Source organism: Streptomyces sp. NPDC006368 (assembly GCF_040612535.1).
Lineage (GTDB): Bacteria > Actinomycetota > Actinomycetes > Streptomycetales > Streptomycetaceae > Streptomyces.
The window spans coordinates 56,119-110,266 of the sequence record NZ_JBEXQK010000011.1 but is presented as its reverse complement, the minus strand read 5'-3'; the positions used below and the strand labels follow the sequence as shown (position 1 = coordinate 110,266).

Sequence of the window (54,148 nt, the reverse complement as noted above, 5' to 3'; positions counted from 1 at the left end):
CAGGACGCGGTCGATGTCGAGGATGCCCACGAGGTTGGCGGCGCCGACGCCCAGCACGCGGGCCGCCTCGTCGAGGTCGCCGCGTGCGACGGCGGCCAGGCACAGCGCCTCCAGGCAGCCGCGGCCCCCGCACCCGCAGGGGACGCCGTCGAGCTGCACGGTCTGGTGCCCGAACTCCCCCGCCCCGGTCCGCGGGCCTCGGTACAGGGCGCCGCCGAGGACGAGGCCGGCCCCCAGCCCCGTACCGAGGTGGAGGTACGCGAAGGACTGGCCGCCCCCGACGCGCACGGCGACGCGGAAGGCCGCCGCGTTCGTGTCCTTGTCGAGCACGACCGGCAGCCCGAGACGGTCGGCGAGGGTGTCGCGCAGCGGGAAGCCGTCCCATTCGGGGAAGCCGGTCACGCGGTACGGCACGCCCGTCGCGTGGTCGAGGGGGCCGGGCATGGCGAGGCCGACGCCGAGGACCGTCTCGTCCACGAGGTCCCCGGCCTCCCGGGCCACGGCGCCGATGACCGCCTCGGCGCCCGCGCCGAGGTCCAGCGGGCGGCCGGTGCGCGCGGCGACGACGGTGCCCGCCAGGTCCGCGCGGACGACCGTCAGCTCATCGCGGTCGAGGTGGATGCCGATGGCGTGGGCGGCGCCGGGGACGAGCCGTAGCACGGTGCGCGGTTTGCCGCCGGTCGAGGCGCGGCGCCCGGCGTCGACCGCGAGGCCCTCGGCGCGCAGCCGGGCGGTGATCTTGCTGACGGCCTGGGGGGTGAGGCCGGTGCGCTCGGCGAGTTCCAGCCGGCTGACGCCGTCCTCGCCGGCCTGGCGGAGCAGGTTGAGCAGCAGGGCGGCGTTGTGGTTCCGCAGAGCCGGCAGGTTCGCCCCCGTATCGATGTTCACCACCCCATTGTCGGGCCCGCTTGCACTTTGGCAACACCGTTGCTTAAGTGGGGGGCATGACAGGCACCCTGCGCGTCGGACTCGTCGGCTACGGCCTGGCGGGCTCCGTCTTCCACGCCCCGCTGATCGCCGCGACCGAGGGCCTGACCCTGGACACGGTGGTCACCTCGAACCCGGAGCGGCGGGAACAGGCACGCGCCGAATTCCCCGGCGTCCGCTTCACGGCCTCCGCCGACGACCTGTGGTCCCGGGCCGGGGAGCTGGACCTGATCGTGATCGCCTCTCCGAACAAGACGCACGTCCCGGTCGCGACCGCCGCCCTCAAGGCCGGCCTGCCGGTCGTCGTCGACAAGCCGATCGCCGGTACGGCGGCCGAGGCGCGCGGCCTCGCCGCGCTCGCCGAGGAGCGCGGCCTGCTGCTGTCCGTCTTCCAGAACCGTCGCTGGGACAACGACTTCCTCACCCTCCGCTCGCTCATCGAGCGCGGCGAGCTGGGCGATGTACAGCGCTTCGAGTCGCGTTTCGAGCGGTGGCGTCCGCGGCTGAAGGGCGGCTGGCGCGAGTCGGGCGCGCCGGAGGAGTTCGGCGGGCTGCTGTACGACCTGGGGAGCCATGTCGTGGACCAGGCGCTGACGCTGTTCGGCCCGGCGGTACGGGTGTACGCGGAGGCGGACGTGCGCCGCGCGGGCGCGGAGGCGGACGACGACACGTTCATCGCGCTCACGCACGCGAACGGCGTCCGTTCCCACCTGTACGTCAGCGCGACGGCGGCCCAGCTGGGCCCGCGCTTCCGGGTGCTGGGGTCGCGGGCCGGGTATGTGAAGTACGGCCTGGACCCGCAGGAGGCGGCACTGCGCGAGGGCGAGCGCCCGTCGCCGGGCGCAGCCTGGGGCGTCGAGCCGGAAGCGATGTGGGGCGCCCTGGGGGCCGGCGAGTCCCCGTCGACCGGCGGCGGCACGCCGGTCGAAACCCTCCCCGGTGACTACCCGGCCTACTACGCGGCGATCGCCGCCGCCCTGCGCGACGGCACGCCGCCGCCGGTCACGGCCCACGAGGCGGCGGCGGCGCTCGACGTCCTGGAGGCGGCACGCCGCTCGGCCCGCGACGGTGTGACGGTGACGCTGTGACGACGCCTCCGGCCGCCCCGACCATCGCCGAACTCGAAGCCGAGCAGGCCCGCCTCACCCTCCCCCACGTCACGTACGACGACGCCTGGGCGCTCGGCACCCTGCTGGTCACCCTGGCCCGCGAGCGCCGGGCCCCGGTCGCCATCGACATCCGCCGAGGCCCGCAGCAGCTCTTCCACGCCGCGCTCCCGGGCTCCAGCGCGGACAACGACGCCTGGATCGACCGCAAACGCCGCGTGGTCGAGCGCTACGCCGAAAGCTCCCTCCTCGTCGGCACCCGTTTCCGGGCGAAGGGCAAGTCCTTCGACACGGACTCCCGCCTGGACCCGGCCGTCTACGCGGCCCACGGCGGCTCCTTCCCGCTCACGGTCGAGGGCACCGGCGTGATCGGCACGGTGACGGTCTCGGGCCTGCCGCAACTGGAGGACCACGCGCTGGTGGTGGAGGCGCTGGAGCGCTTCATCGCGGGCCTGTAACGACGAGTGCACGCAGGTGCACAGCCGGAGGTCCACGCGGGCACGCCCCATCCGCCGCCCCTCACCCGTTCGGAGTAGTCAGAAGTCTCGGCCTCACCCGAACAGCCCTACGGTCGATAAGGCGTGTGATCAGTCACCGTCCAAGCTCTTCCGAAGGAGGCAGCCATGCGCTCCATCCGAACAGCCGCCGTCGCCCTCGCGGGAAGCGCCACCCTGCTGGCTCTCGCCGCCGCCCCGTCCGGAGCGGCCACGGCGGCGGCGACGCCCGCCAATCCCTCCGGACCCGTCGAGTCCGTGCTCTGCGGTTCCGGCTGGAACGGCCTGAGCGTGGTCGCGCTGACCACGAAGGGCAGTACCGCCTGTGGCACCGCCCACCGCGTGGCCGACGCGTACGGCAAGGCCGTCGAGGTGAAGTACCGCAAGGTCGTGACCCTCCATGTCGACGACGCGCGGTGGAAGTGCCGTGAGCGTCAGGGTGACCCCAACCCGTACACGGAGTGCGTCAACCTCAAGGACCGTGGCGAGAAGGTGCAGTTGGTCTCCTGACCGGGCCTCGCTCCGGGACCAGATCCGGCCCCTCCCCGGTCCTTCCCCCGGTCCACAGACGCGTCCCGCCGTAAGGAGGCCCGCGCATGCGCGGATACGCACACCTGACCGCACGCACCCTCGCAGCCGCTGCCGCGACCGTCACCGTCCTCGCGGCTGCCGCCGCCCCCGCCGCCCCCGCCACCGGCGCGTCGGTGGGGCAGGCGCCCTCCCCCTGCCGTACCGCCGACCTGTCCATGGCGTGGGCCAAGGGCGGTACGGCGAAGCCGGGTGGCACCGGCGACCAGGACACCGCCGTCGTCCGGCTCACCCACACCGGTGACCGTACGTGCACCCTCAAGGGTTTCCCGGACGTCGTGCTGCTCGACGGCACGGACCGCTACGACCTGCCCCAAGCCCAGGTCACGCCCTCGCGGGTGACCCTCGCCCCGGGCAGGTCCACGACCTTCACGGTCGTCTTCCTCAGTGAGAAGGACGACCCGAAGCAGGCGTTCGACGCCGTGAAGGTCGCCATCGCGGCGCCCGGCGACAAGGCGTCCAAGACGCTGCCGTGGCCGTGGGGCCCGGTCACGGATCAACGAAGCGCCACGCACCCCGGCAGCTACGTGCTCCCCGTCGGAGCCAAGGCGTCGTCGTAGCCGACGGACACGTCGGGCCACTCACCCCGCACGAGGAGAGTGGCCCGTTGTTCCTCCACGGCGTGTCGGGCGCACGGGGGCGCCGGCGCACCGACGTGCGGCGCACCGGCGTACATCGCACCGCGGAAGCGCTTACGCGTCCTTCAACTCCTGCCGCTGCCGGCCCAGCCCCTCGACCTCCAGCTCCACCACGTCACCGGCCCGCAGGTACGGCTTCGGCTCGGGCTGTCCCATCGCGACGCCCGCCGGCGTACCGGTGTTGATGACGTCGCCGGGGTGCAGCGTCATGAACCGGCTGACGTAGCGCACCACTTCGCCCACCGGGAAGATCTGGTCGGCGGTCGTGCCGTTCTGCTTGAGCTCGCCGTTCACCCACAGTTTCAGCGACAGGGCCTGCGGGTCCGGCACCTCGTCGGACGTGACGAGCCACGGCCCGAGCGGGTTGAAGGTCTCGCAGTTCTTGCCCTTGTCCCAGGTGCCGCCGCGCTCGATCTGGAACTCCCGCTCGGAGACGTCGTGGGCGACCGCGTACCCGGCCACGTGGCCGAGGGCGGCCTCCGCCGACTCGACGTAACGGGCCGTCCGTCCGATGACCACCGCCAGCTCGACCTCCCAGTCGGTCTTGCGGCTGCCGCGCGGTACGAGGACGGTGTCGTTCGCCCCGATGACCGTGTCGGCGGCCTTGAGGAAGACCACGGGCTCGGCGGGTGTCGCCGCGCCCGCCTCGGCGGCGTGGTCGTGGTAGTTCAGCCCGATGCACACGACCTTGCCGATGCGGCCGACCGGCGGTCCGATCCGCAGCCCGGTGGCGTCCAGCTCGGGCAGCACGCCGGCACCGGCGGCGGCCCGGATCCGGTCGAGCGCGGACCCGTCGGACAGAAGGGTGCCGTCGATGTCCGGGACGAGGGCGGACAGGTCACGCAGGACCCCGTCCCGGTCGAGCAGTGCGGGGCGTTCGGCCCCCGCCGTACCGACGCGCAGCAGCTTCATGGTCTTCTCCCTGTGGTCGAGGTGAGCCCCGGCCGATGGGGTGCGGCCATCGTCAGGATTGGTCGATCCTCCAAGACATCCGACCACCGGACAAGACGGCGTTCACACAGTGGACCTTTACCGACCAGTAGCTCCGGGGGTGTCGCGGTACAGATACGCACGCTCGGCGGCGGTCCACGCCGTGCTCGTGACCACGTACAGCGCGGCCGCCAGCGGCACGACGGCGACGGTGACGAGGGTCCCGAACCCCAGCAGCGGCATCAGCCCGGCGCCCGGCAGCTCGGAGCCGGCCATCTCCCTCCGCGTACGCCGGTACGCGTACGTGGCCACCGCGGCGACGATCACGAACAGCGCCGCGTACACCAGCCCGGACGGCCCGAAGAGCCCACCGTCCGCGACGGCCTCGGTCCAGTGCCCGCCGAGGGGAGCGCCCAGCAGTGTGTGCCCGCCGAGCCGGCCACCCGAGAAGAGCTGGTACATCAGAAAGAACGCGGGCAGCTGCAGCAGACCGGGCAGACACCCGGCATGCGGCGACACCTTCTCCGCGGCGTGCAGCTCCAGCACGGCCCGCCGCAGCCGCTCGGGGTCCTCGCCGTACTTCTCACGCAACCGGGCCACCTGCGGCGCGAGCCGCGTACGGGCCCTCTGTCCTCGCGCGGCGGCCCGCGCGAGCGGATGGACGGCGAGCCGGACGAGCGCGGTGAACAGGACGATGGCGGCGGCGGCGGCGGAGGTGTGGAACAGCGGCCGGAGCAGGTCGGCGAGGTGCTCGACCAGCGAGGCGAAAACGGACATGGGAGAGGAGCCCTCCGGGGGTCTCGTCGTACCGGTGTGGGATCGGCATGACGGAACGCGCGGAGCGACCTCTGGTGAGGACCCCTACGCGGCCGTCGGGACGAGACGGCCGGGCGCGCGGGGCCGCCTGCGCCCCGAGGCGTCGGGGTCGCGCTGCGGCAGGAAGGCGGTGCGTCGCTCACGGTCGCGAAGGGCGGTCCGCACCCGGGTCGGTGTCACCGCGGGCACGCGGCGCGCGATGAGGACGGCGCGGGCGACGAGCGCGTACCCGGCGGCGGTGAGCGCGACGGCGGCGGAGAGGGCCCCGCCGTCGGCGTACAGGCCCTCGGCGAAGAGGAAGAACAGCACGCCGGCGAGCCCGCAGGTCACCAGCGACCGCGCAGCGCTCCCGAGCATGAACCCCTCCTCCCCTTCCACGCACTCCAACGTGCCCGCGTCACACCGGGTTCCCCGGCCCCGGCACGCCGCACAGCAGTACGGTGTCCACCATGCGCCCCGACACGCCTGCCGACCACATCACCGAAGCCGAGCGCCTGCTGCGGACTGCGGCGCAGTACCCCGAGGACCGCGAACCGCTGCTCCTCCAGGCCGCCGCCCACCTGGAACTGGCCGATGCCCGCGCCCGCGCGACGACGCTGTACGACGACCTCCTGGCCGCCACGCCCCCGCCGGAGAACCCGCATCTGATCAAGGCTCTCAAGGCGGCGAACCTGTGGGAGTACGGCCATGAGGCCGAGGCCCGCGCGATCATCGACGGCCTGCGGGCGGCGTCCCCCTCCGACGCCGCGGCATGGGAGATCATCGCGGAGACGCTGGAGACGCACGACGAGCTGGAGTCCAGCGAGGCCACGTTCAGCACCGCCGTCACCACCCTGCTCCCCTCACCGGACGACGAGGTCCCGTACCCGAGCCAGTCCCTGCTGATGGGCCGCCACCGGGTCCGCCGGCTGCTGGGCCTGCCCCACGACGACTGGGACGTCCTCGCCGACCGCCTCCACCGGGGCGCCGTCCCCCTCGACGAGCTGCACGACCCGAAGCGCCTCTGGTCCCTCGGCTCCTCCGACCCCGCCGAGCTCCAGGCGGAGATCGCGCGCCTGCGCAGCGAGCTCGGCTCGTACCGCACGGCCCTCTCCCGCCCCTTCCCGGTGGCGGTACTGCTCTGGCCGGCCGGCGAACTGGACGAGCTGCTGGCGGCCTACCCGGAGCTGGAGTCGGAGTACCCGACGCACGCGGCCCACCTCACCGACATCGAGGCGTCCCTGCGCGAACTCTCCGCCGCGGGCACCCCGAACCTCGGCATCGTCCAGGGCACGGTCCCGTCGTACGAGGCCTTCGCGGCCTCCGAATCCACCTCGCCCGCGAACGCGTCGCTGCTCCCCCAGTACGCCACGACCCTCGCCGCCCGCGGCCGCGCCACCCCCTGGCCCCCGGCCCGCACGTCCCCGTGCTGGTGCGGCTCGGAGGCGGCGTACGGGGAGTGCCACGGGACGGCGGAGGTGTGAGCACCGGTTCCCGGCGGGGTGCTCATCCCGCCGGGAACCGATGGCGGGTGACGTGACGTGGCGTCAAATTGAGCGTTCCCCTCCCCTTCACGTTTCAACTGCAGTACTTTCACAATTAACTACTGCCGTTGACTGGCCCTCTGTTCCCCCACACAGCCCCAGTCCCTGTGTGCGAGGGATACGTGTGCCCATGAGCAACTCCTACCAGCAGCCGTTCGCCCCCCGCCCGCTCCACCGCATGAAGCGCGTATGGGCGGGCGGCTTCCTGCTCCTGCTCATCGGCTCCGGCTGCGGGGCGATGCGCTCCGACGACGCCGCGAAGCCGGCGGCCAAGCCCGCCCCGGCCGCCACCGTGACCGCCACGGCCACGGCCACGGTGACCGCGACCCCCGCCGCCGCCCCGGCCCCGGCCCCGACGGTGACCGCCACCGAGACCGTCACAGCGACAGCGACAGTCACTCGCCAGGCCAGCGCCAACGACGATCCGGGCAGCGGCGGCGACAGCGGCGCGGACGTCTCGTACAGCAATTGCACCGAGGCCCGCGCCGCCGGCGCCGCCCCGGTCCGCCGAGGCGAGCCGGGCTACGGCCGCCACCTCGACCGCGACAACGACGGCGTGGGCTGCGACAACGGCTGAGCGCACGTGACCAAGCCGTCACTCATCACTTGGAGGGACTCTGTGTCCCCCCGTCCTCACCTGCAGTATTTTCACACTTGACCGTTGCCTTCCGACTGGCGCTTACCTCCCCCACAGCTGCCCAGTCACGTTTTCTGTGTGTGCGAGGAAGACAGATGCCCTACGAGCCCGGCGCCGACTGGCAATACGACGTCCCCACCAGCGGCAGCAAGCGGCTCCCGCCCGCGGCCCGTTACGTCCAGTCCTTGACACATCAGGAATACGGCTTCGAAGCCGCCCTTGCGGACCTCATCGACAACTCGATCGACGCGGGGGCGCACAACGTGGTCGTGAGCTTCTTGCGCGACGAGGACCGCCTTGTCTCCCTGCTCGTCATCGATGACGGCAGAGGCATGAACGAGGAGCAGCTAGATGTCGCGATGACCGTTGGTGGTCAGCTGGAATACGCCGACTCCGCACTGGGCCACTTCGGCGCCGGGCTCAAGGCCGCCTCGCTTTCACACGCCAACGCCCTCACCGTCATCAGCCGTACCAAGCGCAGCCCGTCAGCGGGCCGTCGCTGGCTCACCACGCGAGCGCAAGCTGACTTCACCTGCGACATCGTCGACGCCAAGTACTGCCAGGACCTAGTCGACCGCTATGACGGTGTCATCGGCTGGCACGGGACCATCGTCCGCTGGGACGGCGTCCGGTCGTTCGAGACCATCACCGCGGGCCAGACGGACCGCTTTCTGAACGAGACCATTGAGCGGCTTGAAACCCACCTCGGACTGTACCTGCACCGGTTCCTGAACCGCGATGACTTCCACATCGACATAGTCGTCGAGGACGTACATACACGAGACGAGCTTGACCACCGAGGCGTCGAGGCGATCGACCCATTCGGTTACCGCATCCCTGGCCGCGCCGGCTTTCCACGCCCGTACACAGCGCCTGTGGAAGGGGTCGGTGAACTCCAGCTGACCGCACACATCTGGCCCCCGAAGTCCCCGCTGGTGGCCTACCGCGGCATCGGGCCGCTCGCCGATCGTCAGGGCTTCTACATCTACCGTAACGATCGGCTGGTCCAGGCGGGCGGTTGGAACGGGACGCGGAGCGGAGAGACCCACCACAACCTGGCCCGTGTCGCAATCGACCTTCCGGCCCAGCCGAACGATGTCTTCTCCCTCACCGTCAAAAAGGACGGTGTAAATGTCACCCCTGCCTTCGCACGCGGACTGGAGAAGGCTGCCGACGCCGACGGCAACTCGTTCACCTCATACCTCGCCGAAGCCGAAGCGACCTACCGGGAGGCCGCCCGCCGTTCCACCGAAGTGCAGCGCAAGGAGGTCATCCCGCCGGGCAAGGGAGTCGACCCCAAGCTGAAGCGGACGCTTCGTGACGAGCTGCCTCAGATGGAGGGCGAGGACCCGATCACCTTTCGCTGGGAGCCTCTCGCCGAACACGTCTTCTTCGACATCGGTCGCGAGGAGCACGTTGTACGGCTCAACAGTGCATACCGGTCGGCCTTCAACGGTGACCGGCGGGCTGGGTCGAACGACGCGCCCGCGCTCAAGGCCATGCTTACCTGATGCTGGAGAAGAACTTCCGGATGGGCCGCTCCAGCGCACAACGCGACGATGAAATGGCTCTGTGGAACAGCGTCCTGCTATCGGCTGCGCGCTGCGAGATCGCCCGCTTCGAGAACGGCCGTTGAGGACACCGCGATGACTGACCACCTGCTCAATCTGCACGGTGACGTGCTGGCGGCGATGCGACGCGGCCCCCGGCCGTTCGCCAAGCTGGCTTCCGTGATGTCAGAGGACGCGCAGTCCGAGGACACCATCCTTGCCAGCTTCCGCGACCGCCTCGCGGCGGCCAGTGCCAGTGATGATCTGGCGACCCTGTGGAAGCGCACCCTCATGGCCTGGGATTTCGACAAGCACGTCGCTTGGTCGAGCGCCTCACCGCACACGGAAGAACGACGCAGCGACGCCTACGACCACCTGGGCTTCGACGCCGATGTACGCAAGGCACTCGACACCATCGCTCCGGTCTTCAAGGAGCCGGGCGCTGCCGTCATCAGCCGTGACTTCAAGCCCTGGTACAGCCGGGAGATCGCCGCCAGCCGTTCCTTCTACTGGACGTCATACGAGCATCTACTGCGACGCAAGGGCTGGAGCGACCACGCCGTCTCCTCGCTGGACGAGGCGTCGCACGCAGTCGTGGAGCGCCTGTCGGACCCCACACGCGCCGAAGCGTACGGGGCCAGAGGGCTGGTCGTGGGATATGTACAGTCCGGCAAGACGGCCAATTTCACGGGCGTCACGGCCAAGGCCATCGACGCCGGCTACCGCCTGGTGATCGTCCTGGGCGGCACACTCAACTTGCTGCGCAGCCAGACACAGCGCCGGCTCGACATGGAGCTGATCGGCCAGGAGAACATCTTGCGAGGCGCCGACCCACAAGACCTGGATGCCCTGGTGGACGTGGACTACCAGGGCGACGAGGACTGGCCCGAGAAGTTCGTATCCCACGGCGCCCGCCCATCCCTGCTAGGTGCCTTCGACATCGAGCGGCTCACGACGCGGGACGACGACTACAAGTCACTGCTCAACGGCATCCGGGCTCTAGAGTTCGAGAAGCAGTCGCGCGCTCTGCCGCTTTACCACCCAGAGAACCTGCACCACGCCGCGGCCCGGATCATGGTCGTCAAGAAGAACAAGTCGGTCCTCACGAAGCTCGTCAAAGACCTCAAGAAGATCGGCCCCATTCTGGGTGAGATCCCAGCCCTGATCATCGACGACGAGTCCGACCAAGCCTCGGTCAATACGGTCGACCCGAAGAAGTGGGAGGCGGGCAAGGTCTCCCGTACGGCGATCAACGGCCTGATCTCCGATCTGCTGAAGGTTCTGCCTCGCGCGCAGTACGTGGGCTATACCGCGACACCGTTCGCCAACGTGTTCGTCGATCCGGGCGACCACGACGACATCTTCCCGCGGGACTTTCTCATCTCGCTGCCGCGCCCGACGGGTTACATGGGTGTGCAGGATTTTCACGACCTTGATGATCCTGCCGGGGTGGCCGAGGAAACCCATATTCGGGGTATCTACGAGGACACGGGCGATCGCCTCCAGGAGGCGATCGACTCCTTCTTGCTCACGGGCGCGCTGAAGCTGTACCGCGCCTCGCGCGGTATACCGGAAGGCGCGTTCCGCCACCACACGATGCTCGTCCACGAATCGGTCCGGATGGACGATCACGCGGACCTCGCCCTGCGCATCAACACCATGTGGCATCAGTCCGGCTACACAGGCCCGGATGGCCATGCCCGTCTTGAGGCTCTCCTGACCGCGGATTTCCAGCGTTACGCCGACGGAGACCTGCCTGCCCCGGCCTCGTACGCGGATCTGAAGCCCTATGTGTCCAGGGCTCGCCAGCTCATCAACGCAGGTGGCAATCCCGTCATCGTGGTCAACGGTGACACGGATCGCTATTTCTCCCAGATTGACCTGGACTTCGACCGCACACCGCATGTCTGGAAGATCCTGGTAGGTGGGACAAAACTGTCCCGCGGCTTCACAGTGGAGGGCCTGACAGTCACCTATTACCGGCGCACGACACGGCAAGCGGACACTCTCATGCAGATGGGTCGCTGGTTCGGGTTCCGTCCGGGCTACCGGGACTTGGTGCGTCTCTTCATCGGGCGCCAAGAACCCCTCACCACAACCAAGACGGTGGATCTGTACGAGGCTTTCGAAGCCATCTGCCGCGATGAGGAGACGTTTCGCGCCCAGCTCACCAGCTACGCCGAGCTGATCGATGGGAGGCCCCAGCTGACGCCGGAACAAGTTCCCCCGCTGGTCTCTCAGCATCTGCCCTGGATCAAGCCATCAGCCCGGAATAAGATGTTCAATGCCGAGCTCGTAGAGATCAGGTCCCCCGGACAGTGGGTAGAGCCGACGGCATACCCGGAAGCCAGTGGGGAGCTGCGGCACAACACTGAGATGTGGCGACCGGTCCTCACAAGCCTCAGTCAGGACCCAGTTCCCTTTGTCCATCTGCCCGCGAGTGATCGTGGAACGTACACGACGTATCTCGCGAAGACGTGTGTCATAGCGCATTCCCAGATGCTGGAAATTATGAGCGGTCTGGTCTGGGCCCGGCCCGATCTCTTCGCCCCGCATCTGCGATACCTCCGGGACACGTCGGACGCAGGGTGCGGGACAGACTCCTGGGTCGTCATCGCGCCCCAGACGACGGGGGTCAAATCCGTCAGTGCCAGCATTCTCGGCAGTGGCCCCCTGAGCCTGGTCCAGCGCACCCGCAAGGCTCGGGGGGTCTTCAGCCGCATCTCGGGTATGGCTCACCGCCAGCCCGCGGAGCGGATCGCAGGTGCACGGCCCCTCGTGGACGATGATCCCTGTGCCGGGCAGTTCTACGCCCCTCGCCGCGGGGCGATCTTGCTGTACCCCGTGGTCGACACGGATCTGGGAGCGCCTGCTTCCGTAGCCCAGCGTGGCGGGGCCGACCCGGGAAAGCTGGTCATCGCCGCGTCGTTCATCGCCGCCGTCGACCACCAGGCCAAATCTGTCCCACTGGTCCGCTTCCGTACCATCGACTCGTCCGCCGCAGGCCCGGTGATCACCGACGCTCACTGAGGAGTTCGCCCACACACGCCACGGATACGCAGGACGGTATGACGGATCAGAACCAGCCCCGCCCGCTGCCGGCTCCGGGCAGCCAGGAGTTGCAAGGCCTGGTCCCGGACGTGGAGACCCGGGCCGTGTACCAGGTGCTCTACGAGTCGCGTGAAGCCCCGTTGGGGATGGGGGAGATTAGAAACCGTGTCGAGCTCCTCACCGGCAAGGCCAACCTTCAGACGGACCGCAGGCTGCGTTCCCTGCGAACGTACTTCGACGTGCCTGCGACTCCCGTGGCCGGGAAGAGCAACGGGTTCGCCTACCCGCTTCTCGGCTGGAAGCCCGATGCGGATGAGCGGACTGCCCGCAAGGCCATCAGGGCTGCCGATAGAGCTCTCACCCTCCACGCCTACGGCTACCGCTGCGCGGCGTGCGGCCGGTCGCCCAAGGAGGACGGGGTCAAGCTCGTCATTGATCACAAGGTGCCGCTGGACCTCGGCGGAACCAATGACCCCGAAAATCTGCAGCCCCTCTGCGTCGAAGACAACCACGCCAAGCAGGCGCTCTTCGCGGACCACGAGGAAAATGCCGGGGCACTCCGGGGGGCGATGGGCCTGCCGGAGGTCCACTTGCGCATCGGTGAGCTGCTGAAGGCCCTAGCGGGGCAACCGGTCCCCAAGGAGCTCATCGTGCTGGTCGCCCGGGAGGAGAACCACGGCGATCCGACCAGACGCCTGCGGGAACTGCGATCACTCGGCTGGAAGATCGCCTTCTCCAAGCGGAAGGATGGCCGTAGAGTCCGGTCTTTCTATTCCCTGGAACACTGGGAATCCTGGCCCGCCGGAGGGCCCCAGGCGGCAGTGGTCAGACTAGAACGCGCGCGCAAGAGGGCTCAGCGCCGAAGGGACGACTGACGCCAGCCCCGACCAGAACGAAGATCGCAGGAGTACGCAGGTGAATGACCCCGAGCCCTGGGTCCCCCCGGAAGGGTCCTGGGCATCGTCCGCCGGCAGGCGCCGCAACATGCAGGCGATTCGCAGCCGGGACACCACTCCCGAGCGCGTACTCCGCCGGCTCCTGCACGCCCAGGGGCTCAGGTACAGAGTGGCAGCCAAGCCACTGCCCAACCTGCGCAGGACGGCGGACATCGTCTTCCGGCCCACGAAGGTGGCTGTTTTCATCGATGGCTGCTACTGGCACGGCTGCCCAGAGCACTACGTCCCGCCCAGGACAAATCCCGGCTACTGGTCAGACAAGGTCGCGGGCAATGTGGCCCGCGACCGCGACACCGACCGCCGTCTCGCCGAAGCCGGCTGGACTGTTCTGCGCTTCTGGGAGCACGAGTCAGCTGAGGAGTGCGCGAGCACTGTTCTCCGCGTCGTCCTCGATCGTCGGAAGCGCCTGCTGGAGCGGAAGCTCAGGAGCAACGAGTGAAGGGTCGTCCTCCGGCTCGAAGTCGGGGCTGGGGTCTTCGAGAAGCGGTCCCGTTCGAAGCAGAGCTTCCTTGATGCACTCACCGACTGCCGCAGCGACGGGCGGCGGAAATGCATTACCCACCTGCCGGTAGCGAGTGGTTTTCCCGCTGCCGACGAATTCCCAGTCCTCAGGAAACCCCTGGATGAGCTTCGCCTGGTCGACCGTGAGCTTGGGTCCTTTTTCGAGGTCGCCGAGATCACGCTTAGGATCGATCATCTTGTCCGGGTCATTGGCAACACCCATAGCGTCGATACCGAGCGCAGCCCATGCCCTTTTTGCCCTGGTAGGCCCGAGGTCCGCGCCACCATGCTTTTTGGACCCGCCGACGAGTGTAGGAGCAACCGTTCCAAGGCTGGCATTCTTCAGCCACTGGATGAAACGAGGATCATCTTCGCCGCCGAGCCGCTCCATCATGGACTGTTTCAGCGCTTTCGCGACTGTCACAATCTCTTTCTGCGGCTTGGGCCAGTCGAAGCCACGGTAATGGTCCTCGCGAATGGCAACAAGGATGGCCCGCGGCCGGAGCTGCGGTACGCCAAAGTCCCGTGCCTCCAGAACCCGCCAGCCGCAAATCACGTAACCAGCCTTGCGGAGCCGGTTCTTGATGTGGTTACGGTAATAACGGAATTTACGCTCGGGCACCACCAGCCCTCGTACGTTCTCGATCATCACCGCACGCGGCTGCAGCTCCTCAACGAGATCAAGCATCCTCGGGAACAGATCACGCTCGTCTTCGCGCCCGAGCTGCTTCCCAGCAGCGGAGAAGGGCGGGCACGGCACGCCACCGGCCAGGAGATCAAGCTGGCCCGGCTTGATCTTTTCCGCTGCCTCTGCTGAACCGCGCTTGCCGTCCTCGTACGCGTCAGGATCCGGCACCTCTTCAAGCGGCCGGAACTCCTTGACGTCCACTTCACGGATGAGGCAGTGCTCCCTCTCCCAGCGCCACTCCGGCCGGTTGTCGATGTTGCGCCTCAGCGTCTGCACAGCGTGCTTGTCGATCTCGACGAGCGCGAGGTGCCGGAAGCCGGCCTGATGGAGCCCCACCGCTTGGCCACCGGCTCCCGCGCAGATCTCAATTGAGGTCAGGCGGTGGTCGGCGGTTGCCATGGGCTCCTCCAGGTGCGGTGATAGCAGACACGCAAGTGTCGCATCCCCCACGGGCAACAGGGGCACAAGGCCGGCCGTACATCACTCCCCGCTATCTGCTCCTCATCAGTGCTTCCAGGTCACGCTCCAGCTCTTCGCGTACGGCGGCCGGCATCTGCCGGTACATGCCCCACGCCGCCTCAGCCGCGCTGAGCGGACGGCAGTCCGCTCTCATCCAGGCCAGCAGGTCCCGCTTGCCGCGGAGCAGCAGCTCCTTCATGCGGTCCAGGCCTGGTCCTTGGGCATCTGCACACCTGTGAGGTGCTTCACGGTTTCGGTGCAGCGAGCAGATTCGGTGATCAAATCCTCGGTGCTCCCTGCCGGACCTGTGTGGGCTGACGTGATCAAGGGTGAGACGCGCACGGCTGCCCGGCTCGTCGGCGTACTCCTCACCAGCCGCCACCCCGCAGCGGCGACACATATGACCGTCCCCCTCATACACGTACCGCCGCGTCCTGGCACTGATCTGGCGCAGGCCCGCCGCCCGGTACTGCGGCTCCCAGACCAGCTGCCCGGTCTTCTCCAGACAGAGCTGGTCCGGCTGGAGGCCGTACGTCGAGATCACCCAGCCCGCGGGGCGCAGGGCGCGCATACGGCGGTCCACCTGCTCGGACCCGTTGATGGCTGCCCGGATGCGCGCCTTCGAAGAAGGTGCCACCCTCGCCCACCTCGTCCCGGAGCCAGAGCGCCACCCGGATCCGGACGCCCCCAGCGACTCATTACGCCAGCTCAAGCCCTTTTCGGGCACATTCCCGGCAGTCGATCAAGCGTTCTTAAGCCCACTTCTTCGGGCAGAAGACCCAAGCACACCCGCAGGCTCATCGACGGTGGTTGGTGAGGTCCTGCGCGCCTCCATGGCCGCTGGTGGCTAGGGGCTCGCAGACGACTGGGCCGGACAGGCCCAGCGGATCGCTCCCACACTGTGCGGCGGCTCGAAGAAGCATGGAGGGCCGGACCTCCGGCCGTCACGAGCCAGGCGCGCATGGGCCGAGATCGGCGTGAACGGCGCCGGCGTCGCTGATGCGCCTCCTGGCCCCGGGTCCCAGCTCCCGGTGAAGCTCACCATTGCTTAGATGGCGCTGCTCCAGGGCCTCCCCTCTGACTGGATCTTCGAAGGATGCAAGAGCTCGGCGTATCGGCAGGTAGGTAACGCCTTTCCGCCTCCCGTGGCCCGGGCTGTCGGCAGGATCGCGGCAGTACTGACTCAGGACAACCAGGCGGCCTCAGCCAGCGACCACCCCCAGACCGGCAGGTGCGGCGCCGCCTCTCCTGAAACCAGCCGACTGTCATTGCGCCCCACGATGCCGCGTGCCAGGGCGTGAACCGGGACGGCGAACCGGGCAGACTCCCAGGTGCCGTTCCTGTGCCGGTCCTGCGGAGCGGCGTGGTACAGCCACTCCCGGCTGACCGTCATGACGTTCAGTGCGCTGCCGTCCGCCCCCAGCAGGACCGCTGTCATGAGCCACTGGGGGTCCTCGCACATCACCTCATACTCATGGCGGCTGAGGTGGACGACGAGACGAGTTGGATCGGTCGTCGTCTTCACCTAATGCGGGCGGTCTCCCGGCTCGCTCCCTCCACGGCTTCAATGTCATAGCCGTACGCGTCTGAAAGCGCGGCTACGTGGCTACGCCGACCGCCCCGCAATCCCGCAACAACTGGAGAACCGCTAGCTCACCCGCAGCGCCGGTCTCCCGGTTGGCCTCTTCTGCGGCTGGGTCCCAGAGAACCCGTGCAATGCGGGACGCCGCATTCCGGTCCCGGAGATCGCACTCACTGACTGACACGACCGGTCGATCCCGACTGGTGAGGAGACCTGCCCGCCGCAGCCACGCCAGACCATCGGCGTACTGGACTGGCGTCAGGTCGGCATAGTCCGGGTGATGAGTGAACAAGGCCCGGACCCGGCTGACTTCCGATACCCGGAGCTGCTCCAGCCAGCGGAGCGCCGCACGTCGCGTCCCTTCACCGGGATACACGTGCGTCCAGGTGGTTGAGTAGCGCACGCACATCGGCCATGTCCATCCCCGCAGCGAGGGAGGGCTCCTCCTCCAGGTCAGCGAGCTGCTGTACCGATGGGTCGTCCAGAATCCGCCCCATGAATTCGAGTTTCTCCTCAAGGCGGAGGGCGACCACGTCGTCGATGGTGCCTTCGGCGGCGAGGACGGTGACCCGCGTCTCCGTGCCCGGAGCAAGTCCTAGGCGGTGAATGCGGTCCAGGCTCTGCAGGAACCGTCCCGCCATGAAGTCGCGGTCCACATAGACAGCGTCGTGGCACACGTGGTGAAGGCTGATGCCCTCACCGAGGGTGGCGGGGTTGGACAGGAGGACATGGCAGTCCGGGTCCTCCCTGAATCTCCTTATCTGCTCTTCCCTGTCTACGGTCCCGCCATGGACCACGGCGGGCTGGTAGGGCGTGAACAGCCTCTCCATGGTAGTGAGGCTGCGCACGAACGTCGTCCACACGAGAGTTTTGCGTCCTACCGCCGCGTTATCGGCGACGATGCTGAGTGCCTCCTTGTACTTGGGTGACAGCTCGTAACTGGGCAGGTCCCGCAGCAGTGAGTACAGCGAGTCCGTCTCCGGGACCGCGAGGGGCGGGACGCGGTACACGAGCGGTGCATACCGGCTCTCGCCCTCCACGAGAAGAGCAGGGCTCGTCGCTGCCATGAGCAGCCGCAGCATCGCCTTGCCCAGGGCGTCGAAGTCTGATCGTGATGCCTCCGCACGAGCGGTGTAGCGACCGACGAGCGCGTCGTACACCTCCCGGTGCAGCGGTTCCAGCTGCACACGACGGATCCGCGTCTCGAAGGGGGGCAGTCCCAGTTCCCGCTTTGTCGTCCGTGTGAACAGGGGCCGAAGGACACTGCTGGCGTACGCAAGGTCTCCTCCGGCCACGGCCTGCGTCACGACGCGACGCCCATGCCCTGGCCAGACGAAGGAGAGCAGGTTCTCCAGATCCCGCGCCCCGTTCGGGGCCGGCGTACCTGTGAGGATCAGGCGCCTGCGAGAGAGCGGGCCGAGCGCCATACACGCGCTGCCGTAAATGCCCTGGGCACCGAGCTTCATCCGGTGCGCCTCGTCCAGGATCAGCATGGACGGCGCGGCCCTGAGCCAGGCGGCAAGGGCCGCGAGGGACCTGTCCAGCCGCTCGTAGTTGATGATCAGAACCTCAGCGGCTTGATCCGGGCTGCCGTCCATGACCTTGGCGATAAGGGGCTCCCTGAAGCACGCCTGACTCTCGTACAGCCAGGATTCATACGCCGACTTGGGGCTCACGACGAGCACTCTGCGCACCTCGCCCCGAGCCCGCATCGCGGCGAACAGGGCTAGCCCCACACGCGTCTTACCGGCACCCGGTACGGAAAAGTTGGCTCCGTGCCGCATGGACAGCAGATGTGCGATGTCCCGTCGCTGGAAATCGGTGAGGTTGGCACACCATGCCTCCCCGAGGAGTGCCGGGACGCTGTCCGAGTCGACAGGGGCGGCAGTGCCTGGGTCCCGCAGGCGGCTGTGGGCCGCCTCAGCGTCGTCCAGAACACCGCCTACGAGTGCGGCGAGTTCCTCTTCCCAGCTGACGGTCTCCGCGTGCGGCCACGTGCCCAGTGCTTCGAGGCCGGTGAGGAACTCATCGAGTTCCACCTCCGCGGAGAGGAGCGCGCGCTGCCCCGCTGCCGGGTAATGGCCGACGAGCTTGGCGAAGTCTCCCTCAAGTCCGGGAGCAGCCCGGAGCACGGCTCTCGTCCGCGTGACGTCGAAGGCGATACGCAGAGACGGTTCTCCCGCGGTGATCACGTGCCCTCCTGCCGGACTGCCTCAAGAAGCCACGACACGCCATCGCCCGGCGCGCTGATGCTGCGAGCTGACTCGTGGGCAAGTTTGCCGAGTGTGGTGCGGAGCTTCATGACAGCCTCGTCAAAGGCTTCCTCGTCGAGGCTGCGGGATGCGCGGGCGAGTACGAGATCGGTGACGCACTGCTCGATGTCCTGGCAGGCATCGGCCAGGCGGTCGGGCGCGGCCTGCTTGCGCTTCCGAATGCGCGCGTCCTTGCCGGCCGGTTCCAGGGCAGACTCGATGGCCTCGTGGGCCGCTGTGAAAATCTTCGAGGCGGCGGTGCCACGCTCGGAAAGGTTTCCGCCCTCCGCCGACTCAACGGCCTTGGCCCGGAGAACCATGTCGGTCAATGCCTTCGCTTCAGCCACCTGCGGCGCGGCCGAGGCGACGGAGCGGTTGAGGCCCGGGATCGCCACAGCCGATGTGGTGCCCGCTGTCGTCCTCAGCTCTTCGGGAAGTCGCTGGTTCAGGTAGCGGTTCCTGAAGTCGGGCTCGATGAGGCGGACGTCGGTCTTGGAAAAGTTGAGCACGATGGCGACCAGCCGGGTCTCTTTGAGGAGTTCCGCGTTATCACGGCTGACTGCCGCTTCTTTGACGTACCGGCGATGCAGCTCCCGCAGCTTCTCCTGCTGCTTCTCGAAGTCGAGCAGCCGGAGCTCTGCCTCGCCGTCCCTGGACCTCTCGATGAGGTCCCGGAGGCAGGACAGGATCCAGAGGTCCTGCTTGCAGGTGTCGACACGGATGTGGAAGTCGCGCGCGATATCCGACAGCTGCTTGCCCATGACGTGCTGCTCCTCGATGGCGAGCAGCCGGTTGATATACGAGTAGTCCCGCCGGCGGTCAGGCCGGAGCTGCAGCGAAAGCTCTACGGCGTTGATGTCATCCCAGGTGCAGGACGCTGGCAGCACACCGACGCGCATGTGGGTGACACCGAGCTCCTTGAGCGCGGCCCGCCGGGTATTGCCGTTGACGAGGATGCCGTCACGGGTGATGAGGCCGGGCTCGTTCTGCTTGAACTCGCGCAGGCTGTCCTTCAGGGCATCGAAGTCGGGGTCGCGCTTCGAAGGGTCCGCCGGCTGTGCCTGGAGCAGGTAGTGGAGGTAGTCCTGGCTGTCGGGCTGCCATGCGTCCTCGTCCAACAGCAGGTCACGCTTGGGGTCGTGGCTGCGCTGCGCCCGGATCCGGTGGGTGCCTGGGTTGTAGTAGAGCGAGTCCACCGGCATGTCGATGACCTCGACGCTCAGGGGCTGCGTGCGCCACTCGATGGTCAGCGTCTCGCGGACGCCACTGCCGCTCGTGGCCTCCTTGAGCCTTTGCTCAACCAGCGTGCGGTTCTCCGCGGCCAGCGGTGGCCGGCCAAAATCCTTGCTCACAGGGGATGCTCCTACTCGAGACGTGATGGTGGGAGTCCGCCACGGAGGCCGACGGCGCATCGGCCTCCGCACGGGCATGAGGACTGAGGGGATCAGCCGGCCGGTGGTGCCAGCACCTTACGCACCTGCACCCGCGACTCCTCCGGGAGCGTCCGGTAGTCCGCCCACAGCCGCTCCACCGTGCTGAACTCGCGCTTGTCGTCGGCCACCCACTCGGCGAGCATCTTGCGCTCGAGGCTGCCCAGGCCGGCGATCGCTGACAGAACCGCGGCCAGGTCCGTGTGCTTCCCGCGGCCTCCCACCCGGCAGCGGTTGCACTCCGCCACCAGCTCGGTCCGCTCGCTGCCGTCCGGCTGCTTCACCACCCGGCGGGCGATGTCCAGCTGCGCCGTCTCATAGGTGCCGGCATAGGCTTCACCCGGCGCGATCCCACACGAGCGACAGAAGTGACCGTCCCTCGCGAGCACCTCGCGACGCTGCGTCATTGTGATCGACGTGCTGGGCCGGGACCCCTTGCCCGGCTCCCAGACGGGCTCACCCTGCCGCACGAACCGCTGCTCGTGCTGGCCAAGGGAGGCGTCCTCACGGTTGGTGTCGATCTGCCAGCCGTGGTCCCGCAGGTCGCGCACCCGGCGGTCGGCCTGGCTGACGCCCGGGAAGGCCTCCTTCACGTCTTCCTTGGTGAAGACGTTCCCCTCCCCCACCACGGTGACGAGCCACAGTGCGGCGCGCTTCATGGTGCCGAGCTTGCCATCCGTCCACGAAGGCAGATCCATCACGTTCCCCTAACGCCAGGTTCCGAAAAAGGAGCGCTCCGAGCAGGTGGCCCTGACCGGGTGGCGCTGTTCAACGATTGCCTGTCACCGACCGGAAAATCCAGCCCAGCCAGGGAATCCACGGCAACGCGTAGTACGCGGCAACGCGTAGATCACAGCGGCCGCGACCTCTACCGGTACGCCCGCCGAGCTAGGAGAATTGACTCCCTGTCAGTTCACCGACCGTGGGGGTTATGCAGTGCCCGAAAGATCGACCCGGCTGCGCCCCGCTCGCCCAGAGCTGTCCCCCGCGCATGCCGAGTTCGCTTCCGCGCTCGACGCAGCCGTCAAGAGCCTCGGCTTGGCCCAGTACCGGATAGCCGCCAAGTCCGGCATCCCCGCGACGACGCTCTCCGGCTACCTGTGCGGCCGCAGGCTGCCGAAGACCAGGGAGGCGCTGGACCTTGTCTGCGTCACCATGGAGAAACACGCCCAGGCGGCCAAGCGCTCCCTGCCCTACTCACGCGCGGAGCTGCACAGACTGTTCGAGCTGGCACTTCGCGAGCGTTGGGATACCCGCGTCGGCTCGGTTGCCGGGAGGGGGGAGCCCACTCCGGCGGCACAGGAGCAGCCGGCTTCCCGCCCCACATACCCGCGACGACGTCTTCAGCGACGCGTCCGCCTGTACGGGGGGCGGCGCAAGGTTCCCCATTCTGCGGCACGCACTGCGGTGCCGGTCCCCCAGGGTAAGGGGGACCGGCACCGCACAGAAGCCGTCAGCACGGCACCATGGGCGGTCGAGGCAGAGGAAATCCGCCGCCACTTCACCGAAGGGCGCGACTGGGACGCGTATCTGATGCTGAGGAACGCGGCGAGTACTGTGCCGGCGCATGAATTCCCCGGCGTCGTCTCCTCCTGCCGGGCGGCGGGCTTGGAACAAGCGGTGGAGACTCTGTTGAAAACGGCCGCCGAGCGGGAAGTCCGCGCCGTTCTCAGCATTACCGCCGCCTTGCATGAACAACGCCAGTACGAGGACGCCGGAGTGATGCTGGCCGCGGCTCGCGGCTCGCTCTGATCACCTGACCGCACGGCCGTCAAGCCGCCTCTGCCTCGGTCTCCGCTGCGGAGTGCCTCTGCGCCCGGTTGAGGGTGTCACCCGGGGCTCTTGTGCTCCACGGCCCGGTGCCGGCGGTGTAAGGAGCCGATCACCTTGCCAGTGGTGACCTCCAGGGCCGCGGACAGTCGTGCCGGCGCTGACGCAGTCGTGGCTGCGGCGCTCGGACACTCCGGGCGCCATCGGCAGCACAGGCTGGGAGCTGGCCCTTCATGCCGGATGAGTGACACCCCGTGCGACAGCTCAACCGTCACCACGTCATAGCGCGGACAGCCGCCATGACGCACGGATCACCCACCAGGTGCCCCGCATCCAGCTCGCCCAGGAGCTCCTCAGGCCTGCAGAGCGCCCGCTGGGCAACTTCCGCAAGGAGTCGGGTGACCGCCTCCCCGCTGTCCAGGTGCGGGATCGCGTCCGACACCGCTCGGGCCAGGGGTGCGCAGGGCAGGCCCTGGACCGGGGTGCGGGGGGCGCGGCGCATGGTGGGGTGGACGCGGACGTAGGCGTGGCCGCGGAGTGGGGCGCGGTGGGTGACGAGGACGTCGACCTTCGGGAGTGCGGCGAGGGGCGGCGCGGACTCGACCTCGTGGAGGGCCAGGACCGCCGGGCCGGTGAGGAGGGCGTCGGGGCCGGCGTACAGGAGGGCGCCGCGCAGGCGTTGGCGAGGGGTGGGGGTGGTCGTCTGGAGGACGATCACCCGGGGCAGCAGACGGCGCCAGGGGCCGGCCGGGGGGCGGCATCGGGCGGGGATCGTGGAGGACGCGCAGCCGAGGTCCATGAGCTGGTGGACGGTGGCCACTCCGTCCTGGGCGAGGACGAGCGGGTCGGTGGCGAGCGGGTCGGCGACGAGCGGGTCGGCGGCGAGCGGGTCGGCGGCGACGTGGGGGCGCGGCGTGGGGGTCGGCATGCGCGGTTCGTGCCCGTACGGCGTGGGGGGCCATGCCTCCGGCGGGCGGTTGTTACCCGGTGGTGGCAGGAAGGGTCCTGCACCGCCCCCGATGGTCACCGATGTTCGGCAAGCCGTCACCGTGGGGTGAGGGTGCGGTCGGCCGGCAGCCCGTCGGCCGTGTCGGGCCGAAGACGCGCACGTTGAAGGACTACGACACGCACGGCATGCGCGCCGACCTCCCGCCGGAGGCAGGTCGCGCGCCGGCCACTGCCACTCCACCCCCCGAACGACAGGCGGATCAGATCATGGCCCGACGGCTCCTCACCCCCTCCCACGCCCGGCCGGTGCGCTTGCTGCTGCTCGGGGCGCTGTGCTCCATGGGCGGGGCGCTCCTTGTGAGGGGGGCGACGCTGCTCCTGCCCGGAGAGGTGCTCCGGTCCATGTCGGAGCGTACGTACAGCGCTCTGGTGCTCGCCATGACGTTGGTCCTCTGCGCGGCCGTGTACGTACGGGGACGCCGCAAGCGGTCGCGCCCGTCGCGTTAGCCTCTGGGCAGGGCATGTACACGCGTGCGGAAGGCAGGACAGCGAAGATGGCCAGGATTCCGGCAGCAGCCGTGGCGGCGAGTGGGCTCGTCGGCGGGTACGCCGTCGCCCGGTGGACCAAGAAGCGCCCCCTGGGCGGGGTGGCGCTGGCCGCCGCGGGGGCCGTGGCCGCGCGGGAGTGGCAGCAGCGGAGCGGGGGGAAGGCCGCGGCCGGGCTCACCGCGGCGTACGTCGCCGCGTTCGCCGGGTCGCACCCGCTCGCGAAGAAGGTCGGGGCGTGGCCGGCCGTGTTCTCGGTGGCCGGGGCCATGGCCGCCGCCTCGTGGGCGGTCAGTCGCAGGAGCGCCTGAGCCGCGCCGCACCGCGCCGCACCGCGCCGCGCCGCGCCGGCCGAGTCGCCGCCCGGGTCGTTGAACGGGGGCGGCGCCGCGTACGTATTCCACGACACCTCCCCACAGTGGCTGGGCGGGGGCCCGGGCGGCAGGGTCCGGGTCACCCGCCCAGCGCGTGGGAGACCGTGTGGATCAGCAGGCCGGCCAGCGCGCCGACGACCGTGCCGTTGATGCGGATGAACTGGAGGTCGCGCCCGATATGGGCCTCGATCTTCCTCGACGTCTGGTCGGCGTCCCAGCTCGCCACGGTGTCGCTGATGAGCGAGGTGATCTCCGCGCGGTACGTCGTGACGACGTACACCGCCGCGTCCTCGATCCACCCGTCCAGCTTGGTCCGCAGGCGGTGGTCGGTGGCCAGCCGGTTGCCGAGGGAGATGAGGGAGGCGCGGGCGCGCAGGCGCAGTTCGCTGCGTTCGTCCTCCGCCGCCGAGATGATCATGGCGCGTACGGAGGACCACGCCGACGCGATGATGTCCTGGACCTCCGGGCGGGCCACCAGCTCCGATTTGAGCCGCTCCACCCGCTCCCGGGTGTCGGTGTCGGCCTGGAGGTCGGCCGCGAAGTCCGTCAGGAACCGGTCGAGCGCGCCGCGCGCCGGGTGCGCGGGCATGTCGCGCATCTCCGTGACGAACCGCAGGAGCTCCTTGTAGACCCGCTCGCCGACCTTCCGGTCCACGAACCGGGGCGTCCAGCCGGGGGCACCCCCCTGCACCGCGACCATGACGGAGTCCTGGTGCCGGACCAGCCAGTCGTGCCCACGTGCGCAGACCAGGTCGACCGCCCGGTGGTGGGCGCCGTCCGCGACGACCTTCTCCAGGGTCTTGCCGACCCCGGGCGCGATCTCCGCCGTCTCCGCGCGCCGCGTGATCGCCTCGCCGACCACCGCCTGGACGTCCGCGTCCCGCAGGACGGTGAGCGCGCCGCGCAGCGCCGTCGACAGCTCGGCCGTCACCCGGTCGGCGTGCGCGGGCTCGGCGAGCCAGGCGCCGAGCCGGGCGCCGATGCCCAGGCCGTGCAGCCTGGCCCGGACGACATCGGAGGAGAGGAAGTTCTCGCCCACGAACGAGCCGAGCGAGGCACCCAGCTGGTCCTTCTTCGTCGGGATGATCGCCGTGTGCGGAATGGGCAGGCCCAGCGGGCGCCGGAAGAGGGCCGTGACCGCGAACCAGTCCGCCAGCGCGCCGACCATGCCCGCCTCGGCGGCCGCCGCGACGTACCCCGGCCAGCCGCTCACGCCCGCGTTCCGCGCCCACGTGGCCAGGACGTAGATCAGCGCGACGAGCACGAGCAGGGAGGTCGCCGTGATCTTCATACGGCGCACGCCCCGGCGCTTCTCCTCGTCCTCGGCCGTGTACGAGAAGGCGGACGGCGGGGTTTTCACCTGGTCCGTCTGCTTCGCCTGCTTCGTTTGGTTCGTATGGTTCGTTCGGTTCATCCGCACCACCATGCACGTAGTCCCTCTCTCAGGTACTCCCGGGGCGCTCGGCGAGTTCCCGTGTCCATGCCGGATGATGTCGGGCATGAGTGCGGTACGTCGCGGTTACGCCCTGCTCGCCGCGGTGATGTCGGTGGTCGCGGTGGCGTGCGGAGCGATTTTCGTCGCGGTGGGGACCGGCGGGGCACCGGTCCGTACGGCGGCCGGGCGGCACCACACCGCCGCCACCGCGGAGGCCGGAACGGTGTGGACCGGTACGTGGTCCGCGTCCCCGGCTGAGCCGGGGCCCGTCCTGCGGGGCGGCCCCGCCCGGTCCGTACGCAACGTCGTGCACACCAGCATCGGCGGCACCCACGCCCGGATCACCCTCACCAACCTGTACGGCAAGCGGGCGCTGCGCGTGCACGCCGTCTCCCTCGCGGTACGCGCACGGGGCGCCGACGCCGTCCCCGGCACGCTGCGGCGGGTGACCTTCGCCGGCCGCGCCCACGCCACCCTCCCGCCCGGCACGGACCTCGTCAGCGACGCCGTCGCCCTCCCGGTGCCGTCCGACGGTGATCTGCTGGTCACGCTCCACGTCCCGGCCGGCGCGCCGGTCACCCGGCACCCGATCGCCCGCCAGACGTCGTACGCGGCCGACGGCGACCACACGGCGGACGTGGACGGCGCCGCCTACACCGAGCCGGTGCACACCTGGCAGCACCTGGCGGCCGTCGACGTGGTCAACCCGGCCGCCCGGGGCGCGGTCGTCGTCTTCGGTGACTCCATCACGGACGGCGCGGGCTCCACGCACGACACCAACCGCCGCTGGCCCGACCTGCTCGCCGACCGGCTGCGCGACCACGGCTACGCCGTCCTCAACCAGGGCATCGGCGGCAACCGCGTCCTGCGCCACGGCAAGGGGCCCAGCGGCCTGTCCCGCCTCGAGCGGGACGCCCTGGGCCGCTCGGGCGTCCGGGCCGTCGTCATCGGCCTCGGCATCAACGACATCCTGCGCGCGCCGCACGAGACGGACGCGCGCCGCATCACCGACGGCCTGACCGCGCTGACCCGGCGGGCGCACGCGCGCGGGCTGCGCGTGGCCGGCGCGACGCTCATGCCGTTCGGCGGGCGACGGCCGGAGCTGGAGGCCGTACGCCAGGAGGTCAACGCGATCATCCGGGCGGGCGGGGTCTTCGACGAGGTCGTCGACTTCGACCGGGCGCTGCGCGACCCGTACGCCCCGGACCGGCTCCTGCCCGCGTACGACTCCGGGGACGGCCTCCACCCGAACGACGCCGGCTACCGGCGCATGGCCCGCTCCCTGGACCTCACCGACCTAAGGGCGGGGCGCCGCGGCAGTTCTGGTCATCGCGCGCCGGCCGAAGGAGCGACGGGAGTCGCCGGAGGAGCCAGGACCGTCGTGGCAGGAGCTTCCTGGCAGGAGCGTCGTGACGGGAGCGCGTAACAGAAGCGTCGCCGCCGTGTCGCCGGCCCGCTCATGAGGGCGGGGACGTGCGGTGACGCGGCTGGGAGCCGCGGGAGCGGTCACAGGCCCGCCGACCGTTCCGCGTACATCTTGGCGATCACCGCCTCGATGTCGGGCTCCCGGACCGACAGGTCCACCAGCGGGTACTCGGCCGCGATGCGTGCCACCAGCGGCGCCGCGGACCGGGCCGCCGGGAACGCCAGCCACTGCCGCGGCCCCTCCATCCGCACCACCCGGGCGCCGTCCGCCTCGATGGGGGGCAGCTCCCGCTCCAGGTCGACCACCAGGGTCCGCTCGCTGCGGCCGACCTCGTGCAGGCCGCCGAGCGCCCCGTCGTACACCAGGCGACCGTGGTCGATGACCATGACGCGCTTGCACAGCTGCTCGATGTCGGTCAGGTCGTGCGTGGTGAGCAGCACCGTCGTACCGCGCTCGGCGTTGAGGTCGCGCAGGAAGTCGCGCACCTTCGCCTTGGAGATGACGTCCAGCCCGATCGTCGGCTCGTCCAGGTACAGCACCTCCGGGTCGTGCAGCAGCGCCGCCGCGATGTCGCCGCGCATGCGCTGGCCGAGGGAGAGCTGGCGGACGGGCACATTCAGCAGCTTGCCCAGGTCGAGGAGTTCGACGCAGCGGTCCAGGTTCTCGCGGAAGCGCGCGTCGGGGATCCGGTACATGCGGTGGACCAGGCGGTACGAGTCGCGCAGCGGCAGGTCCCACCACAGCGTCGTGCGCTGCCCGAACACCACTCCGATGCGCCGCGCCAGCCGGGTGCGCTCGCGCGACGGGTCGATGCCCGCGACGCGCAACCGCCCGCCGCTCGGGGTGAGGATGCCGGTCAGCATCTTGATGGTGGTGGACTTGCCGGCCCCGTTGGGCCCGATGTAGCCGACCATCTCGCCGCGCGGCACACGGAAGCTGATCCCGTCGACGGCCCGCACCTGCCGTTTCTCGCGCCGCAGCCGGCCCACTCTGCGGCGTACGTCGAAGACCTTCTCGACGCCGTCCAGTTCGATGAAGTCGCTTACGTCACTGACGTCCACGAATCGCTCAGCTCCCTGTGCTCCGGTACGAACGAAGTCCCACCCGCCACGCCAGCCCCGCCGCCCCGCAGAACACCGCCGCCACCACCGGTGACCCGAACGCCGCCCACCCCGGCAGCCCAGCCGGGAGCTCCCGCCCCAGCACGTACAGCGCGGGCACCCAGTTCACGAAGGCCAGCGGCACCACGTACACCACCCCGCGCACCAGGTCGGTGGCGAAGATCGTCGGGGGGTACTGGAGCAGCGTGTTCCCGCCGTAGGTGAACGAGTTGGTCACCTCGGCCGCGTCCTGCGCCAGGAACTGGAACGCCGCCCCCGCCACCATCACCGACGAGAAGATCAGCCAGCCGCCCACCACCATCAGCGGCACCAGCACGGCCTTCGCTGGCGTCCAGTCCAGGTCGAGCAGTACCAGGGACCACACCAGCACCAGCAGGCCCTGAGTCACCCGTCCCAGCCGGCGCAGCGCGAACCGGTCGGCCGCGACCTGCGCGAGCACCGGCACCGGCCGCACCAGCAGCGTGTCGAGCGTTCCGTCCCGTACGCGCCTGCCCAGCCGCTGCACCTGCCCCAGCGCCAGGTCGGCCAGCCCGAAGGCGGTGCCGGTCGTCCCGTACAGGAAGGCCACCTCCGCGAACGAGAAGCCGCCCAGCCCCCGCACCTGACTGAACATCAGCAGGATGACGACGAAGTCGAACGCGGTGGCGGCGAGGTTGGACAGCAGCGTCATCGCGAACGAGAAGCGGTACGTCATCGTCGACCGCACCCACATCGCGGCGATCAGCCCGTACGCGCGCAGCCCCTCACCCACCCTGCACCACCACCCGCCGCGTCGCCGCCCGCTGCAGGACCCGCCCGGCGGCCAGCAGCACCAGCGCCCAGCAGGCCTGGAAGGCGTATGCCTCCACCAGCCCCCACCCGGTCCGCTTCTCCAGGAACACGTCCGCCGGCACCTGGAGCATCGAGGCCCAGGGCAGCACCCGCGCCACCTCGCCCAGCAGGCCGGGGAAGACGGTCAGCGGCAGCAGCATCCCCGAGAAGAAGGTGCCCGACAGCCACGCCACCTGCACCACCCCGGCCCCGTCCATCAGCCAGAACGCGCTCAGCGCCACCAGGTACCAGACCGCGAAGCTCACCACCACGCCCAGCGCCACGGACAGCAGGAACGCGAGCCACGTCAGCGGCCGGGCCGGCAGCGCGATGTCGAAGGCGAGCGCCCCGATCGCCATCGGCACGACGCCCCGCCCCAGCAGCAGGAACCCCGACCGGCCCAAGGCCACCGAGAGCCACCACAGTTGCAGATCGGCCGGCCGGTAGAGGTCGACCGCGATGTCCCCCGTCCTGATGCGCTCCATCAGCTCGTCCTCGAAGCCGCCGCCCATCAGCCCGCAGGTCGCCAGCAGCGCCTGGCCGATCCACACATAGGCGAGCGCCTCGGCCATGTCGTAACCGCCGAGCCGGGGCCGCTCCGCCCACAGGGCCATATAGGTGTACGCGAAGACGAAGCCGAAGACCGTGTTGGTGAAGACCCCCGCCGCGGTCGCCACCCGGTACGTCGTGTGGCGCCGGAACGCACCGCCCGCCACGGCCGCGTACAGCCGCACCACCCCGACTCCTCTCCGTTCGAAGCGCCCTCCGAAGCGCCCTCGAAGCACCGCACGCAGCACCGCACGCGGCACCGTACGGACCGCGCCCGGTCACGCGCGTGACGTGTGGCTGACGCATCGTCCGACGGGGCGTCCCGGCCGACCGCCGGCGGGCCGAAGCGGATGAGCCTAGTCCTGCGGATTCCATGGCCGCGACCCCTTTTCGGACGCCGTTGCCGCCGATGAGCGGATACGCGGTGCAAGATGAGTCCGGGACAAATCATCACAAACGACATCGACAGGCCGGAGACCATGAGCGACGAGCCACCGAAGCAGGCGTGGGCACCCCGCGACCCGACCGCCGTCGTCGGCCCACCGTCACCCGGACGGAGCAGGACGCCACGCCGCAGGCCCCGGCGCACCGGCTGGCGGCGCGCCCTGCCCACCTGGCGCATGCTGCTCGGCGGGTTCCTCCTGATCTGTCTGCTGCTCATCGGCGGCTTCTTCGCCGGCTACCACCTCGTCGACATCCCGCCCGCCAACGCCGCCGCGACCGCCCAGTCCAACGTCTACCTCTACAGCGACGGCACGCAGATCGCCCGCGACGGCCAGGTCAACCGGGAGAACGTCCGGCTGAACCGGGTCCCCTCGCACGTCCAGCACGCCGTACTCGCCGCCGAGGACCGCGACTTCTACTCCGCCGCCGCCGTCGACCCCGAGGCGATGGCCCGCGCCGTCTGGAACACCCTCACCGGCAAGGGCACCCAGGGCGGGTCCACCATCACCCAGCAGTACGTCAAGAACTACTACCTCAAGCAGGAACGCACCCTCACCCGCAAGGTGAAGGAGTTCTTCATCGCGATCAAACTCGACCGCGAGAAGACCAAGAACGACATCTTCGAGGGCTACCTCAACACCAGCTACTACGGCCGCAACGCCTACGGCATCCAGGCCGCCGCCCGCGCCTACTACGACAAGGACGTCCAGGACCTCGACACCGCCGAGGGCGCCTACCTCGCCTCGCTGCTCAACGCCCCCAGCGCGTACGACGTCACCAGCCACCCCCAGAACCGGCCCCGGGCCATCGCCCGCTGGGTGTACGTCCTCGACGCCATGGTGAAGGAGCGGTGGCTGACCCCCAGGGCGCGCTCCGAGGCCCTCTTCCCCTCCCCGCTGGGGGTGGCGGCCACCACGGGGCTGGCCGGCCAGCGCGGATACATCGTCCAGGCCGTCGAGGACTACCTCACCGACCACGACGTCCTGCCCGAGAAGGAGCTCGCGCGCGGCGGCTACCGCATCACCACCACCCTGCAGAGGCAGAAGCAGGACGCCCTCGTCCAAGCCGTCGAGGACCAGGTCATGGCGCGGATCGACACCGAGGCCAACGAGACCGACCGCTTCGTCCGCGTCGGCGGCGTGTCCATCGACCCCGCCACCGCGAAGGTCGTCGCCATGTACGGCGGCATCGACTACACCAAGCAGTACGTCAACAACGCGACACGCCGCGACTACCAGGTCGGCTCGACCTTCAAGCCCTTCGTTTTCGCCGCCGCCGTCCACCACGGCTCCACGACCCAGGGCGGCGAGCGCATCACCCCCAACACCACCTACGACGGCACCAACATGCGCCACGTCGAGGGGTGGACCGGGCCGGCGTACAACCCGGCGAACGAGGACGACGTGTCGTACGGCCCCATCACCGTACGCACCGCCACCGACAAGTCCGTCAACGCCGTGTACGCGCAGCTCGCCGTCGACGTCGGCCCGGCGAAGGTCGAGCAGACCGCCATCAACCTCGGCCTGCCCGTCGACACCCCCGACCTCAACCCGTCCCCGTCGATCGCGCTCGGACCCGCGACCGCCTCGGTCCTCGACATGGCCGAGGCGTACGCGACGCTCGCCAACCACGGCAGGCACGGCCGGTACACGCTGGTCGAACGGGTGCAGCAGGGCGGCACCGACATCGAGCTCCCCGCCGCCGAGACCACCCAGGCGATCAGCCGCGAGGCCGCCGACACCACCACGGCGATGCTCCGCAGCGTCATCGAGGGCGGCACGGGCACGGCCGCCCAGGCGGCCGGGCGCCCCGCCGCGGGCAAGACCGGCACGGCGGAGGACGACAAGGCCGCCTGGTTCGCGGGCTACACACCGAACCTGGCGACCGTGGTCGCGGTGATGGGCCAGGACCCCACGTCGGGCAGCCAGCGACCGCTGTACGGAGCGCTGGGACTGGAGCGCATGAACGGGGGCGGGGCACCGGCCGAGATCTGGGGCCAGTACACCCGGGACGCCCTGGCGGGCACCGCGGTGCGCGCCTTCGATCTGCGCGTCGCGGAGGGCATGGAGCCGCGCGAGGACCCGTCCGCGTCGGGCGAGCCCGAGGCACCGGACGGGCGTGACCCGCGCGAACCCCGGCAGGAGGAGGCGCTGGAGGACGGCGCCGCGACGGGCGCCACCACGCCGGACGGGCCGGGCGGGCCGGATGCCGACGGGATCGGTGCCGGTGGGCCCGGCGCTTCCGCCGGCCCCGGGGAGCCCGCGCCCGGTGAGCCGGCACCCGGCCCGCCCGCCGCACCCCCGCCCGCCGAACCGGCACCCGGTGGCCCCCAGCCCGCCGCACCGGCACCCGCCGCACCCCCGCCCGGCGCACCGGCACCCGCCGGACCGGCACCCGCCGCACCCCCGCCCGGCGCACCGGCACCCGCCGGACCGGCACTCGGCGAAGCCGCCCGGGTCACCGCGCCCGTACCCGTGCCCCTCCCCCCGCAGCCGTCCCCCTGGTGAACCCCGCGGCGAGGGCGCCCGGCCGAGCGGCCCGGCGCCCCACCGCGTCTAGTGCCCCGACGTCGCCTTCAACCCCACCACCGCCACCAGCAGCAGGCACACGAAGAAGATCCGCGCGGCGGTCACCGGCTCGCCCAGGACCACCATCCCGACCACCGCCGCGCCGGCCGCGCCGATGCCGACCCACACGCCGTACGCCGTACCGATCGGCAGCGTCTTCGCGGCCTGCGACAGCAGCGCCATGCTCACGACGATCCCGGCCCCCGTGAGCAGGCTCGGCCACAGGCGCGTGAACCCGTCGGTGTACTTCATCCCGACCGACCAGCCCACCTCGAGCAGACCGGCGACGATCAACAGAACCCAGGCCATGACGGCGCACCTCCGAGACGCGAAACACGTGAACCAACCGGGGTGCGTCGTCTTTGCCTACCCGGTACGGCGCGTCTCGTCGGGGTTTCCCAAACGTAGCAAAACGCATACGGAAAGGCCCGGTGACCTCCGCCACCGGGCCCTTCCTCGTACAGCGCCGCCCTACAGATACAGCCCGGTCGAGTCCTCGGACCCCTCGAACCGGTCAGCGGCGACCGCGTGCAGGTCGCGCTCCCGCATCAGTACGTACGCCACGCCCCGCACCTCGACCTCGGCACGGTCCTCGGGGTCGTACAGCACCCGGTCCCCGGGCTCCACGGTCCGTACGTTCTGCCCGACCGCGACCACCTCGGCCCAGGCCAGACGGCGGCCGACAGCGGCGGTCGCCGGGATCAGAATGCCGCCGCCCGAACGCCTCTCGCCCTCGGGTGTGTCGTTCCGGACCAGCACACGATCGTGCAGCATCCGGATGGGCAGCTTGTCGTGGGTGTTCTCGCTCACCCCACGAACCTACCTGGCCCGGCCCGCCGAGGCTGCCGAAGGGTCCGTCTCAGCCCCTGCGCCTGCGCGCCGACACGGCCAGCAGGCCCACCACACCGATCGCCAGCAGCGCCACCGGCACCACCCGCTCCAGCCGCGGTGTGCCGTCCTCCGCCACGAAGCGCCCCTTCACCTCGGTCACGGCCCGGTTCACGGCGACGAAGGCGCGCCCCGCGGTCTGGTCGACCGACGACGCCACCCTGGCCTTCGCGTCACCGATGATCGTCTTCGGGTGCATGCGTACGCCGATCTCGTCGAGAGTGACGGCGAGCTGCTCGCGCCGGCGGACGATGTCCGCCTCGATCTGCGCAGGGGTCCTGGCTTCCGACACCGCGCTGCCTCCGTGATCTGTCGTGAATCCGTACTGGACAGTCTGTCAGCTCGACGGCCCCCGGTCTGTCACCCACCCCCATTAGGCTCTGGAGGCATATCCCATCCCCGTTCTCCAGCGACACAGGAGCCAGGAAGCCATGAGCGAGCGACTGCAGCCCGGCGACACCGCCCCCGCCTTCACCCTGCCCGACGCGGACGGCAACGACGTCTCGCTCGCGGATCACAAGGGCCGCAAGGTCATCGTCTACTTCTACCCGGCCGCGCTGACGCCCGGCTGCACCAAGCAGGCGTGCGACTTCACGGACAACCTCGACCTGCTGGCCGGCGCCGGGTACGACGTCATCGGCGTCTCGCCGGACAAGCCGGAGAAGCTGGCCAAGTTCCGCGACAAGGAGAGCCTGAAGGTCACGCTGGTCGGCGACCCGTCCAAGGAGACCCTCGCCGCGTACGGCGCCTTCGGCGAGAAGAAGCTGTACGGCAAGACGGTGACGGGCGTGATCCGGTCCACGATCGTGGTCGACGAGGAGGGCAAGGTCGAGCGCGCGCTGTACAACGTGAAGGCGACCGGCCACGTGGCCAAGATCATCAAGGACCTCGGCATCTGACCCCGGCCCCTCGCGCCCTCCCCGCACCCGGACATCCCGGCATCCGGGCACTCCCGGGCCTCCCGTGACCCAAGTACCGGGCCCAGGCGGCTCGGTCGACCGCTGACGCCGGAACTCGACCACGTCAACGGGGGCTGGAGCGACGACGCCCGGACAACCTGCGGCTGCTGTGCCCGAACTGCCACGCGACCACCGCCACCTGGTGTCGAGGCGACCGGCAAAGGTGAAGCAGGGAGGTGTCTCCCCTCACCAACCACCGGCTTGGAGCAGTAAAGTGGGCGCGGTGCACGCGTCCGTACGCCAAGGGCTGAGCGGCGATCTTTAGGTGGTCGTGTTTGTCGGTTCGAATCCGACCGGGCGCACCACGACCGAAGGCCCGGTCCCCGAAAGGGGCCGGGCCTTCGGCGTGGATGCGGGTCAGTCCAGCAGCTCCCGCACCACCGGCGCCAGCGCGCGGAACGCCTGGCCGCGGTGGCTGATGGCGTTCTTCTCCTCCGCCGTCAGTTCGGCGCAGGTGCGGGTCTCGCCGTCGGGCTGGAGGATGGGGTCGTAGCCGAAGCCGCCGCTGCCGGCGGGGGTGGTGCGGAGGGTGCCTCGGAGGCGGCCCTCGACGACGCGTTCGGTGCCGTCGGGCAGGGCGAGGGCGGCAGCGCAGGCGAAGTGGGCGGCGCGGTGTTCGGGGGCGATGTCGGCGAGCTGGGCGAGGAGGAGGTCCAGGTTGGCCTTGTCGTCGCCGTGCCGGCCCGCCCAGCGGGCGGAGAAGATGCCGGGGGCGCCGCCGAGGACGTCGACGCACAGGCCCGAGTCGTCGGCGACGGCGGGCAGGCCGGTGGCGCGGGCGAGGGCGTGTGCCTTGAGGAGGGCGTTCTCGGCGAAGGTGACGCCGGTCTCCTTGACGTCGGGGACGTCGGGGTAGGCGTCCGCGCCGACGAGTTCGTGGTCGAGGCCGGAGTCGGCGAGGATCGCGCGCAGTTCGGTGATCTTCCCGGCGTTGCGGGTGGCGAGGATCAGGCGGGTCATGCCTTCAGTATCTACGGGGTGCAGACCTTGCCGATCTCGGTGGCGGCGTCGGTGACCGGCGTGATGTCGGGGGTGTTGTCACCGTTCTTGACGGCCGTGCGGACGTTGTCGACGCCTTTGGTGAGGTCGTCGACGGCCTTGGACAGGTCGGCGTTGTCGGTCGTGTCCTTGAGGGTGGCCAGTTCGCGGTCGATGGCGTCGAGGGCTTCGGTGAGCTGGGTGGGGTCGTTGGTCGCGGTGGAGGCCGCCTGGCTGAGGCGGTTGACGCTGGTGGCGATGGCGTCGGCGGTCCGGACGCAGTCCAGTGTCGTGTTGAGCGCGCCGCAGCCGACCAGGCCGGTGAGGACGAGCGCGGCGGCGGTGGCCAGGGCTGCGGTGCGGCGTCGGCGCATGGTGCGGGTCCCTCCGGGTGTGGACGGGCGTACGGGTCGATCCGTACGCCCGTGTCCGTACAGACGCCGGCGGGCTGCCGGCGGTTGCTACAGGGTGGTTTCGAGGGCTTCGCGCTGGATGGCGGCGAGGTCCGCGCAGCCGCCGGTGGCGAGGTCGAGGAGGGCGTTGAGTTCCTTGCGGTCGAAGGGCTCGGCCTCGGCGGTGCCCTGGACCTCGACGAAGCGGCCGTCGCCGGTGCAGACGACGTTCATGTCGGTTTCGGCGCGGACGTCCTCCTCGTAGCAGAGGTCGAGCAGCGGTGTGCCGTCGACGATGCCGACGGAGACGGCGGAGACGGTACCGGTGAGCGGTTTGCGGCCGGCCTTGACCAGCTTGTTGCGCTGGGCCCAGGCGACGGCGTCGGCGAGGGCGACGTAGGCGCCGGTGATGGCGGCGGTGCGGGTGCCGCCGTCGGCCTGGAGGACGTCGCAGTCGAGGACGACGGTGTTCTCGCCGAGGGCCTTGTAGTCGATGACGGCGCGCAGGGAGCGGCCGATGAGGCGGGAGATCTCGTGGGTTCGGCCGCCGATCCTGCCGCGGACGGATTCGCGGTCGCCGCGGGTGTTGGTGGAGCGGGGCAGCATGGAGTACTCGCCGGTGACCCAGCCTTCGCCGCTGCCCTTGCGCCAGCGGGGGACGCCTTCGGTGACGGAGGCGGTGCAGAAGACCTTGGTGTCGCCGAAGGAGATGAGGACGGAGCCCTCGGCGTGCTTGCTCCATCCGCGTTCGATGGTGACCGGTCGGAGCTGTTCGGGGGTGCGGCCGTCGATTCGAGACATGGGTCGAGCCTAGTCGCCGATGCGTGAGGGGCCCGTTCCGGTAGTGGAAGGGGCCCCTCAGGGGTGAGCGTGGTGGGTGCTCAGCTCACATCATGTCTTCGATCTCGGCGGCGATGGGGTCGGCGTCGGTGCCGATGACGACCTGGATCGCGGAGCCCATCTTGACGACGCCGTGGGCGCCGGCGGCCTTGAGCGCGGCTTCGTCGACCAGGGCGGGGTCGGCCACTTCGGTGCGCAGGCGGGTGATGCAGCCCTCGACCTCTTCGATGTTGTCGATGCCGCCGAGCCCGGCGACGATCTTCTCAGCCTTGCTGGCCATGTCTTTCTCCCTGCGTCCAAGAGCCGTTTCGGAGCACTGAGCGCTGCTCGGCCCACCTAGGTCTTTCGTCACGGTAACGCACGGTTGGCCCATCTTCGCGGGCACATGACCGGCTCATACCGAAGGATGACGATCACCAGCGCCTACCATAGCGCAACTGGTCTACACCAGTCTCACGGGAGGACGCCGATGAGCTCCGAGGGTGCGGCCGCGCCGAGGCCGAAGCGGTGGACCGGCGCTTTCCAGGGGCTGCAGAAGATGGGCCGCAGTCTGCAGCTGCCCATCGCCGTCCTGCCCGCGGCGGGCATTCTCAACCGCCTCGGCCAGGCGGACGTCTTCGGTGCCCAGGGGCTCGGCTGGGACAACGTCGCCCGGGTGATGGCGGGGGCGGGCGGCGCGCTGCTGGACGCCGACCTCGGGCTGCCGCTGCTGTTCTGCGTCGGCGTCGCGATCGGCATGGCGAAGAAGGCGGACGGTTCGACGGCGCTGGCGGCCGTGGCGGGTTTCCTGGTGTACCGGGGGGTGTTGCGGGCCTTCCCGAAGAACTGCCCCACCGGGACCACGGACGTCAACGGCGGGTGCCTTGCGCCGGACGACACGTTCGCCGCGTACACGTACCAGAATCCGGGGGTCTTCGGCGGCATCGTCATGGGGTTGCTGACGGCGTACTTCTGGCAGCGGTTCCACCGCACCAAGCTGGTGGACTGGCTCGGCTTCTTCAACGGCCGCCGGCTGGTCCCGATCATCATGTCGTTCGTCGCGATCGCGTTCGCCGCGCTGTGCCTGTGGATCTGGCCGCCGATCGGTGACGCGCTGGAGGGCTTCAGCGACTGGCTGATCGGGCTCGGCGCCTGGGGCGCGGGCATCTTCGGTGTCGCGAACCGCGCGCTGCTGGTGATCGGGTTGCACCAGTTCCTCAACGTGCCCATCTGGTTCCAGTTCGGCAGCTACACCAAACCGGACGGCACGGTGGTGCACGGTGACATCTCCATGTTCCTGGCGGGCGACCCGAACGCCGGCCAGTTCACCACGGGCTTCTTCCCGATCATGATGTTCGCGCTGCCGGCGGCGGCTCTGGCGATCACGCACTGCGCCAAGCCGCATCGCCGCAAGGAGGTCGGCGGTCTGATGCTGTCGCTGGCCCTCACCTCGTTCGTCACCGGCATCACCGAGCCGATCGAGTACTCGTTCCTCTTCGTCGCACCGGCGCTGTACGTGATCCACGCCGTGCTGACGGGCGTGTCGATGGCGGTGACCTGGGCGTTCGGCGTCAAGGACGGTTTCAGCTTCTCCGCGGGGCTGATCGACTACGTCATCAACTGGGGGCTGGCGTCGAAACCGTGGCTGATCATTCCCATCGGCCTGGCCTTCGCGGTCGTGTACTACGCCGTCTTCCGTTTCGCGATCACGAAATTCGACATTCCGACGCCGGGTCGCGAACCGGAGGAGGTGGAGAAGGAGGCGGACGCGACCAAGCCGTAGCGCGGCGCCGGCCGAAGGACCCTCGGACGACCGGTCCGAGGGCCCTTCGGCGTGCGTGGGAGTGTGTACGCGGCGTACGGGCCACGTCACGAAATTGCAGGTTCCTTATCTAACCCTCACCATGCTAAAACTGGTCTACACCACAATTGGTGTAGACCACGCGGCCTTCCGGTGCCGCGTTCCCCGAGACGCCGCCTCCCCCGTTTTTCATGTCCCCGGGCGGCGCCTTGCCTACTGGAGGAAGTATGAGTACGGCCACCGCCACGGCGGCGCCCGCGAAGAAGCGGGGCTCCGGTCTGTTCCAGGGCCTGCAGAAGGTGGGTCGCAGCCTGCAGCTGCCCATCGCCGTGCTGCCCGCCGCAGGCATCCTGCTGCGTCTCGGGCAGGACGATGTGTTCGGAAAGGACGGCCTGGGCTGGAACAAGGTCGCGGCCGTCTTCGCGACCGCCGGTGACGCCGTGTTCGCCAACCTGCCGCTGCTCTTCTGTGTCGGTATCGCCATCGGCTTCGCCAAGAAGGCCGACGGTTCCACGGCGCTGGCGGCGCTCGTGGGCTTCCTGGTCTACAAGAACGTCCTGACCGCGTTCCCGGTCAAGGAAGCCGAGATCCTGTCCGGCAAGGACAACCCCGCGGTCTACAACGACCCGAAGGTGTTCGGCGGCATCATCATGGGTCTGCTCGCCGCCGTCATCTGGCAGCGCTACCACCGCAAGAAGCTGGTCGACTGGCTCGGCTTCTTCAACGGCCGCCGGCTCGTGCCGATCATCATGGCCTTCGTCGGCACCGCGATGGGCGTCCTCTTCGGCCTCGTCTGGGAGCCCATCGGCAACGTCATCACCAACTTCGGTGAGTGGATGACGGGTCTCGGGGCCGTCGGCGCCGGAATCTTCGGCCTCATCAACCGTGGGCTGCTGCCCATCGGCATGCACCAGTTCGTCAACACCGTCGCCTGGCAGGAGATCGGCTCCTTCAAGGACTCGGCCGGCCAGCTGTGGCACGGTGACCTGCCGCGCTTCTTCCACGGCGACCCGACCGCCGGCCAGTTCATGACGGGCTTCTTCCCGATCATGATGTTCGCGCTGCCGGCCGCCGCCCTGGCCATCGCGCACACCGCCCGCCCGGAGCGCCGCAAGGCCGTGCTCGGCATGATGATGTCGCTGGCGCTCACCTCCTTCGTCACGGGTATCACCGAGCCGATCGAGTTCTCGTTCATGTTCATCGCCCCGGTGCTGTACGTGATCCACGCGGTCCTGACCGCCATCTCGATGGCGGTGACCTGGGCCCTGGGCGTGCACCACGGGTTCAGCTTCTCCGCCGGTGCGATCGACTACTTCCTGAACTGGGGCCTCGCCACCAAGCCGTGGATGATCATCCCGATCGGCCTCGTCTTCGCGGCGATCTACTACGCGGTCTTCCGCTTCGCGATCACCAAGTTCAACCTCCCCACCCCGGGCCGCGAGCCCGAGGAGGAGGTCGAGGACCTCACCAAGGCGTGAGCCCTCCCCCGCACAGGCGAAGGCCCCGGAACCGTACGGTTCCGGGGCCCTTCCCGTGGGCCGGGGTCAGAGTTCGTACACCGCGCCCGCGTACGCCAGTTCCGACGGACCGTCATAGACCGCGCGCGCGTCGGCCAGGTTGCGCTCGCCGTCCGTCCACGGCGGGATGTGGGTCAGCACCAGCCGCCCCACCCCCGCGCGGGCCGCGTGCGCGCCGGCCTCGCGGCCGTTGAGGTGCAGGCCCGGGATGTCCTCCTTGCCGTACGTGAAGGACGCCTCGCACAGGAAGAGGTCCGTTCCGGCGGCCAGCGTGTCCAGCTCGTCGCAGACGCCCGTGTCGCCGGAGTACGTGATCGACTTGCCGGCGTGCTCGATGCGGATGCCGTACGCCTCGACCGGGTGGCACACCTTCTCCGTACGGATGTGGAAGGGGCCCAGGTCGAAGGAGCCGGGCTTGAGCGCGTGGAAGTCGAACACCTCGCTCATCGACGTGTCCGACGGGGTGTCCGCGTAGGCCGTCGTGAGGCGCTGCTCGGCACCGTCGGGCGCGTACACCGGGAGGGCGGGGCAGCGGCCTCCCTCGTGGCGGTAGTACCGCGCGACGAAGTACCCGCACATGTCGATGCAGTGATCGGCGTGCAGATGGCTGAGGAAGATCGCGTCGAGGTCGTACAGACCGATGTGGCGCTGCAGCTCGCCGAGGGCGCCGTTGCCCATGTCGAGGAGCAGCCGGAAGCCGTCGGCCTCTACGAGGTAGCTCGAGCAGGCCGATTCCGCGGACGGGAACGACCCGGAGCAGCCGACGACGGTGAGCTTCATGGAGCGTGAACCTCCGTGGACGGGAGCGGGGAGCGCTGACGGGGGGAGGTCGTGCGGTTTACCGAGCGTAAGGCGCGGCGGGGCGGGTCGCTCCTTCGCAGTCGCCCGTTGTGGGGGAACTCACCTGCGCTGTCACTCTTGTAGCGTCCCGGCTATGGACATGTCGTGGTGGCCGGCGCTGGGCGCGGTCGTGATGATCGCACTGGTGGCGGCGGTGACGGACGGCTGGGCGCGGGGCGGGCGCCGCGGCTCGCGCCGTCCGGGTGGTCGTACGCGCCCGCCGGCGCGGCCGGGTGGGGCGCCGGGGCGGCGTCCGCGACCGGGCGAGATCTGGTGGGCGGACGTGCCGTACGAGGACGCGCCGGGCTCGAAGGACCGGCCGTGTCTGGTGCTGGCGGTACGGGGTGACCGGGCGGTCGTCGCGAAGATCACCAGTCGCTACCGGGACGAGCGGCCGGGCGTGATCGCCCTGCGCCCGGACGCCGTGGGTGACGCGCGGCGCCGGCCCAGCTTCCTGGAGGCCGATGAGCTCCGTGACGTGCCGCTGCGCGGGTTCCGGCGCCGGGTGGGCGAGGTGGACCCGCTGGTGTGGGAGCAGGTGCGGCACCTGTCCGCGTGACGGCCGGCGGAGGGCGTACGGCTACGGCGGGCCGGACCGGGGACGCCCTTCGCGGGGGCGCCCCGGTCGAGCGGGCTTCCGGGGATGGGCCGTCGGGGCCGGGTCCGGGTGGGCGGCGGGCCGTCAGGCCCAGAGCTGGCCGTGGAGCGTCTCGATGGCCTCTTCGGTGGTCGCGGCGGTGTAGACGCCCGTCGAGAGGTACTTCCAGCCGCCGTCGGCGACGACGAAGACGATGTCCGCGCTCTCCCCCGCCTTGACGGCCTTGTTGCCGACCCCGATGGCGGCGTGCAGCGCCGCGCCCGTGGAGACGCCCGCGAAGATGCCCTCCTGCTGGAGCAGCTCCCGGGTGCGGGTCACCGCGTCCGCCGAGCCGACGGAGAAGCGGGTGGTGAGCACGGCGGCGTCGTACAGCTCGGGGACGAACCCCTCGTCGAGGTTGCGCAGCCCGTACACGAGGTCGTCGTAGCGCGGCTCGGCGGCGACGACCCGGACGTCGGGCTTGTGCTCGCGCAGGTAGCGGCCGACGCCCATGAGGGTGCCGGTGGTGCCGAGGCCCGCCACGAAGTGGGTGATGGACGGCAGGTCGGCGAGGATCTCGGGGCCCGTCGTGGCGTAGTGGGCGCCGGCGTTGTCGGGGTTGCCGTACTGGTACAGCATCACCCAGTCGGGGTGCTCGGCGGCCAGCTCCTTCGCGACGCGGACCGCCGTGTTGGAGCCGCCCGCCGCCGGGGACGAGATGATCTCGGCGCCCCACATGGCGAGCAGGTCGCGCCGCTCCTGGGAGGTGTTCTCGGGCATCACGCACACGATGCGGTAGCCCTTGAGCTTGGCCGCCATGGCCAGCGAGATACCGGTGTTGCCGCTGGTCGGTTCGAGGATGGTGCAGCCGGGGGTGAGCCGGCCGTCCTTCTCGGCCTGCTCGACCATGTGCAGGGCCGGGCGGTCCTTGACCGAGCCGGTCGGGTTGCGGTCCTCCAGCTTGGCCCAGATGCGCACGTCGTCCGAGGGGGACAGGCGCGGCAGCCGGACCAGCGGGGTGTTCCCGACGGCGGCGAGGGGGCTGTCGTAACGCATCGGGGCCGGCGCCGCTCAGCGCATGCCGCCGGCGACGGCCGGCAGGATCGTGACGTTGTCGCCGTCGGTCAGCTTGGTGCTGATGCCGTCCAGGAAGCGGACGTCCTCGTCGTTGAGGTACACGTTCACGAAGCGGCGCAGCTGGTCGCCGTCGACGATCCGGGCCTGGATGCCGGTGTGCCGGGTCTCGAGGTCGGCGAAGAGGTCGGCGAGGGTCTCCCCGGTGCCCTCGACGGCCTTCGCGCCGTCGGTGTAGGTGCGGAGGATGGTCGGGATGCGGACCTCGATGGCCATGGCGTGGGCTCCTGTCGGAAGGGCGGGATCAAGGACGGGATCAAGAGAGGCAGGGCGTGCTGCGAGCGCGCGGACGGGTCGCGCGGTGGTGCGGGGGTGGTGCGGGGGCGGTGCGGTGGTGCGCTCAGGCGGTGGCGCGGCGCGTACAGATGGCGCTGGCGAGGCGGCACAGGTCGACGTGCAGGCGCGCCACGAGCAGCGGGGTGCCCGGCGTCTGTTCACTCACGTCGATGGAAACCATGCGGTCATCGTATCGATTCCCGGTCCGGGTCCCGGAGTGTGATCTCGCATGATGGGCGGCTCCGGCCCGCCATGCGAGACGGTGCAGGTGGAGGCGGGTCAGTACGCGTCGACGACCTGGACCTCTTCCTCGGTGATCTCGCCGTCCACGATGCGGAAGGAGCGGAACTGGAAGGGCCCCGCGCCGTCCGTGTCGGCGGTGGAGACGAGCACGTAGTGGGCGCCGGGCTCGTTGGCGTACGAGACGTCGGTGCGGGACGGGTACGCCTCGGTCGCGGTGTGCGAGTGGTAGATGACGACCGGCTCCTCGTCCCGGTCGTCCATCTCGCGGTACAGCTTCAGCAGGTCGCCCGAGTCGAACTCGTAGAAGGTCGGCGAGCGTGCGGCGTTGAGCATGGGGATGAAGCGCTCGGGGCGTCCGGACCCGGCCGGGCCCGCGACCACGCCGCAGGCCTCGTCCGGGTGGTCCTCGCGTGCGTGCGCGACGATCTGGTCGTACAGGGCCCGTGTGATGGTCAGCATGGGCATCAGGATAAGCAGAGGGGCCCGTCCGTACCGAGGGTTGGTACGGACGGGCCCACATGCTGGACGGGACCGGCGCAGGATCAGCGCTTGAACGCCGCGTTCTCCGGGTTGCGCGCCTTGAGCACCAGGTACGACACACCCAGGATCAGGGCCCACAGGGGGGCGCAGTACAGGGAGACCCGGGCCTCCTTGTCGACGCCCATCATCACGATCACACCGAAGATGAACAGCAGGGCGAACCAGCTGCTGTAGGGGGCGCCGGGGGCCTTGAAGGTGGACTGGGGCACCTCGCCGCGGTTGGCCTTGGCCCGGTAGCGGATCTGCGAGATCAGGATCATGATCCAGGCCCACATGCCGGAGATGGTCGCGAAGGAGACGACCTTGTCGAAGGCGTCGCCCGGCCACTGGTAGTTGATCCAGACGCCGACGAGCATCAGACCGGCCGAGAAGGTGGTGCCGATCAGCGGGGTGCCGCTCTTCGTGAGCTTGGTGAAGAACTTCGGGCCCTGGCCGTTGAGCGCGAGGTCGCGCAGCATGCGGCCGGTGGAGTACATGCCCGAGTTGCAGGAGGACAGTGCGGCGGTCAGCACCACGAAGTTCACGATCGCGGCGCCGACGCCCAGGCCCATGCGCTCGAAGGCGGCGACGAACGGGGAGATGCCCGGCTGGAAGTGGGTCCACGGCACGACCGACAGGATCATGATCAGCGCGCCGACGTAGAAGACGGCGATGCGCCACGGCACGGTGTTGATCGCCTTGGGCAGGGTCTTCTCCGGGTCCTTGGACTCGCCGGCGGTGACGCCGACCAGCTCGACCGCGAGGAAGGCGAACATCACGATCTGGAGGGTGGCGACGGTGCCGCCGATGCCCTTGGGGAAGAAGCCGCCCTCGGACCACAGCAGGGACACGGACGCGGTGTCACCGGCGTCGGAGAAGCCGATGGTCAGGATGCCGGCGCAGATCAGGATCATGCCGATGATGGCGGTGACCTTGACCATCGAGAACCAGAACTCCAGCTCGCCGAAGAGCTTCACGGAGATGAGGTTCGCGCCGTACAGGATGATCGTGAAGACCAGGGCGGACACCCATTGCGGGATGTCCCACCAGTACGTCATGTACGTGGCGGCGGCGGTGACTTCGGTGATGCCGGTGACGACCCAGAAGAGCCAGTACGTCCAGCCGGTGACGAAGCCCGCGAAGGGGCCGATGAACTCCCGGGCGTACTCCGAGAAGGAGCCCGAGACGGGGCGGTACATGAGCAGCTCGCCCAGCGCCCGCATGATGAAGAAGATGACGAGGCCCGCGACGGCGTACGCCAGGATGAGGCTCGGACCGGCCTTGGAGATGGCCTTGCCCGCGCCGAGGAAGAGCCCGGTGCCGATGGCTCCGCCGATCGCGATCATCTGGATCTGACGGGCTCCGAGGCCCCGCTGATAGCCCTCACCCTCGCCGGATGCGGCCCCCGCGGCCTCACTGCCGTCGTTGTGCTTGCCGACCTGCACTGAGGTCATGGTGGTGCGCCTTTCTCCACGCCGATCCGCGCGCCGCCTGAGTGAGCGCCACGGATCAGGTCCTGATCCCCCCGGATATGGATGGAGTGCCACCGGCGGTCCGCCGGTCGGGGCGCACCCGGGAAACAGGGGTGGCGTTCCCGGGCGGTCGAGAAGATTTATCACGACCGCATGAATGATCGGCGACGGCCACTGTGACACACCGCACATAAAAAAGCGGACGAACGCCGCCCTCCAGGGCAGAAAGGGGCGTCCGTTTCATCCGATCGTTATACGGATTTGAGGGTCCGCTGAGCGAACGCCGCCGTACGCGTAGGAGGTGTCCGGCCGACGCGCCCGTTACGGCATCAGGGTCTCGACGAGCGTCTCCTGGAGGGCGCCGAGCCAGAGGTACGCCATGACCATCGGCTTGCGCGGGTCGCTGTCCGGCAGCCGGTACAGGTCGTCGCTCTCGTCCTCGTCGGTGACCTCCAGCCGGGTGCCGATGGTCAGCCGCAGATCGTTGAGCGCGCCGAGCCAGTGGCGCGAGTCGTCGGCGGTCAGCTTGAGGACCGCGCCGCCCTCCCCCACCGCGGTGAGCGCGTCCAGGTTCCGCACGACGGCGAGGGCGTCCTGGCGCTTGCGGGCGCGCAGGTCGTTCTCGGTGAAGCGGCGGAACTCGGCGGACTTCTCCCGCAGCTCCTCGTCGTCGTCCGCGTACGCGTTCGGGAAGAGCCGGGCCAGCGCCGGGTCGGCCGGCGGCTCGCTCGGCCCCTCGCGGAACAGCGCGGCCAGCGGGTCCTCGCCCTTGGGCGGCTCGTCGCCGGGGCCGATCAGCTCCAGCAGCTGGACGGCGAGGGAGCGGAGGATGGAGATCTCGACCTCGTCGAGCAGGACGGCCGCGCCGCCGCCGGGCAGCGCCTCGAAGTGCCCGCTCATCAGCCGCGGTCCTGCGAGAGCGTCGCCCACAGCCCGTACCCGTGCATCGCCTGCACGTCGCGCTCCATCTCCTCGCGCGTGCCGCTGGAGACCACGGCCCGGCCCTTGTGGTGCACGTCGAGCATCAGCTTGTGCGCCTTGTCCTTGGAGTAGCCGAAGTACGTCTGGAAGACGTAGGTCACGTAGCTCATGAGGTTGACCGGATCGTTGTGCACGATCGTCACCCAGGGCACGTCGGGTTCGACGACGGCGAACGACTCCTCGGTCGGTGCCGGGCGTTCGATCTCGGTAGGAGCAACACTCACTTGCCCCATGCTGCCACTGGAGGTGGGGGGTCGCACAAACCGGCCCCCGCGAGCCTCGCCCGGGAAAAGGACACAGGGAAATCGTCAAAGTGACGAGTAGTGGGGGTAGCATCATCGTATGAATGCTGCGGATCTTGGGCTGCCGGTGGACGTGCCGTCTACCGCGCTCTTCACGGACCAGTACGAGCTGACGATGCTCCAGGCGGCCCTGCGGGGCGGCACCGCCGACCGGCGCTCCGTCTTCGAGGTGTTCACCCGCCGCCTGCCGGAGGGCCGCCGGTACGGCGTCGTGGCCGGCACCGGCCGCGTCCTGGACGCCGTGGAGAACTTCCGCTTCGACCCGGACGTCCTCGGCTACCTGCGCGAGCACGGCATCGTCGACGAGCCCACCCTCACCTGGCTGGCCGACTACCGCTTCGGCGGCGACATCTGGGGCTACCCGGAGGGCGAGGTGTACTTCCCCGGCTCACCGATCCTGCGGGTCGAGGGCTCCTTCGCCGAGTGCGTGCTGCTGGAGACCGTGATCCTGTCGATCCTCAACCACGACTCGGCCATCGCCGCCGCGGCCTCCCGGATGTCCTCGGCGGCCGGCGGGCGGCGGTTGATCGAGATGGGCGCCCGGCGCACGCACGAGCTGTCCGCCGTCGCCTCCGCCCGCGCCGCGTACGTCGGCGGCTTCGACTCCACCTCCGACCTGGCGGCCGGGTTCCGCTACGGCATCCCGACCGTGGGCACGTCCGCGCACGCCTTCACGCTCCTCCACGACACCGAGCGCGACGCCTTCCGGGCCCAGGTGGACTCCCTCGGCCGCGGTACGACGCTCCTCGTCGACACCTACGACGTGACCGAGGCCGTGCGCACCGCCGTGGAGGTCGCCGGGCCCGAGCTGGGCGCGGTGCGCATCGACTCCGGCGACCTGCTGCTGGTCGCGCACCGGGTCCGCCAGCAGCTGGACGAGCTGGGCGCGCGCGACACCAGGATCATCGTCACCTCGGACCTCGACGAGTACGCGATCGCCTCCCTCGCGGCGGCGCCGGTCGACGCGTACGGCGTCGGCACGCAGCTCGTCACCGGGAGCGGCCACCCGACCGGCTCCATGGTCTACAAGCTGGTGGCCCGCGCCGAGTCCGGCGACCCGCGCGCGCCCCTCCGGCCGGTCGCGAAGAAGTCGCTGGGCGGCAAGATGTCGATCGGCGGCCGCAAGTGGGCGGCACGGCGGCTGGACGCCGACGGGGTCGCCGAGGCGGAGGTCGTCGGCACGGGCCAGGTCCCGACGGAGCTCGCCGACCGCCAGCTGCTGGTGGAGCTCGTCAAGGGCGGCGAGATCGTCGCCCGCGAACCCCTGGACGCGGCGCGCGAACGGCACATCGCCGCCCGGGCGGGCCTGCCGATGTCCGCGCTCCAGTTGTCGCGCGGCGAGCCGGTGATCCCCACGGAGTACGTCTGACCCGGCCCGGGCCCCCTCCCGCCGGGCAGGTGAAGTCTCTAGGCTCGATGACACGCCGACCGCTCCCCCACCACCGAAGGACACCCGCCATGCACCGCGCATTGATCGTCGTCGACGTTCAGAACGACTTCTGCGAGGGCGGCAGCCTCGCGGTGGCGGGGGGCGCGGACGTCGCCGCCGCCATCACGGACCTGATCGGCGAGGCCGCCGGGGCGGTCTACCAGCAGGTGGTGGCCACCCGCGACCACCACGTCGACCCCGGCGACCACTTCTCCGACGCCCCTGACTACGTCACCTCCTGGCCGAAACACTGCGTGGCCGGTACGGAGGGGGTCGGCTTCCACCCGAACTTCGCCCCGGCTGTCGCGTCGGGCGCGATCGACGCGGTCTTCGACAAGGGCGCGTACGAGGCGGCGTACAGCGGCTTCGAGGGAACGGACGAGAACGACGTGCCCCTCGCCCGCTGGCTGCGCGAGCGCGGGGTCACGGAGGTGGACGTGGTGGGCATCGCCACGGACCACTGCGTGCGCGCCACGGCGCTGGACGCGGCGCGTGAGGGCTTCAGAACCCAGGTGCTGCTGGACCTGACGGCGGGGGTCTCCGGGGAGACCACGCAGCGGGCGCTGGACGAGCTCCGCGAGGCGGGCGTGGAACTGACCGGGAAGCCGGTCGTGTAGCCGCCTTCCCGAAACGGCGCCCCCGGGCCCCCTGACGGGGGTGACGTACGGCGCAGGGGGCCGGGCGCTGGTCAGGTCCCCCACCCCGCCCCTTCCCGAAGCCGGGGGCGTCGCCCCCAGGCCCCCCTGACGAGGAGGGGGGGGACGGATGTGGGGCTGACGCCCCACACCCCGGCACGACGCCCCACACCCCGGCACGCGGCAGCTTCGCGCCGCGATCACCGGCAGCCGCCCACACCGGGACGGGAGGGTGGGGCTGACGCCCCCACGCCCTCGCACGCGGCAGCCCGCGCCGCAGAGGCCACAGCCCGCACCCGGCGTACGGCAGCGGGGCGGGGCCGCGCCCCATCCACCGCAGGTGGCCGCACCCCGGGACAGGGCAACGAACCGAAGGCGGCGCCGCGCCCGGCCGCGCCGAGGGACCGAGGTGCCGGTTACGCGCCCCGGGGGGCGCCCCAGGCGGGGGGTCGGGGGAGGAGGGCTCGGATCGGGTGCCAGAGTTCCGTCGCGGCCTCCGGCGTCGTCCGCCACAGCAGGCCGTCCGGGTGGTGGAGCACCGCCGTGATCTCGTCCGGGGTCGGCGGGTGGGTGTTGCCGCGCAGGTAGACGGCGCGCAGTCCCAGGTTCCGCAGCCGGGTCAGGGCGCGGGCGCGGTTCACCGCGTGGACCAGGACGCGCACGGTCGAGCCGTCGCCGACCGGGCTGGGCAGACTGAGCGCGACCACGACGTTGCCGCCGGGCAACTTGGTGAAACCTCCACCGGGCATGCGAACCACTCCCCCGTGAGATGGCATGTCAATAAGAACGGGCAAGACGCACTCAAACACGATCGGCCGCCGCCCGCTAGAGGGCGACGGCCGATCATGCTTTGACCTGCGACGATGAAGCTACTTCGTCGACGGGCCGACCTGGACCGTGATCGTCTGGCCGCTCTTCGGCTGCTTGACGATCGAGATCTTGGTGTTGGTGTCAGTTACCTTGACGCCCGCGCGCGCCGTCTCCTCGTACCAGTAGACGCCCTTGCGGTCGTCGAAGACGGGGACACCGGCCTGCGAGTTGATCTTCAGCGGAACGCCCGCGTTGTGCAGCGTGAAGCTGTCGGTGCGGTAGCGGCTGAAGGGAGCGTCGAAGGACTGGACGCGGTTGCGCAGCAGCGTCTTGCCGTCCGACCACTTCATCGGCCTGGCGTGCGCGTCGACCGGCAGGATCAGGCCCTGGCCCGGGTGGACGGCCGTGTTGTTGTCCTTCTGGGAGGTGTCCCACTGCCAGATCAGCAGACCGGTCTGGTACGGGTAGTGCTCCACCCAGCTGTCCATCGGCGCCGCGAAGCCGAAGTTGTACGGGCCGACCTTGAGGGTCTTGTCGTACGAGACGTACTGGCGGTTCTCGGCGATGTAGTACTGCTCGTACTCGTTGGTGAAGGACTCGCCGATGCGGGAGAAGCCCTTCGCGGTCCAGCCGTTGTCGTCACCCTCGGCGTTGTCGGCGAAGACGGTGGCGCCGTCGGCCGTCAGGGCGATGTTGTCGGCCGTGAAGCCCTTGCCGCCCGCGCCGCCGTCGGTCTGGTAGCGGAAGCGGAGGTCGACCTTCTTGCCGGCGTACGCGTCGAGCGGGTACACCAGCTTCTGGAAGGAGCCGGAGACGTCCGTCAGCGCCGGGGCGCCGCTCGCGTCGGCCGGGATCGGCTTGCCGTTGGCGGTGCCGGCCAGGGCCGTCCACTGCTTGCCGCCGTCCGTCGACACCTCGGTGTAGAGGTAGTCGTAGTCCTTCTCGATGTCCCACCAGCCGTCGAGCGTCAGCTCGGCCTTGGCCTTGCCGGTCAGGTCGACGGTGCGGGTGAGGGTGTTCTTGAGGTCGTCACCCATGTCGCTCCACCACTGCTTGGAGCCCTGGGCCGGCTTGACGACCGCGGTGGTGACCTTCTTCTTGGGCAGTTCGACGACGAGCGCCTGCGGGTTCTTGGTGTTGTACTCGGCGACGCCCAGCGTGTGCTTGGACTTGGTCGCCGCCTTGGCCCTCTCGTAGTCGAGCCAGCCCAGCTGGAGCTTGTCCCAGGCGGTCATGTCGCCGGGCATGTCGCCGATGGAGTCCTTGCCCAGGCCGAGCCAGGAGCCGGACGACATGAGGGACCAGAACCCGGTCGAGTTCTCGGCGCCGGCCTTGCCGGAGGTGTCGTACAGGTCGGGCAGACCGAGGTCATGGCCGTACTCGTGGGCGAAGACGCCGAGGCCGCCGTTCTCCGGCTGCATCGTGTAGTCGCCGACCCAGATGCCCGTGGAGCCGATCTGGGCGCCGCCGGCCTTGTTGTTCGCCGGGCCGGTCTTGCCGGCGTCGGTGCCGTAGGCGTACCAGCGGTGGGCCCACAGCGCGTCGCCGCCCTGGGCGCCGCCGCCCGCGGACTCGTCCTCGCCGGCGTGGACGATCTGGAAGTGGTCGATGTAGCCGTCGGCCTCGTTGAAGTTGCCGTCGGCGTCGAAGTCGTAGCGGTCCCACTGGTCGTACTGGGCGAGCTGCGCCTTGATCTGGGCGTCCGTCTGGCCCTTGGCCTTCTGGTCGGCGGCCCAGGCGGTCACACCGTCGCGGACGGCGTCCCACACGTTGGCGCAGTTGCTGCTGCCGCAGTAGTTGGAGCCGTAACGGGCCTCGTTGTACTCGACCTTGACCCAGTCGGAGACCGTGCCGTCGACCGAGTAGCGGCCGGACGAGGTCTTCTCGTAGTAGGTCTTCAGCGAGTGCTTCTGCTGACCGGTCTTCTTGTCCTTGCCCGTACCGAAGTACAGGTCCTGGAAGTGCTGCCGGTTGTAGTCCTTCTGCCAGGCCGTCGAGTTGTCCTTCGAACGGTCCGGCTGGGCTATCCGGTTGTGCAGCGGACCGGGCGTGCCGCCGAACTTCGGCTTCGGCTCGGTCGTGTCGTCGTCCGCGCGGTCGACGAGCGTGGTGGTGTCGACCTTGTCGCCGAACTCGAGCAGGATCGTGAAGATCTTGTCGGTCTTCTCACGGCCGAGCTCGACGTACTTCCTGTCGTCGAGCTTGACGACCTGGGAGGCACCCCTGCGCTCCACCTTCAGGTCGCCGGCCAGCACCTGCTCCAGAGCCGCCTCGCGCTGCTGGGCCTGCTGCTTGCTGAACGGGCCGTCGAGGTCGTGGTCGACCTTGGCGGCGTGGTCGTGCCCCGGAGCCCCGTGGGCCTGGTGCGCGCCGGGCGCCGGGTCGTGGCGCTCGATGCCACTGGTGGGGCGGTTGTCGGCCTGAGCCGTGGTGAGTGTCGAGGCGGTCGCGGCCGTGGCCGCCAGGGCCACGATCACCGCGGACGCGCTGAACGCCCGTCGTCTGCTGGTCACTTAATGTCCTCCCCGCGCCCGCGAACCGCGGATGGGGGGTGAAGTGTTATCCGCGTGCGGGATCGCAGCACAAGTGACGACATTCGACCGGATGCCCGCGAGAAAAGACAGATCTTGACTTGCGCAAGCCAAGCCCCTATGTGGAACGCGCAATCCGGATAGCGGACGAACCTCGCGGTCGCCGCCCCGCGTTCGGGTGGCGACCGCTCGGACCCCCGGCGCGCAGGTCAGCCGGTGCCACCGTACCGAAGGACCGGCCTCCACGGTGAGGGTGGAGCCGTCGCGGGGCTGACCCGCGATCGTGATACGGGTGTCGGTGTCCGAGGTGCGCACGCCGCCGGAACCGTTCTCCTCGTACCAGTACACCCCCGGATGGTCGCCGAAGACCGGCACCCTCCCCTGTACCGTCCTCACCGCTGCGGTGAATCGCGTCAGTGGGCGCCCGGTTCCGGCCAATTGGCATAGGCCGTGATTCTGTGCGCCCCCCATGCACCGGTACCGTTGGTTAGGTGGTGCTTACCACCGGTTCCTCTCGGGCATCCACCGTCGTAGAGTCGCTGGTTAGTGCGACCGAGTTGTGAGTCACCCATACCGATGCATTGAGGACGGATCCGTCATGCCGCGTCCGACTGCCGCACAGCTCGCCTACGGTTCGGCCACCGTCGTCTTCTCGACCGTCGCCATGCTCCTGCTGTCCCGGACCACCACCGGGCTCGGCGTCGCGCTGATCGGGGTGGCCGCGCTCCTGCTCGGCCTGCTCGTCACGCTGTCCATGCCCATGGCCACGAAGGTGAAGGCGGCGCGCAGGAGCCATCCGGCGCCGGCCACCGGAACCCCGGCCGCGGACGGCCCGGAGGCCGGCGACGCGGCCGGGGCCGCCCGGGTGCCCCGCCCGCGTACGGCCGCCTCCCGCACCCAGGCCGGGGAACACTCACTGCGTCGTTGACACGACGACGGTCCTGGCCGCCTTGTCGTGCAGGCCCTGCTTGTACGGCTTGTCGACCAGGATCAGCACCAGCAGGATCAGCTCCCACAGGCACGGGCAGCAGACGAGGGCGGGCACCCACAGCACCATCGCGCGGGTGAGCGCCGCGTTCGTTTGGGGCACGCTGCCGTCGTTGAGCATCGCGACCCGCATGCCCATCAGCCGCTTGCCGAGCGTCTGGCCGTTCTTCTTCGTCATGAGCGTGTCGTAGCCGACGTACGCCACGAGGGAGATGAGCTGGAAGACCCACTGGCCGCCGTCGTTCGACTGCCATACGTCCGCCCAATCGGAGTCGTCGCTCACCCTGGCGTAGATGCCGAACGGGATGCCGAGGAGCGCGAGCGGCACCGTGACGATCAACCAGTCGATGACGCGGGCCAGGAGCCGCTTGCCGGTGTCGGCGAGCGGCGGCATCCCGGCGAGCGGGTCCGCGCCACCACCGCCGTACGGACCGCCCGGTCCGCCCCCGTACGGGCTGCCGCCGCCGTACGGACCGCCCGCGCCTCCGCCGTACGGGCTGCCGCCTCCACCGCCGTACGGATCGCCGGTGCCGGAGGGGCCGCCGCCACTCGGCGGGGTGGGCGGTTCCTGCGGTCTCTTCCGGAAGGGGTCGTCCTCGGGCGGGGGGCCTGACGGCGGCGGTTCGTTGCTCATGTGAGCAGTGCATCCCGCCCGTCGGCACCCCGCAACGGATCACCCGCCGTTCGGGCTACGCGTTACCCGTTCCGCCCCGCCACGAAGGTGTGCGCCGCCTTGTCGTGCCAGCACTGGCGCCAAGGGCGGTCGATGAGGCACCACAGCACGTTGACGACGCCGACCACGACGACGCCGAGCACGCTGTAGACAAGCCAGCGCCGCAGCGCGGCGCCGAACGCCGGGGCTTCGTGGGACTCGATGTCCCGCACCTCCAGGCCCATCAGCCTCTTGCCGAGCGTGCGGCCCCACTTGGCGGTCGGCAGCGCCTCGTACAGCACGCCGAGGACCAGCAGGGCGGCGAGCGCGATGCCGAAGTACGCCGACGTCGTGCCGTCCAGCAGCCAGACGGTGACCGTCTCACCGGACTGCTTGGCCTGCTGGATCTTGCCGTCGATGTGGTCGAGCGCCTTCGTGACGAACGGCGCGGCGACGGCGCCGACGGCCACCCCGAGGACGAGCGTGTCGATCAGCCGGGCCGTCAGCCGCTTGCCGAGCCCGGCCGGGCGGGCCGCGGCCTGGGCCTGCGCGGCCTGCAGGAACGGATCGGCGACGGGCGGCTTCCACGGCAGGACCGGCTGCTGCACCTGCGCCTGCGGCACCTGGTGGAGCTGCGGGTTCGCTTCGGCGGGCTGGGCGAGCTGGTGGACCTGCTGAGCCCACGACGCGGCGCCGCCGCCGGGTCCGGGCGCCACGGGCGCCGGGGTTGGAGCGTGCGCCGGCGTGGCCGCCACCGCGGGCGCCGGGGACGGAGCGGGGGCCGGGGCCGGGGCCGGGGCGGGCTGTGGTGCGTGCGGGTGGGGGTGGGGCTGGAGCTGCGGCTGCGGCTCGGAGCGCTGGCCCGGGGGCTCCGCCCGGATGGTCATCGTCCCGTCGGCCGGCCGTTCCTGCCGCGGCTGGGGCTGGGGCTGGGGCTTCTGGGCGCGGATCGTGACCGTGCCCTCGGGGCCCGGCTGGACGTTCCGTACGCCGGGGAGCGCGCCGCCCGTCGGGTCCGCGCCGGGCGCCACCCGGGGATCCACGGGCGTCCTCGGGTCCTGGCCCGGGCCCTCCGCGCCCCAGGAGACCCGGCGGTCACGGTCGCCGCCGAACCCGGTCTGCCGTGAGGCGTCGGCCTGCCACGCGGACGCGGGCTCCGGGCGCGCGTCCTCCTCGGCCGCCTCCTCCTCGTCGAAGAAGACCGGCCCGGTCTCCTCGACGGACGGCACGGGCGCGGGCGCCGGAGCGGCCGGAGCGCCGGATACGGGTGCCGGGACCGCCGAGGGCG

The 54,148-nt window shown here is 70.1% G+C and carries 55 protein-coding genes, 1 tRNA gene, 4 pseudogenes and 1 riboswitch (2 of these 61 running past the window's edge); of the genes and pseudogenes, 25 read left to right on the top strand and 35 right to left on the bottom strand.

The window, feature by feature from the left end; translation table 11 throughout:
• Window positions 1-891 carry the 5' portion of an ROK family transcriptional regulator gene (locus ABZZ38_RS11960; RefSeq protein WP_356738394.1) on the bottom strand. 186 nt of this gene lie to the left of the window's left edge, so only the first 891 of its 1,077 coding nucleotides appear in the window; the start codon lies at window positions 889-891; its stop codon lies beyond the left edge, outside the window.
• A 53-nt stretch (window positions 892-944) separates the two neighbouring features.
• On the opposite strand from ABZZ38_RS11960, the gene ABZZ38_RS11955 reads away from it, so the two are divergent.
• The 4 genes from ABZZ38_RS11955 to ABZZ38_RS11940 all read left to right on the top strand — a co-directional run bounded on the left by ABZZ38_RS11955 (window position 945) and on the right by ABZZ38_RS11940 (window position 3,675).
• A complete protein-coding gene (locus tag ABZZ38_RS11955) occupies window positions 945-2,015 on the top strand; it encodes a Gfo/Idh/MocA family oxidoreductase (RefSeq protein ID WP_356738392.1) in 1,071 nt (356 codons plus the stop codon).
• Window positions 2,012-2,491: a heme-degrading domain-containing protein gene (locus ABZZ38_RS11950; RefSeq protein ID WP_356738390.1), complete on the top strand. Its 480-nt coding sequence runs from the start codon at window positions 2,012-2,014 to the stop codon at window positions 2,489-2,491. Before ABZZ38_RS11955 ends, ABZZ38_RS11950 begins: the two co-directional genes overlap by 4 nt.
• 165 nt (window positions 2,492-2,656) lie before the next feature.
• On the top strand, window positions 2,657-3,037 hold the full coding sequence (locus tag ABZZ38_RS11945; protein WP_356738388.1) for a hypothetical protein: 381 nt from the start codon (window positions 2,657-2,659) through the stop codon (window positions 3,035-3,037).
• Between the two features lie 86 nt (window positions 3,038-3,123).
• The gene (locus tag ABZZ38_RS11940) at window positions 3,124-3,675 is read left to right on the top strand and encodes a DUF4232 domain-containing protein (RefSeq protein WP_356738386.1); all 552 of its coding nucleotides are present in this window, start codon (window positions 3,124-3,126) and stop codon (window positions 3,673-3,675) included.
• Window positions 3,676-3,807: 132 nt separating this feature from the next.
• Here ABZZ38_RS11940 and ABZZ38_RS11935 read toward each other — a convergent pair whose 3' ends face one another.
• The 3 genes from ABZZ38_RS11935 to ABZZ38_RS11925 form a co-directional block, all read right to left on the bottom strand.
• On the bottom strand, window positions 3,808-4,665 hold the full coding sequence (locus tag ABZZ38_RS11935) for a fumarylacetoacetate hydrolase family protein (RefSeq protein WP_356738385.1): 858 nt from the start codon (window positions 4,663-4,665) through the stop codon (window positions 3,808-3,810).
• 117 nt (window positions 4,666-4,782) lie between these two features.
• A complete protein-coding gene (yidC, locus tag ABZZ38_RS11930; protein WP_356738383.1) occupies window positions 4,783-5,460 on the bottom strand; it encodes a membrane protein insertase YidC in 678 nt (225 codons plus the stop codon).
• An 84-nt stretch (window positions 5,461-5,544) separates the two neighbouring features.
• A complete protein-coding gene (locus ABZZ38_RS11925) occupies window positions 5,545-5,856 on the bottom strand; it encodes a DUF6412 domain-containing protein (RefSeq protein ID WP_356738381.1) in 312 nt (103 codons plus the stop codon).
• A gap of 92 nt (window positions 5,857-5,948) precedes the next feature.
• Here ABZZ38_RS11925 and ABZZ38_RS11920 point away from each other — a divergent pair, with 92 nt between their 5' ends.
• The 6 genes and pseudogenes from ABZZ38_RS11920 (at window position 5,949) to ABZZ38_RS11895 (ending at window position 13,655) form a co-directional block, all read left to right on the top strand.
• Window positions 5,949-6,962 (top strand): SEC-C domain-containing protein, encoded by a 1,014-nt coding sequence (locus tag ABZZ38_RS11920; RefSeq protein WP_356738379.1) that lies wholly within the window; start codon window positions 5,949-5,951, stop codon window positions 6,960-6,962.
• Window positions 6,963-7,152: 190 nt separating this feature from the next.
• Entirely contained in the window at window positions 7,153-7,599 is a 447-nt protein-coding gene (locus tag ABZZ38_RS11915; protein ID WP_356738377.1) for an excalibur calcium-binding domain-containing protein, read from the top strand.
• 155 nt (window positions 7,600-7,754) lie between these two features.
• Window positions 7,755-9,295, top strand: a pseudogene (locus ABZZ38_RS11910) (ATP-binding protein).
• Between the two features lie 10 nt (window positions 9,296-9,305).
• Window positions 9,306-12,239 carry a Z1 domain-containing protein gene (locus ABZZ38_RS11905; protein WP_356738375.1) on the top strand — a complete coding sequence of 978 codons (2,934 nt, stop codon included), beginning with the start codon at window positions 9,306-9,308 and terminating at the stop codon, window positions 12,237-12,239.
• Window positions 12,240-12,277: 38 nt separating this feature from the next.
• Window positions 12,278-13,135 (top strand): HNH endonuclease signature motif containing protein, encoded by an 858-nt coding sequence (locus ABZZ38_RS11900; protein WP_356738373.1) that lies wholly within the window; start codon window positions 12,278-12,280, stop codon window positions 13,133-13,135.
• Between the two features lie 40 nt (window positions 13,136-13,175).
• Window positions 13,176-13,655 carry a very short patch repair endonuclease gene (locus ABZZ38_RS11895; protein ID WP_356738371.1) on the top strand — a complete coding sequence of 160 codons (480 nt, stop codon included), beginning with the start codon at window positions 13,176-13,178 and terminating at the stop codon, window positions 13,653-13,655.
• Here ABZZ38_RS11895 and dcm read toward each other — a convergent pair.
• Window positions 13,566-14,804: a DNA (cytosine-5-)-methyltransferase gene (gene dcm / locus ABZZ38_RS11890; protein ID WP_356738369.1), complete on the bottom strand. Its 1,239-nt coding sequence runs from the start codon at window positions 14,802-14,804 to the stop codon at window positions 13,566-13,568. The genes ABZZ38_RS11895 and dcm overlap by 90 nt on opposite strands.
• A 91-nt stretch (window positions 14,805-14,895) precedes the next feature.
• Window positions 14,896-15,063, bottom strand: coding sequence for a hypothetical protein (locus tag ABZZ38_RS11885; protein WP_356738367.1), 168 nt, complete (start codon window positions 15,061-15,063; stop codon window positions 14,896-14,898).
• Between the two features lie 688 nt (window positions 15,064-15,751).
• On the opposite strand from ABZZ38_RS11885, the pseudogene ABZZ38_RS11880 reads away from it, so the two are divergent.
• A pseudogene (locus ABZZ38_RS11880) lies at window positions 15,752-16,165 on the top strand (DNA cytosine methyltransferase); the annotation flags it as partial.
• Here the strand turns inward: ABZZ38_RS11880 and ABZZ38_RS11875 are convergent.
• The 4 genes from ABZZ38_RS11875 to ABZZ38_RS11860 all read right to left on the bottom strand — a co-directional run bounded on the left by ABZZ38_RS11875 (window position 16,048) and on the right by ABZZ38_RS11860 (window position 20,826).
• Window positions 16,048-16,389: a hypothetical protein gene (locus ABZZ38_RS11875; RefSeq protein WP_356738365.1), complete on the bottom strand. Its 342-nt coding sequence runs from the start codon at window positions 16,387-16,389 to the stop codon at window positions 16,048-16,050. The pseudogene ABZZ38_RS11880 and the gene ABZZ38_RS11875 overlap by 118 nt on opposite strands.
• Before the next feature lie 419 nt (window positions 16,390-16,808).
• Window positions 16,809-18,638: a DEAD/DEAH box helicase gene (locus tag ABZZ38_RS11870; RefSeq protein WP_356738363.1), complete on the bottom strand. Its 1,830-nt coding sequence runs from the start codon at window positions 18,636-18,638 to the stop codon at window positions 16,809-16,811.
• Complete coding sequence (locus ABZZ38_RS11865; RefSeq protein ID WP_356738361.1) at window positions 18,635-20,050, bottom strand: transcriptional regulator; 1,416 nt, start codon at window positions 20,048-20,050, stop codon at window positions 18,635-18,637. The genes ABZZ38_RS11870 and ABZZ38_RS11865 overlap by 4 nt, the downstream gene beginning before the upstream one ends.
• Window positions 20,051-20,142: 92 nt before the next feature.
• The gene (locus tag ABZZ38_RS11860; RefSeq protein ID WP_356738359.1) at window positions 20,143-20,826 is read right to left on the bottom strand and encodes a hypothetical protein; all 684 of its coding nucleotides are present in this window, start codon (window positions 20,824-20,826) and stop codon (window positions 20,143-20,145) included.
• A gap of 238 nt (window positions 20,827-21,064) precedes the next feature.
• Between ABZZ38_RS11860 and ABZZ38_RS11855 the strand changes: the two genes are divergently transcribed.
• Complete coding sequence (locus ABZZ38_RS11855; protein WP_356738357.1) at window positions 21,065-21,880, top strand: hypothetical protein; 816 nt, start codon at window positions 21,065-21,067, stop codon at window positions 21,878-21,880.
• Between the two features lie 95 nt (window positions 21,881-21,975).
• On the opposite strand, the pseudogene ABZZ38_RS11850 reads toward ABZZ38_RS11855, so the two are convergent.
• Window positions 21,976-22,120 (bottom strand): annotated as a pseudogene (locus ABZZ38_RS11850) (IS630 family transposase); the annotation flags it as partial.
• 49 nt (window positions 22,121-22,169) lie between these two features.
• The gene (locus ABZZ38_RS11845) at window positions 22,170-22,826 is read right to left on the bottom strand and encodes a hypothetical protein (protein WP_356738355.1); all 657 of its coding nucleotides are present in this window, start codon (window positions 22,824-22,826) and stop codon (window positions 22,170-22,172) included.
• Between the two features lie 287 nt (window positions 22,827-23,113).
• Here ABZZ38_RS11845 and ABZZ38_RS11840 point away from each other — a divergent pair, with 287 nt between their 5' ends.
• A complete protein-coding gene (locus tag ABZZ38_RS11840) occupies window positions 23,114-23,353 on the top strand; it encodes a hypothetical protein (protein WP_356738353.1) in 240 nt (79 codons plus the stop codon).
• A gap of 47 nt (window positions 23,354-23,400) precedes the next feature.
• Window positions 23,401-23,703, top strand: a complete 303-nt coding sequence (locus ABZZ38_RS11835; RefSeq protein WP_356738351.1) for a hypothetical protein — start codon at window positions 23,401-23,403, stop codon at window positions 23,701-23,703.
• A gap of 142 nt (window positions 23,704-23,845) precedes the next feature.
• Here the strand turns inward: ABZZ38_RS11835 and ABZZ38_RS11830 are convergent, their stop codons facing one another.
• Entirely contained in the window at window positions 23,846-25,180 is a 1,335-nt protein-coding gene (locus tag ABZZ38_RS11830) for a DUF445 domain-containing protein (RefSeq protein WP_356738349.1), read from the bottom strand.
• A gap of 85 nt (window positions 25,181-25,265) precedes the next feature.
• Here ABZZ38_RS11830 and ABZZ38_RS11825 point away from each other — a divergent pair, with 85 nt between their 5' ends.
• The gene (locus ABZZ38_RS11825) at window positions 25,266-26,627 is read left to right on the top strand and encodes an SGNH/GDSL hydrolase family protein (RefSeq protein ID WP_356738347.1); all 1,362 of its coding nucleotides are present in this window, start codon (window positions 25,266-25,268) and stop codon (window positions 26,625-26,627) included.
• Between the two features lie 80 nt (window positions 26,628-26,707).
• Here the strand turns inward: ABZZ38_RS11825 and ABZZ38_RS11820 are convergent, their stop codons facing one another.
• Genes ABZZ38_RS11820 through ABZZ38_RS11810 form a run of 3 tightly spaced genes read right to left on the bottom strand, consistent with a single transcriptional unit; the run spans window position 26,708 to window position 29,292 of the window.
• On the bottom strand, window positions 26,708-27,688 hold the full coding sequence (locus ABZZ38_RS11820) for an ATP-binding cassette domain-containing protein (RefSeq protein ID WP_356738345.1): 981 nt from the start codon (window positions 27,686-27,688) through the stop codon (window positions 26,708-26,710).
• A gap of 7 nt (window positions 27,689-27,695) precedes the next feature.
• Window positions 27,696-28,460 carry an ABC transporter permease gene (locus ABZZ38_RS11815; protein ID WP_356738464.1) on the bottom strand — a complete coding sequence of 255 codons (765 nt, stop codon included), beginning with the start codon at window positions 28,458-28,460 and terminating at the stop codon, window positions 27,696-27,698.
• A gap of 31 nt (window positions 28,461-28,491) precedes the next feature.
• Window positions 28,492-29,292, bottom strand: coding sequence for an ABC-2 family transporter protein (locus tag ABZZ38_RS11810; RefSeq protein WP_356738343.1), 801 nt, complete (start codon window positions 29,290-29,292; stop codon window positions 28,492-28,494).
• Window positions 29,293-29,586: 294 nt separating this feature from the next.
• On the opposite strand from ABZZ38_RS11810, the gene ABZZ38_RS11805 reads away from it, so the two are divergent.
• Complete coding sequence (locus tag ABZZ38_RS11805) at window positions 29,587-32,058, top strand: transglycosylase domain-containing protein (protein ID WP_356738342.1); 2,472 nt, start codon at window positions 29,587-29,589, stop codon at window positions 32,056-32,058.
• 48 nt (window positions 32,059-32,106) lie between these two features.
• Here ABZZ38_RS11805 and ABZZ38_RS11800 read toward each other — a convergent pair whose 3' ends face one another.
• From ABZZ38_RS11800 to ABZZ38_RS11790, 3 genes are all read right to left on the bottom strand, one after another.
• Window positions 32,107-32,427, bottom strand: a complete 321-nt coding sequence (locus ABZZ38_RS11800; RefSeq protein WP_356738340.1) for a multidrug efflux SMR transporter — start codon at window positions 32,425-32,427, stop codon at window positions 32,107-32,109.
• A gap of 41 nt (window positions 32,428-32,468) precedes the next feature.
• Window positions 32,469-32,535, bottom strand: a riboswitch (guanidine-III (ykkC-III) riboswitch).
• Between the two features lie 54 nt (window positions 32,536-32,589).
• Window positions 32,590-32,928, bottom strand: coding sequence for a co-chaperone GroES (locus ABZZ38_RS11795; protein ID WP_031076289.1), 339 nt, complete (start codon window positions 32,926-32,928; stop codon window positions 32,590-32,592).
• Between the two features lie 49 nt (window positions 32,929-32,977).
• On the bottom strand, window positions 32,978-33,298 hold the full coding sequence (locus ABZZ38_RS11790; RefSeq protein WP_356738338.1) for a DUF3618 domain-containing protein: 321 nt from the start codon (window positions 33,296-33,298) through the stop codon (window positions 32,978-32,980).
• Window positions 33,299-33,437: 139 nt separating this feature from the next.
• Here ABZZ38_RS11790 and bcp point away from each other — a divergent pair, with 139 nt between their 5' ends.
• The 3 genes and pseudogenes from bcp to ABZZ38_RS11775 all read left to right on the top strand — a co-directional run bounded on the left by bcp (window position 33,438) and on the right by ABZZ38_RS11775 (window position 34,270).
• Window positions 33,438-33,905 carry a thioredoxin-dependent thiol peroxidase gene (gene bcp / locus ABZZ38_RS11785; RefSeq protein WP_356738336.1) on the top strand — a complete coding sequence of 156 codons (468 nt, stop codon included), beginning with the start codon at window positions 33,438-33,440 and terminating at the stop codon, window positions 33,903-33,905.
• Window positions 33,906-33,983: 78 nt separating this feature from the next.
• Window positions 33,984-34,132: pseudogene (locus ABZZ38_RS11780) on the top strand (HNH endonuclease); the annotation flags it as partial.
• 62 nt (window positions 34,133-34,194) lie between these two features.
• Window positions 34,195-34,270 (top strand) — tRNA-Leu (locus ABZZ38_RS11775).
• A 52-nt stretch (window positions 34,271-34,322) separates the two neighbouring features.
• On the opposite strand, the gene rdgB is transcribed toward ABZZ38_RS11775, so the two are convergent.
• The 4 genes from rdgB to ABZZ38_RS11755 all read right to left on the bottom strand — a co-directional run bounded on the left by rdgB (window position 34,323) and on the right by ABZZ38_RS11755 (window position 36,455).
• Window positions 34,323-34,925: an RdgB/HAM1 family non-canonical purine NTP pyrophosphatase gene (gene rdgB / locus ABZZ38_RS11770; protein WP_356738334.1), complete on the bottom strand. Its 603-nt coding sequence runs from the start codon at window positions 34,923-34,925 to the stop codon at window positions 34,323-34,325.
• 11 nt (window positions 34,926-34,936) lie between these two features.
• Window positions 34,937-35,317, bottom strand: a complete 381-nt coding sequence (locus ABZZ38_RS11765; protein WP_356738332.1) for a hypothetical protein — start codon at window positions 35,315-35,317, stop codon at window positions 34,937-34,939.
• 87 nt (window positions 35,318-35,404) lie between these two features.
• Complete coding sequence (gene rph, locus ABZZ38_RS11760; protein WP_356738330.1) at window positions 35,405-36,136, bottom strand: ribonuclease PH; 732 nt, start codon at window positions 36,134-36,136, stop codon at window positions 35,405-35,407.
• Between the two features lie 85 nt (window positions 36,137-36,221).
• Window positions 36,222-36,455 carry a PTS glucose/sucrose transporter subunit IIB gene (locus ABZZ38_RS11755; RefSeq protein ID WP_031076305.1) on the bottom strand — a complete coding sequence of 78 codons (234 nt, stop codon included), beginning with the start codon at window positions 36,453-36,455 and terminating at the stop codon, window positions 36,222-36,224.
• Window positions 36,456-36,644: 189 nt separating this feature from the next.
• On the opposite strand from ABZZ38_RS11755, the gene ABZZ38_RS11750 reads away from it, so the two are divergent.
• On the top strand, window positions 36,645-37,937 hold the full coding sequence (locus ABZZ38_RS11750) for a PTS transporter subunit EIIC (protein ID WP_356738328.1): 1,293 nt from the start codon (window positions 36,645-36,647) through the stop codon (window positions 37,935-37,937).
• Window positions 37,938-38,182: 245 nt separating this feature from the next.
• Complete coding sequence (locus ABZZ38_RS11745; protein WP_356738326.1) at window positions 38,183-39,433, top strand: PTS transporter subunit EIIC; 1,251 nt, start codon at window positions 38,183-38,185, stop codon at window positions 39,431-39,433.
• Between the two features lie 66 nt (window positions 39,434-39,499).
• Here the strand turns inward: ABZZ38_RS11745 and ABZZ38_RS11740 are convergent, their stop codons facing one another.
• On the bottom strand, window positions 39,500-40,252 hold the full coding sequence (locus tag ABZZ38_RS11740; RefSeq protein ID WP_356738324.1) for an MBL fold metallo-hydrolase: 753 nt from the start codon (window positions 40,250-40,252) through the stop codon (window positions 39,500-39,502).
• Between the two features lie 154 nt (window positions 40,253-40,406).
• On the opposite strand from ABZZ38_RS11740, the gene ABZZ38_RS11735 reads away from it, so the two are divergent.
• Window positions 40,407-40,871: a type II toxin-antitoxin system PemK/MazF family toxin gene (locus ABZZ38_RS11735; RefSeq protein WP_356738322.1), complete on the top strand. Its 465-nt coding sequence runs from the start codon at window positions 40,407-40,409 to the stop codon at window positions 40,869-40,871.
• A gap of 123 nt (window positions 40,872-40,994) precedes the next feature.
• On the opposite strand, the gene ABZZ38_RS11730 is transcribed toward ABZZ38_RS11735, so the two are convergent.
• The 7 genes from ABZZ38_RS11730 to clpS form a co-directional block, all read right to left on the bottom strand.
• On the bottom strand, window positions 40,995-41,945 hold the full coding sequence (locus tag ABZZ38_RS11730; RefSeq protein ID WP_356738320.1) for a cysteine synthase: 951 nt from the start codon (window positions 41,943-41,945) through the stop codon (window positions 40,995-40,997).
• Window positions 41,946-41,960: 15 nt separating this feature from the next.
• The gene (locus ABZZ38_RS11725) at window positions 41,961-42,239 is read right to left on the bottom strand and encodes a MoaD/ThiS family protein (RefSeq protein WP_356738318.1); all 279 of its coding nucleotides are present in this window, start codon (window positions 42,237-42,239) and stop codon (window positions 41,961-41,963) included.
• Window positions 42,240-42,363: 124 nt separating this feature from the next.
• Complete coding sequence (locus tag ABZZ38_RS11720; RefSeq protein ID WP_356738317.1) at window positions 42,364-42,480, bottom strand: putative leader peptide; 117 nt, start codon at window positions 42,478-42,480, stop codon at window positions 42,364-42,366.
• Between the two features lie 98 nt (window positions 42,481-42,578).
• On the bottom strand, window positions 42,579-43,001 hold the full coding sequence (locus ABZZ38_RS11715) for a M67 family metallopeptidase (protein ID WP_356738315.1): 423 nt from the start codon (window positions 42,999-43,001) through the stop codon (window positions 42,579-42,581).
• Between the two features lie 83 nt (window positions 43,002-43,084).
• A complete protein-coding gene (locus ABZZ38_RS11710) occupies window positions 43,085-44,515 on the bottom strand; it encodes an amino acid permease (RefSeq protein ID WP_356738313.1) in 1,431 nt (476 codons plus the stop codon).
• Window positions 44,516-44,854: 339 nt separating this feature from the next.
• Entirely contained in the window at window positions 44,855-45,433 is a 579-nt protein-coding gene (locus ABZZ38_RS11705; protein WP_356738311.1) for a DUF2017 domain-containing protein, read from the bottom strand.
• Window positions 45,433-45,747, bottom strand: coding sequence for an ATP-dependent Clp protease adapter ClpS (gene clpS, locus ABZZ38_RS11700; protein WP_356738309.1), 315 nt, complete (start codon window positions 45,745-45,747; stop codon window positions 45,433-45,435). Before clpS ends, ABZZ38_RS11705 begins: the two co-directional genes overlap by 1 nt.
• Before the next feature lie 109 nt (window positions 45,748-45,856).
• On the opposite strand from clpS, the gene ABZZ38_RS11695 reads away from it, so the two are divergent.
• Together ABZZ38_RS11695 and ABZZ38_RS11690 are read left to right on the top strand one after the other, a co-directional pair.
• Window positions 45,857-47,185, top strand: a complete 1,329-nt coding sequence (locus ABZZ38_RS11695) for a nicotinate phosphoribosyltransferase (RefSeq protein ID WP_356738307.1) — start codon at window positions 45,857-45,859, stop codon at window positions 47,183-47,185.
• 89 nt (window positions 47,186-47,274) lie between these two features.
• Window positions 47,275-47,862, top strand: a complete 588-nt coding sequence (locus tag ABZZ38_RS11690; protein ID WP_356738305.1) for an isochorismatase family protein — start codon at window positions 47,275-47,277, stop codon at window positions 47,860-47,862.
• A 434-nt stretch (window positions 47,863-48,296) separates the two neighbouring features.
• Here ABZZ38_RS11690 and ABZZ38_RS11685 read toward each other — a convergent pair whose 3' ends face one another.
• Both ABZZ38_RS11685 and ABZZ38_RS11680 read right to left on the bottom strand, forming a co-directional pair.
• Window positions 48,297-48,629, bottom strand: a complete 333-nt coding sequence (locus ABZZ38_RS11685) for a hypothetical protein (RefSeq protein ID WP_356738303.1) — start codon at window positions 48,627-48,629, stop codon at window positions 48,297-48,299.
• 120 nt (window positions 48,630-48,749) lie between these two features.
• Window positions 48,750-51,203: an immune inhibitor A domain-containing protein gene (locus ABZZ38_RS11680; protein ID WP_356738301.1), complete on the bottom strand. Its 2,454-nt coding sequence runs from the start codon at window positions 51,201-51,203 to the stop codon at window positions 48,750-48,752.
• 616 nt (window positions 51,204-51,819) lie between these two features.
• Here ABZZ38_RS11680 and ABZZ38_RS11675 point away from each other — a divergent pair.
• Window positions 51,820-52,149: a hypothetical protein gene (locus ABZZ38_RS11675; protein ID WP_356738299.1), complete on the top strand. Its 330-nt coding sequence runs from the start codon at window positions 51,820-51,822 to the stop codon at window positions 52,147-52,149.
• Here ABZZ38_RS11675 and ABZZ38_RS11670 read toward each other — a convergent pair.
• Both ABZZ38_RS11670 and ABZZ38_RS11665 read right to left on the bottom strand, forming a co-directional pair.
• Window positions 52,135-52,842: an RDD family protein gene (locus ABZZ38_RS11670; protein ID WP_356738297.1), complete on the bottom strand. Its 708-nt coding sequence runs from the start codon at window positions 52,840-52,842 to the stop codon at window positions 52,135-52,137. The genes ABZZ38_RS11675 and ABZZ38_RS11670 overlap by 15 nt on opposite strands.
• Window positions 52,843-52,904: 62 nt before the next feature.
• Window positions 52,905-54,148, bottom strand: partial view of an RDD family protein gene (locus ABZZ38_RS11665; RefSeq protein WP_356738295.1) — the 3' portion only. It continues 157 nt past the right edge of the window; 1,244 of the gene's 1,401 nt are visible here — the last part of the coding sequence; its start codon lies beyond the right edge, outside the window; it ends in the stop codon at window positions 52,905-52,907.

Excerpts from the sequence above, each read along its gene's own strand:
- ABZZ38_RS11955 (WP_356738392.1), top strand. The coding sequence starts at position 945 with ATGACAGGCACCCTGCGCGTCGGACTCGTCGGCTACGGCCTGGCGGGC.
- ABZZ38_RS11945 (WP_356738388.1), top strand. The coding sequence starts at position 2,657 with ATGCGCTCCATCCGAACAGCCGCCGTCGCCCTCGCGGGAAGCGCCACC.
- ABZZ38_RS11940 (WP_356738386.1), top strand. The coding sequence starts at position 3,124 with ATGCGCGGATACGCACACCTGACCGCACGCACCCTCGCAGCCGCTGCC.
- ABZZ38_RS11935 (WP_356738385.1), bottom strand. The coding sequence starts at position 4,665 with ATGAAGCTGCTGCGCGTCGGTACGGCGGGGGCCGAACGCCCCGCACTG.
- yidC (WP_356738383.1), bottom strand. The coding sequence starts at position 5,460 with ATGTCCGTTTTCGCCTCGCTGGTCGAGCACCTCGCCGACCTGCTCCGG.
- ABZZ38_RS11925 (WP_356738381.1), bottom strand. The coding sequence starts at position 5,856 with ATGCTCGGGAGCGCTGCGCGGTCGCTGGTGACCTGCGGGCTCGCCGGC.
- ABZZ38_RS11920 (WP_356738379.1), top strand. The coding sequence starts at position 5,949 with ATGCGCCCCGACACGCCTGCCGACCACATCACCGAAGCCGAGCGCCTG.
- ABZZ38_RS11915 (WP_356738377.1), top strand. The coding sequence starts at position 7,153 with ATGAGCAACTCCTACCAGCAGCCGTTCGCCCCCCGCCCGCTCCACCGC.
- ABZZ38_RS11905 (WP_356738375.1), top strand. The coding sequence starts at position 9,306 with ATGACTGACCACCTGCTCAATCTGCACGGTGACGTGCTGGCGGCGATG.
- ABZZ38_RS11900 (WP_356738373.1), top strand. The coding sequence starts at position 12,278 with ATGACGGATCAGAACCAGCCCCGCCCGCTGCCGGCTCCGGGCAGCCAG.
- dcm (WP_356738369.1), bottom strand. The coding sequence starts at position 14,804 with ATGGCAACCGCCGACCACCGCCTGACCTCAATTGAGATCTGCGCGGGA.
- ABZZ38_RS11885 (WP_356738367.1), bottom strand. The coding sequence starts at position 15,063 with ATGAAGGAGCTGCTGCTCCGCGGCAAGCGGGACCTGCTGGCCTGGATG.
- ABZZ38_RS11860 (WP_356738359.1), bottom strand. The coding sequence starts at position 20,826 with ATGGATCTGCCTTCGTGGACGGATGGCAAGCTCGGCACCATGAAGCGC.
- ABZZ38_RS11845 (WP_356738355.1), bottom strand. The coding sequence starts at position 22,826 with ATGCCGACCCCCACGCCGCGCCCCCACGTCGCCGCCGACCCGCTCGCC.
- ABZZ38_RS11840 (WP_356738353.1), top strand. The coding sequence starts at position 23,114 with ATGGCCCGACGGCTCCTCACCCCCTCCCACGCCCGGCCGGTGCGCTTG.
- ABZZ38_RS11835 (WP_356738351.1), top strand. The coding sequence starts at position 23,401 with ATGGCCAGGATTCCGGCAGCAGCCGTGGCGGCGAGTGGGCTCGTCGGC.
- ABZZ38_RS11830 (WP_356738349.1), bottom strand. The coding sequence starts at position 25,180 with ATGAACCGAACGAACCATACGAACCAAACGAAGCAGGCGAAGCAGACG.
- ABZZ38_RS11825 (WP_356738347.1), top strand. The coding sequence starts at position 25,266 with ATGAGTGCGGTACGTCGCGGTTACGCCCTGCTCGCCGCGGTGATGTCG.
- ABZZ38_RS11815 (WP_356738464.1), bottom strand. The coding sequence starts at position 28,460 with ATGTGGGTGCGGTCGACGATGACGTACCGCTTCTCGTTCGCGATGACG.
- ABZZ38_RS11805 (WP_356738342.1), top strand. The coding sequence starts at position 29,587 with ATGAGCGACGAGCCACCGAAGCAGGCGTGGGCACCCCGCGACCCGACC.
- ABZZ38_RS11800 (WP_356738340.1), bottom strand. The coding sequence starts at position 32,427 with ATGGCCTGGGTTCTGTTGATCGTCGCCGGTCTGCTCGAGGTGGGCTGG.
- bcp (WP_356738336.1), top strand. The coding sequence starts at position 33,438 with ATGAGCGAGCGACTGCAGCCCGGCGACACCGCCCCCGCCTTCACCCTG.
- rdgB (WP_356738334.1), bottom strand. The coding sequence starts at position 34,925 with ATGACCCGCCTGATCCTCGCCACCCGCAACGCCGGGAAGATCACCGAA.
- ABZZ38_RS11765 (WP_356738332.1), bottom strand. The coding sequence starts at position 35,317 with ATGCGCCGACGCCGCACCGCAGCCCTGGCCACCGCCGCCGCGCTCGTC.
- rph (WP_356738330.1), bottom strand. The coding sequence starts at position 36,136 with ATGTCTCGAATCGACGGCCGCACCCCCGAACAGCTCCGACCGGTCACC.
- ABZZ38_RS11755 (WP_031076305.1), bottom strand. The coding sequence starts at position 36,455 with ATGGCCAGCAAGGCTGAGAAGATCGTCGCCGGGCTCGGCGGCATCGAC.
- ABZZ38_RS11750 (WP_356738328.1), top strand. The coding sequence starts at position 36,645 with ATGAGCTCCGAGGGTGCGGCCGCGCCGAGGCCGAAGCGGTGGACCGGC.
- ABZZ38_RS11745 (WP_356738326.1), top strand. The coding sequence starts at position 38,183 with ATGAGTACGGCCACCGCCACGGCGGCGCCCGCGAAGAAGCGGGGCTCC.
- ABZZ38_RS11740 (WP_356738324.1), bottom strand. The coding sequence starts at position 40,252 with ATGAAGCTCACCGTCGTCGGCTGCTCCGGGTCGTTCCCGTCCGCGGAA.
- ABZZ38_RS11735 (WP_356738322.1), top strand. The coding sequence starts at position 40,407 with ATGGACATGTCGTGGTGGCCGGCGCTGGGCGCGGTCGTGATGATCGCA.
- ABZZ38_RS11730 (WP_356738320.1), bottom strand. The coding sequence starts at position 41,945 with ATGCGTTACGACAGCCCCCTCGCCGCCGTCGGGAACACCCCGCTGGTC.
- ABZZ38_RS11725 (WP_356738318.1), bottom strand. The coding sequence starts at position 42,239 with ATGGCCATCGAGGTCCGCATCCCGACCATCCTCCGCACCTACACCGAC.
- ABZZ38_RS11720 (WP_356738317.1), bottom strand. The coding sequence starts at position 42,480 with ATGGTTTCCATCGACGTGAGTGAACAGACGCCGGGCACCCCGCTGCTC.
- ABZZ38_RS11715 (WP_356738315.1), bottom strand. The coding sequence starts at position 43,001 with ATGCTGACCATCACACGGGCCCTGTACGACCAGATCGTCGCGCACGCA.
- ABZZ38_RS11710 (WP_356738313.1), bottom strand. The coding sequence starts at position 44,515 with ATGACCTCAGTGCAGGTCGGCAAGCACAACGACGGCAGTGAGGCCGCG.
- ABZZ38_RS11705 (WP_356738311.1), bottom strand. The coding sequence starts at position 45,433 with ATGAGCGGGCACTTCGAGGCGCTGCCCGGCGGCGGCGCGGCCGTCCTG.
- clpS (WP_356738309.1), bottom strand. The coding sequence starts at position 45,747 with ATGGGGCAAGTGAGTGTTGCTCCTACCGAGATCGAACGCCCGGCACCG.
- ABZZ38_RS11695 (WP_356738307.1), top strand. The coding sequence starts at position 45,857 with ATGAATGCTGCGGATCTTGGGCTGCCGGTGGACGTGCCGTCTACCGCG.
- ABZZ38_RS11690 (WP_356738305.1), top strand. The coding sequence starts at position 47,275 with ATGCACCGCGCATTGATCGTCGTCGACGTTCAGAACGACTTCTGCGAG.
- ABZZ38_RS11685 (WP_356738303.1), bottom strand. The coding sequence starts at position 48,629 with ATGCCCGGTGGAGGTTTCACCAAGTTGCCCGGCGGCAACGTCGTGGTC.
- ABZZ38_RS11675 (WP_356738299.1), top strand. The coding sequence starts at position 51,820 with ATGCCGCGTCCGACTGCCGCACAGCTCGCCTACGGTTCGGCCACCGTC.
- ABZZ38_RS11670 (WP_356738297.1), bottom strand. The coding sequence starts at position 52,842 with ATGAGCAACGAACCGCCGCCGTCAGGCCCCCCGCCCGAGGACGACCCC.